Genomic DNA, 57,671 nt, shown 5'->3' with positions numbered 1-57,671 from the left:
TGCACCTCGATGTGCGCATGGTGGATCGTCCGAGTCAACAACTGGGCGGCGAAGACGCTGTACGCGCTCTTCCTGTTCAACATGATCGTGCCTTTCCAGATGGTCATGTTCACGCTTTCCAAGTTGGCCGATATGTTGGGTCTCAACACCCCTTGGGGCTTGTGGGTCATATACCTAGGATTTGGCGCGGGTTTGGCAGTGTTTATGTTTACAGGCGTTGTCAAGGGAATCCCGCAAGAGCTCGAAGAGTCCGCCATGATTGATGGCGCATCGGTTCCTGGAATCTTCTTCCGTATCGTGGTGCCGATTATGCGCCCCTCGATTATCTCGGTTGCGATTCTTGAGGCCATGTGGATTTGGAACGACTTCCTGCTTCCGTATCTGACCTTGGATATGCGTAAGTACAAGACCATGTCGATCGCCATTCAGTACCTCAAGGGTGGCTATGGTTCGGTTGATATGGGCGCTATGATGGGCTGCCTGGTGCTGGCCATCATCCCAATCATCATTTTCTACCTCTTCTGCCAGAAGTACATTATTAAAGGCGTAATGGCAGGGGCGGTGAAAGGCTGAAAGCCTTTCATAACAGTCCTGTGGACTGTTATTTAGCCCCTGCCTGAGTGAGGCTGAAAGCCGAACGAAGGTAGTATTGAGTGAAACCCGCCCGTAAGGGCGGGTTTCTCCATAATTGCAGGGCCGGAGGCGGGGCGGTGAAGGGCGGAGTTGGTTAATAGGTGGCAGTCCTGTGGTTGTTGTCTGTTTCCAGCCGATGCCGGAGGCGAGGCAGTGAGAGTTGGAGTTCTTTTACAATTACTAGCCTTGTAGGTTCCTCCGTAATTGAGGCCGAAGTCAATGCGGTGAAGCTCTGTTTAGGTTTTTAAAACCGTAAAAAAGAGGAGCACCCACCAAAACGTGGGTGCTCCTCTTATGTTGTTTTTACCTCTAGATCATCCTCAGCAATTGTTCTGCCACGGCCCGAATAACCGAATCCGGAAGCGGCGAATCCGCTGCAGAATCCCGCAGCGCATACAGCGCACTCAGGCTGTCTTTGCCGTACTGACGAATGGCGTCGTAGGCTTTTTCCTTGGCCTGGTAGCTGATTTGTGCATCATAAAGCACCTTCATCGCATCTTCGACCGTGTCTTCCGAGCAATGGTGAAGTGGCGAATTGAAGTCGATGCTTACGGCCGAATCCCGTGCAATGCCGCGCAGGGTAACGGAAAGACTCTGGCTCTCGTTATCGTATTTGCACTCTGCAGTCTGGCAATTTTTACCATTTGCCGATACTGTCGGTGCCACGTCATCTTTGGCGACTCCGCGGAAAACAACGGTCCAATCTCGCGTTGCCGGCAAGCAAGATGTATTACCTTCCGGCTGGCTGATGGTGAACCGGGCGTTGTCTCCATTACCTTTGCCTACGCTGAGCATCAAGGTGGTGGTCGCGCGTACGCTGCCGTCGGCATGCACGCCGTCGTCTTCGACTAGATCGAATCGGCCGTCGGCACCAGGGAAGACCACAATCTCCAGGTGCTTGGGATTCTTTACATTGTTGACCGGGCCGTTGGCTGCGTCCAAAGGCTGCATTGGCACAATGGCTCCGGCCTTGGCGAAGACAGGAATATTGGCAAGATCTCGCCAAAGTTCGAAAGTTCTACCCGTCGATGCAGGCGCGTCATAACGTTTGCCGGTAAAGAAGTCGAACCACTGACCTTGTGGCAACCACGCTCTGGCGGCGCTTTTCTGCACTTCACGTACTTGCGGGGTGACGATGGGTGCCACCACCAGTTGCGTACCGAATCTGAACTCGTCAGGAACGTGGTAGGCGTCCTCGATTTCAGATGCCTGCCAATACATCGGCTCGACAAGGGGTCGGCCCTCATCGTGCGCCCGCCAATTCATGCTATAGAGATAAGGAATAAGCTGCTGCCGCAAACGAAGCGCTTTCGTCATCGCAAGCCGGGTCTCGGTGTGGAAATTCCAGGGTTCCTTGCCGTTGAAGGGAGAAGCCGTGGAGTGCAGCCGGGTAATCGGGCTGAAGGTGCCGAGTTGGTACCAGCGTGCCTCCAGTTCTTCATCGCGGTAGCCACCCATATGTCCGCCGATATCGTGGCTCCACCAGCCGTAGCCGATATTGCTCGCGGTGGCAGTGAAATATGGCTGGAATTCGAGCGATTTCCAGGAGACAATGGTGTCGCCTGAGAATCCGACAGGATAACGATGCGAACCTGGGCCCGCATACCTTGAGAAGGTGATCGGCCAACGTCCGTCACGCCCGGAATCGAGATAGTGCAGGTGGTTGAGAATCCACAAGGGGTCGAGCCCCTTTTGCCGGGTCACGCCTCCCTGTTGCCAATCGATCCACCAGAAACTGACGCCTTCGTCTTCAAGATGATGATGAAGATTGAAATAGGTCTGCATGAATTTCGGGCTCGAAGGGTCGAAAACAATCGGTTCCTCGCTTTTAGGATCGACGCCCATCTCCTTGGCCACTTCGGGGTAGCAGTCCTCGAAAGCCCTGATGCCGTCGCGCGGATGGATATTCAAACTCACTTTCATCCCTAGCTGATGCAGTTCGTCCATGAATTTTTCCGGATTCGGGAAAAGTTTGTGGTTCCACGTATAGCCGGTCCAGCCGGAGCCGTACTTGGGATCGATGTCTTCGACGCGATGCCAGTCCATGTCAATGACACCGGTATTGAATGGAATTCCTTCCTTCTCGAAGCGATGCATGAGGTTCAGATATTCATCGCTACTGTATTGGTGGTAGCGGCTCCACCAGTTGCCCAATGCGAAACGGGGAAGCAATGGTGTCTCGCCGGTAAGGCGGTAAAAGTCCTGGACCGCTTCTATATAGCGATGGGCGTATGCAAAGACGTAAAGGTCGATGCCCTTGTGTTTTCTGGGTTCGACCCACATGCCGAACGGGTTGGTCTGCCCTTGCACCGAGTCGGTCTCCACTAATTCGTTCGATGAGGAATCGTCAAGTACGGCCCATCCGTTTCTGGAGATAACTCCCAGACCGAGTGGTATCTCGCCATCAGCCTCATCGAGGGTTCGGGTGGTTCCCTTGAGATTCCCGACCGGTTTAGAGCCGAAATTCCATGTGTTTCTCTGGCTGTGTTGCAATCCTTTGACAACGACGTTCAGGCCCTCTTTACTGAACGGTTGTCTGTCATAAGTCAGTCTTAAGTGTGGGGTTTCAATGATCAGCTCATCGTCTTTGATTTTTTTGGTGAATTCCGGCTTCGCATTCCAGTTTCTGCATATTACGGTCTGCGTCGCATTGTCTTCAAAGAATCCGTCATCCTGCCATTCGAGACGGATGAGTGATTCGGTGATGATGCCGATGCGCCAGTGGTCACCGGTAATGGTGGTCGCCGGGTCGAGCGCCGGTTGGGTTATTAATCTAGGGAAGGATGGCATTTGTAATCTCCTTTGTGCTTTTATTTTCCTTGAACTCTTAGTGCTTTAAATATAGTTAAAACAACAATCTCTTTTACTGTTGAAAAACAGCAAAAGAAACGGTCGATAAGCTTCTGAGATGAAGGCTTAAAGGCCGTTCCTTTAGCCTCCGAAATTCGTATTAATCATTGAACCTCGAGGCATTGGTAAGTTCTCTCCAAGTGTTAGAAGGTCTGGAGCTCAGCATAATTAATGGAGTTAGGGTATTCTGCACTTGCAGGACGATCATGGTTTTATGGTTGTTGAGATAGCTATCTTCGCGATTTACGAGAAGGAGTCTTGGTTTTGACGCCGGCATCGTTTTCGGTTAAGGCATAAGATTCTGAACAACAGTGCTTAAATATCTTCTTGTTGCGGATGATGTTGAACCGTTCAGGCGAGAACGCCGTTATCTGTCATTCTGTATGAAGGCTATCCAGGTTCTTTGCGCAATAGCCTTCATACAGAAGAAAGAGTCAATCGACTTACTTCGCTGCTAGCAACCAGACGGAGGCATCCTGAGGGAGCTTGCCGTTGGCATCAAGGTCAGTTGAAGCTATCAGCTGCGTGGCGTTGGCGGGCAATGCCACGGGCTGTGCCCCAAAGTTGGTGATGTTGACGAAGCGGCGGCCTTCGGAATCTTCGGCCGGACGTGAATAGGCGATGACGTCATGTCCCATATCGAGCATGTCGATGGAATCGTGGTCGCCGGTCGCGGTGAGCAATTGTGCGCGATTCTTCAGCAGCTTGCTGTAGAAGTTCAGCATGGAATCGGCGTCTGCAGCCTCTTTGTCGGCGGCAAAATCCTTGAACCAAAGCGGCTGCGGCAGATGCGGATCGGCGCTCGCAGAACCGTCCGGGCGGGTGCTGGGGGAGAAGCCGAACGAGGCGCCTTCGCCGAAGTCCTTGTCCCAGCTGGCGGGTTTCGGCTCGTCGCCGGCAGTCCAAGGCAGCGGTACGCGGCAACCGTCGCGACCTTTTTCGGTGAAGTTGCGCAGCGTGCGGAACGGTGTCGGATCCTCCAAGCGATCCCACGGAATGTCGGGTACTTCGAAGAGGCCAAGTTCCTCACCCTGATAGATGTAGACCGAACCGGGCAGGCCGAATTCGAGCATCGCTGCGGCGCGGGCGCGGCGTGTGCCAAGCTCGCGGTTCTCGAGGTAGGTGGTGCCGTTGCGCAAGATCCAATCGGTTGCGATCTGATGCTGGGTGCGTGCCTTGACCTGCGGCAGCCCGTAGCGCGAGGCGTTACGCGGGATATCGTGGTTGCTCATCACCCATGTCGAAGTGGATCCGCCGCTATTTGCAGCGCTTTCAAGACCCTCGATGACGGCGGTGCGCATTTCATCGACATCCCAGTTGGCCTTGGCAAATTCAAAGTTGAAGACCTGTCCAAGCTCGTCCGGCGAAGCATAGAGATGCTGATGATCGGGGCGCACCCAAGCCTCGGCGACGGCGAAACGCGGGGGATTGTATTCGTTGAAGACCTGACGCCATTCCTTGTAGATGTCGTGGACTTCGGGGCGATCCCACATCGGGTTCAATCCGTCATGGTTCGTCTGGTCCTGAACGGTGTATTCGCGGCCAAGCTCTTCCAAGGATTTGCTGTCGAAGTCCTTGGCCAAGCCGTGGGCCACGTCGATACGGAAGCCATCGGTGCCGTGGTCGCTCCAGAAGCGGAAGGTCTTCTTGAACTCCTCATGAATGTCGGGATTCTTCCAATTGACGTCGGGCTGTTCCTTCGCGAAGATATGGAAATACCACTGCCCGTCGTCCACGCGTTCCCAAGCCGGTCCACCAAAGAGGGACTGCCAGTCGTTGGGAGGCAGTTCGCCGTTCTTGCCGCGACCTTCGCGGAAGATATAGCGGTCGCGTGCAGCCGATCCGCGCCCGGCCTTGAGTGCTTCCTGGAAGAAGTGGTGCTTGTCGGAAGTGTGGTTCGGCACGATGTCGACGATGACCTTGACGCCTGCCTTGTGGGCCGCCGCGACCATCTTGTCGAAATCATCCATGGTGCCCAGCCGCGGGTCGACATTGCGGTAGTCGATGACGTCGTAACCGCCGTCGGCCAATTCGGAAGGGTAGAACGGGGAAAGCCAGATCGCATCAATGCCAAGCGAGGTCAGATAATCCATCTTCTCGGTAACACCTGCGATATCGCCGATGCCGTCGCCGTTGACATCCTTGAAGCTGCGCGGATAAATCTGATAAACGACGGCTTGCTTCCACCAGTCATCTCGAGTGTTGTTGAGGGTCATTGATGTCCTTCCTTGGAGAGTGAGAGTACTGCGCTATTTGTAAGTACTATGACAACGTTATCAAATCTATCATAATAACAGGTGCAAAACAAAATTTTTGAGTCTGTGTCTTAAAGAAATGTCGGCGATAGAAAATGTTTTCATTGCACATCATGGCGTATGCTGTTGTATGGAGCAAACTATCCACTATGTTCGACACTTAAAGATAAAGGCGGAATATGAAGTGGCTGTCACCTGATTCAGGGTTTATGCGGGGGCTTTCAGACCTTACCGATGCCATATGGATCAATATTCTGATGCTCGTCACCTCGATCCCCATTATTACCATCGGTGCAGCCCTGACGGCCGCTCATGATGCGGCAAGGCGCTCGCTGATCGGTGAGGGGCATGTCACTTCGAATTATTTCAAGGCGTTTAAATCGAATTTCAAGGCCTCGACCCTGCTCTGGCTGCTTTTTGGCATTACCGGTGCTGCGATTGCCTGCAGTTGGGTGTTCTTGCAGATCACGCCGCTGCTGATCCCGAAATTCGCGTTCACGATTGTTTGGCTGATAGGTTTTGAATGGATTTGGGGGCTTCAAGCCAGGTTCAAGAACTCCATCGGCGGCACGTTGAAAAACGCTTTTGTGTTCGGTGTCTCCTACTTCGGCACCACTCTCGCTTTGGTTGTTGTAGACGTTATTTTCGTCAGTCTTATCGTCGCTTCGTGGTTCTATATGCCGCAAGGCGAGTTCCTTCTTTTCGTTTTCGGTTACGGTTCGATCATTATGGTCCATATCCCGATATTGGAACACGTTTTCAAGTGCTATCTTTAGTCTTCTGTTTCTCCCGGATGGAATCGTCGTCAGACAACTCGCGGCGCATGAGTACAGTGGTTTTCTATGGGACGAGTGACGCTTCAAGACGTGGCAAAGGCAGCCGGAGTTTCAACGGCGACGGTTTCCTGGGCTGTAAACGATAATCAAAAGGTGCGCATTCCCGAAGTCACGCGTAAGAAAGTTCGTAAGGTCGCGCGTGAGTTGGGCTATCACCCCAATGCGCTCGCAAAAGGGTTGGCACGCGGAGAGTCGTCACTGATCGGGTTCATCAGTGACGGCGTGGCGACCACCCCGTTCGCCGGCCAGGTCATTCGCGGAGCCCAGGATGAGGCATGGCGCAACGGCAGGATTCTGCTGATCGTCGATACCGGTGGCAAGGCCTCGATCGAGCATTCGGCGTTTGAGTTCATGCTCGAGCATCAGGTCGAGGGAATCATCTATTCCACGTGGACCCACCGCGTGATTGTTCCCCCTTCCGAACTTCGTCCTTCGAAAAGTGTTTTGGTCAATTGCTTTGACAAGAACCATGATTTCCAGGCTGTGGTTCCCGATGAGCGTCAGGGTGGGCGCACCGCCACGCAGATGCTGCTTGATCACGGGCATAAACGAATCGCTTTTCTGAACGATCCCCTGCCTACCCCGGCTTCATGCGGCCGTCTCGAGGGGTACCGCGATGCCCTTGAAGCTGCGGGAATTGCTTTTGATCCTTCCCTTGTCATCAACGCTCAGGGAGATCAGGAAGGCGGCTACGGCAGCGTCGACAAGCTGTTGGCCACGCATGCCACCGCTGCTTTCTGCCATAACGACCGCTTGGCGATGGGTCTCTACGACGCCTTGCGTGAGCGTGGCCTCAAAGTTCCCGAGGACATATCGTTGGTCGGTTTCGATAACCAGGAAGTGGTTTCGGCCCATCTTCATCCGGCGCTGAGCACCGTGGGGCTGCCGCAGTACGAGCTCGGCGTGTTGGGCGTCCGCGCCATGATTGATTTGGTAGATGATACGGACGATAATGCCCAACGCGGCAACCCTCTGCTCGTCGAATGCCCACCGGTGTTGCGCTACTCGATTGCGAGCGCTTGACAGCATAAAGCAGTGTGCTATTATCTAAGTAATGTTTGTTGCTTAAGCGATTAAACATAGACATAGGAATGGTTGTTGTCGTATGGGATTTTGGCCGTGCAAAGTCTTATGCGCCCGAGCCGATGCCGATGACGGCGTCAAAGAAAGGTTGAAATGAAGCTGTATTATCAATTCCCGGGCACGTGGTTTGGCGACTGTATGCCGTTCGGCAAAGGGGATGATTTCTTCCTCTTCCATCAGCGGGATAACCGTAATCCTGGCCCATTCGGCGAACCTTTTGGCTGGTCGCTGGCCACGACCAAGGATTTTGTTCACTATAAGGACTGTGGCACGGCGATTCCGCGTGGAGCGGATGATGCCCAGGACCAGTTCATTTATGCGGGCAGCGTCTTTGACGGCGAAGGGCAGTACCACGCTTTCTATACCGGATACAACCGTGATTACGAAGCGCAGGGCAAGCCCTCGCAGGTCTTGATGCACGCCGTAAGTGATGATCTCTATCACTGGACGAAAACCGAAGACAAGCTCACCTTCACGCCGCAGCCGGGTTATGACCCCGACGATTGGCGCGATCCGTGGGTTGTCCGCGACGATGAGCATGACCAGTACCTGCTGATTCTTGGTGCCCGTAAGATCGGCCCCAAAACCCAGCAGACCGGCCGCACCGTCAAGTTCACTTCCAAGGATCTGAAAAACTGGAAGTTCGAAGGCGACTTCTGGGCTCCTGGCCTGTTCACCATGCACGAGATGCCCGACCTGTTCAAGATGGGCGACTGGTGGTACCACATCGTCACCGAGTACAGCGACAAGCATGGCATGGTCTACCGCATGGCCAAAAGCCTTGAGGGCCCGTGGATCGCGCCTGTCGATGACGCTTTCGATGGCAGCACCTACTACGCCGGACGCACGTTCGAGCTCAATGGCAAGCGTGTGCTTTTCGGCTGGGTCGGCACCAAGGAAGACAACGACGACACCAAGAACTACGAGTGGGGCGGAACGTTCGTGCCTCACGAGGTTTACCAGCGCGCCGATGGCACGTTGGGCTGCCGTCCGGTCGACACGCTTTGGGACGCGTTCAACAAGCACGAGCCCATTGCCGATGTCACCGTCGATTCCCCGCACGAGCGCAAGGAAACGACTCTCGTGCACAATGCCGGTGATCTGTATTCCTTCGAAGCGGATGTGACGTTCGGTGAAGGCACACGTTCCTTCGGCCTGCGTCTGCGCAAGAACGAGGAAGACGGAAAGTCCTATCAGTTTATCTTCAAGGTAGGCGAGAACCGCTACGTCTTTGAAGGTAGCCCGAATATGCCGTGGTTCACCAATATGAACATCGGCGTGGAACGTCCGATCCAGTTCGAGGCCGGCAAGACCTACCACATTCAGGTTGTTGTCGACGACACCATCGCCACGATTTATGTCGACGGCGTCGCGCTGAACGCCCGGATGTACCAGAAGCCTGGCGACGATCTGAGCATGTTCGTCACCGATGGATCTCTGAAAATCACCAACGCGTCTGTAGCGCGTGGGATCAAGGAGGGATGATCGCTTTGGGTGGTTACGGTGGCTGTTCCAGTCGTCTGTGATCGCTCGAATGCCAAGCACCGATTAGGCAGCAAGTTTATCTTTCTGCTTAAGCGCTTAATTGTAATTCACTGGTTTGGGTGGTTGACACCCATCTGAACCGGTGAATGCTAATTACAAAGAAGTAAAAAGAAGTAAGAGTCATTGGAGGCAATGATGAAACGAGTCACAAAGGTAATCGCCATAGCTAGTGCTGCGGCGATGTCGTTGGGAATGCTGGGGGCGTGCGGAAGCTCGAGTTCCAGCTCAAGCAAGGGTCATGTGTACTATTTGAGTGCCAAGCCTGAGCAGCAGGATCAGTTCAAGGAAATCGCCAAGAACTTCACCAAGGAAACCGGTATTCCTGTGGATGTATCTGTGGCTTCCTCCGGATCCGCCGACCAGACGCTGAAGAGCGAGCTGGCCAAGTCCGAGGCGCCGACGATGTTCGATGTCGACAACAACGACTTCGACAACTGGAGAGATTATTACGAGGACATGTCTGACACGAACATGTACAAGGATCTCGAAAAGTCCGATTATGCCATGAAGGCCGGCGACAAGGTCGGCGCGGTTCCTTACGTCATGGAGCGCTACGGCATCATCTACAACAAGGCAATCCTCAAGAAGTACTTCGATGCCGATTGGTCAACCATCAAGTCCATCGACAAGGTCAACAATTTCAAGGCGCTGAAGACGGTTGCCGACGAAATTCAGAAGCATAAGGGCGATCTGGGACTGAAGGGCGCCTTCTCGTCCGCAGGCTTCGATTCCAGCTCCAGCGGCCGCTTCGGCGATCAGCTCGCGCACATCCCGGTGTACTACGAATACAAGGATCAGAACACCACCGTTGAGCCTCCGACCGTGACCGGCAAGTACCTGCCCGGTATGCAGAACCTCTTCGACCTCTACATCAAGGATTCCACGGTAGCTCCTTCGCAGCTTTCCGGAGCGACGATGGACGATTCCAACTCCGAGTTCGCGCTCGGAGAGGCTGCCTTCATCCAGAACGGCACTTGGTCGTACCCGCAGCTCAAGGGCCAGAAGGTCGCTGACAAGGACATGGGCGTGCTGCCGATCTACATCGGTGTTCCTGGCGAGGAGAAGCAGGGCCTGACGGTCAGCTTCATGTACTTTGCCATGAACAAGAACTCCTCCGAGGCCGATAAGAAGGCCACCAAGCAGTTCCTGGACTACATGCTCAAGAACAACTCGGCCCGCAAAATCATCACTGACGAGATGGGCTTCGAGACCCCGTTCAAGTCCTATGCCGCTGCAGGATTCAAGAGCAAGAACCCGATTCACCGCGCCAACGACGCTTACGCCAGGGCCGGCGACTACGAGACCGTGATCTACCCGCTGCCTACTCAGCAGTGGAAGAACGGCATGTCCGACGCTTTGCTTGAGTATGCACAAGGTACCAGCAAGTGGGACAAGGTCAAGACCGCGTTCGTCAACGGTTGGGCGACCGAGTACAAGACAGTCAACCACAAGAAGTAATCGCCTTTAAGCGGTGGCGGATTTGATCTTCTAGAATTGGATTGTTTCGCCGCCGCTCGCGAATTATTTCTTTCGGGTGGGTAGGATATTGTGCCATACGGCATGAATCCTACCCACATTTCTGTTTTCGGGCAGATGCATAGAGAAACGAGTCTGTAGCGAAGGTAAAGCAATGCAAAAATTAAGTAGGTGAGGACGGAAGTTCTCTTGCGACTTTGTATATCCAGCTATGTTTTTTGTTGTTTGGTCGCTATCCGTGGCGGAGCGGTGGAGCTGCGGAATATGATCTGCGAGTCCAATGTTTCATGTTCGACTGAGACTTTTTCACCGTTGAGAAGCTGAAGTATACGTTTTGCAATGGTGGATCCCATTTCTTTTGGATCCTGATGCACTGTCGTCAACCCCATTTGTGAAGCATAGTCGATATCGTCGAATCCCGTGATGGAAATGTCTTCCGGAATACGATAGCCGAATTGTTGTAAACGCGCTATCAGAGGTAACGCGAGTGAATCTTGTTGGCAGCATATCGCCGTCGGAAGATGGTCAAGGGCGAATAACTTTGCCAAAGCATTGTCGACCAGGTGCTCATCATTGCGGATATCGATGACAACAGGATTAACTCCAGCCGCTTTGCAGGCTTTTTTGAAGCCCTGCACTCTTAGATTTGCACTGAAACGTAAAGTACCTACAGTTTCGGTGGAGGCGAAGGTGAGGAATACTAGATCTGTATGTCCGATTGATATAAGGTAGCGTGTGATTAAACGGGTTGCCTCTTCATCGTTTATTGATATTGATAAGGAAAACGCATCCTCGGGTATGGCATTGATGCCTGCAATGGGGACGCTCATACTTAGTAAACGAGATGCTTCATCATTGCTGATATTGATGGAAGCGACAACTACAGCATCAACATTGCGGCGAATTGGCAGATTTTCAAAGAATTGATCGCGTTCTTCGCTAGTGAGGATCTGGTAAAAGGCGATGTCGTAACCAGCCGGTTGGAATACCATGTTGAGGCCGTCATAGACTTGGGCGTTGAACCAGGTTGATGAACGATCATTATTGAGCAAAGCTATGCGATAGGTTTGTCCGGTCTGGAAAATCGAAGCTGAACGTGAAATGGAAAAATTCAATTCTTTTGCAGCGGAAGTAACTTTCTCTCTCGTCTTCGAAGCCACAAGATCGGGGTGCCTGAATGTTCTGGAAACGGTTGCAATAGAAACGCCAGCAAGCTTAGCGACATCCTCAATGTTGGCTTGCATCTTGCCTCCGAACTCAATAAAAATTCAATATTATATATAGGATATCTCGGGGAGGTTACTTTAAGAAGCTTGTTTTTCCCTTAAATTATTTTTGTTTTCCCAGATAAGAACCGCGGTTTGTTCACGGATAAGAACTGCGGTTTGCTCGAAATGCACAATCCAAGGCGTCGCTTTTACTAGTGATTTTATTAGTGGAAACTAATATATAAAATATCTAGTCATTTATTTGACAAATATAATGAATACGTTTACACTCTCTTATACGTCGTCTTTTAAACGTCAGTGGTGATGGAGCCACGGAAAAGACGATTTTGAGGAGAAAAATATGAGAAACAGTTCATCGATTATTGCCGCTGGACTTGCTTTGGCGATGTGTGCAAGTCTTGCAGCTTGTGGTTCGAGTTCGAGCGGCGGAAGCTCCGATGCCAGTGACGGCATTTATTACCTCAATAACAAGCCTGAGATCGCGACTAGTATGAAAGATCTGGCAAAGGAATATACCAAAGAAACAGGTGTCCCATTTACTGTAGAAACTGCCGCTTCCGGTACTTACCAGCAATCGCTCAGGTCTGAATTGGCTAAAAGCCAACCTCCTACGCTCTTCCAGGTTCAGGGGCCGGTGGTTTTAAATACCTGGAAGGCTTATGCGGCCGAGATGAGCGACACTGAACTCTACAAGCAGTTGAAGGATCAGTCCGCGGTTTTGCGCTCGCAGGATGGTAAGCATGTGCTTGCGGTGCCGGTCGTGACGGAGACTTACGGTCTTATCTATCGCAAGGATTTGCTGCAGAAGTACTTTGATATGCCGGGTGCAAGCATCAAAAACGTCAAAGGTATCAAGGATTTCAAGACTTTGAAGACGGTAGCCGATGAGATTCAGGCCAACAAGGACAAGCTCGGACTCAAGGGTGCATTCACCTCGATGGGCTTTGATGCTTCTACGAACTGGCGTTGGAATGTCCATCTTCAAAGTATCCCGCTGGCTTATGAGTTCGAGAAGGACAACATCACCAAGCAGCCTGAAACAATCAAAGGAACCTATCTGCCGCAGCTCAAGCAGATCACCGATCTATACGTCAAGGATTCCACGGTGCCAACTAGCGAGTTGAGCAGTAAGACCATGAACGACGCAACAGATGATTTGACCACTGGACAGGCGGTGTTCTTCCAGAATGGTTCGTGGTCTTGGCCTGACTTGGTGAAGGGCGGCATGAAGGCCGATCAGATCGGTGTTCTACCGATTTACATGGGCATTGATGGTGAGAGCGACCATGGTATGGCCACTGGTTCTGAGACGTTCTGGTGTGTCAATAAGAAGGCGAGCCCGAAGGCTCAGAAGGCTACTAAGGACTTCTTGAAGTGGCTGATCACTTCCGATCTCGGCCGTAAGACCTGGGCGAAGACAATGGGCTTCACTACGCAGTTCAAGACCTTCACCGGCAAGTACGATAGCGGCAACCCGATCATGAAGGCAGCTGACGCATACGCGAAGGCTGGCAAGAAGAACGTGGCTTGGGCCTTCCTTTACGATCCTAGTGATCAGTGGAGGGATAACCTCGCAAATGCGCTGCTTGAGTATACTCAGGGCACCGGTTCGTGGGATAAAGTTAAGGCAGCTTATGTCCAGAATTGGACGAAAGAATACAAGATCGCTGCTTCAAAACAGTGATGTAACTGTCTAATAGTCTACGGGTGCCGACGGATGCATGTCCGTCGGCACCTTTGTTCGGGCATCCATAAGTAAAGCTGATTAAAAATTAAGGCGTTTTAATGGAATCTTCAAGAGTTTCGCGGTTGCTTAATTTAAATTCGATGAGACTTGATTATATATAGAAAACGCTTTCAATTTGATATAAATTGGTTTTCAGTAGAATTGTTCGCGCGGTAAAGTAAGGAAAATCTGATGAGAATTGATATTTCCCAAGGTTGGAGTGTGCTTCAGGACGTCCATGACACAGGTGAGAGGCTGCAACTATATGACGATCCGGATGTCACGAAAATTGGCCCGCAGATTTCAGAATGGGAGCCGATCTCCCGTCTTGAGCATCTGCAGTTACTGTTCGCCTCGCATCCCTATTGGGGGCGTGATTTGCGTTACTTCAATGAGGCTCCGTGGTGGTACAGAAATGTCGTTGACATAGCCGATGACATGTTGGGCAAGCCGTGCATCCTGAAGTTCGAGCATGTTGATTATTACGCGAAGGTTTGGATGAACGGCGTGCTGCTGGGGGAGCACGAGGGGTATTCGGCGCCTTTTGAATTCGACGTCTCCGATGTTGTAAAAGCCGGGGCCAACTGCCTGATGGTCAAGGTTTCATCTCCTTGGGATCGCAACGTTCGTGACGATAAATTCGATAACAGGACGAGCCAGGTCGAGCGTAACCTAGTAAAAGGGACATACGAACATTCGGATGGTCTGATTGCCCGAGATGTCAATCCCGTCGGCATATATGGTTCCGTTTCGCTCGAAGTCAAGGAGCCGTCATATTTGGCGTGCGGAACCCGTGTGTCTGCTGCCATCGCAGAGGACGGGTCTGGGTTGCTTACGGTACGCGGGTGTGTTGGAGGGCGCTCTTCATCCTTGAATGTCCAGATATCCGATTGTGAGGGCCGGAAAGTCGCCAGCAAGCAAACCACGGCCGCTGGAGAGTTTGAAAGCACGCTCAAGGTGGACGACCCGCAGTTATGGTGGACGTGGGACTTGGGTGAGCCGATTCTTTACTCGGTTCGGGTTTTCCTCGACGGCCGTAAGGTGCTGGAGAAATCGGTCGGATTCCGTAAGTTTGACCTGGAACGCAGCGATGATCTCACGCGTTTCAAACTAAATGGCGCCCCTTTGTATTTGCGGGGGACATCCTACTTCCCGGATGTCTATATGTCGGCCATGACGAAGGCCCGTTATGAACGGGATCTGATGGCCGTCAAACTTGACGGATTCAACGCGATCAGAGTGCATGTGCATGTCGAGAACGAGGAATTCTACGATCTTTGCGATCGTATGGGCATCGCCATCCTCCAGGATTCCGAATACAACTGGACTCAACCGAAATCCGAGGAATGGGCCGAGCGTTTCACTTCTATTTATGTGCGAACGGTCAAGCAACTTGACTATCACCCATGTGTAGCCTGCTGGATTTGCCTCAACGAGCCCGGAGGCGCTGACGCGATAAGCGGGACGCACGGATATGCGATGTCGGTACGTCCCGGCCCCAGTATCTACAAGGCTGTTCTCGAAACCGATTCCACCCGTCCGGTAATCAAGGGTTCGTTCTGCGCCGATGATCCGACCAGCGGCGACAGCCATAACTATGTGGGTTCGTTGTATGGTCCTGAGCCGTATACGGACATAGACGGATCAAAGGAAAAGCTCAACACCGAATTCGGGTTCGATGCTCCTGGAGACTTCAGCAACCTGCGGAAGCTGGGCTCTCTGAGTCGGCGTATTTCCAAGATGGAAGCCATTGCGCCGGAACTGCGGCATTACCAGCTTCGTCTGCTGAAGTATTACATTGAGCATTATCGTTGCCAGAAAGGCAAGCCCAACTGGGGCTATGTGCATTTCATGTTCATTGACCTGTGCCCGCAAAGCTTCTACGGGGTTCTCGATTGGTGGGGGTTGCCCAAGCCGGCATTCCGTGAACTTGAGATGATCAATCAGCCGGTTGGCGTCTTCCTCGATCAGACGAAGGAGAAAGTCACCGGAGTGGTGGCGGTCAACGACGGGAAAGTTGCCTTTGGGGATGCCGAAATTTCCTGGAGTCTTTGGAACGAGGAGATCGGAGAACGCATCGAGGGCCGGAAATCGGTAATGCTTGGTACCGATGGGGCTTTGGGCGTCGAAGACCTGATGGTCGAAAAAGGAGAGGGCCGTTGGGACGGTCTGTTGACCGTCAAGGATTCAGCCGGGAAGGTCATAGCGCAAAACCGCTATGAGGACATCTTCGGACATCCGCAACATCCGGAGGGTCATCCTGCCCATATCAGTCATGAATACGGTGTGAGAGTCTACTCCATTTAATTTCAAAAAAATAGTCTGATTATAAAAATCGATTTTGAAAAATTTTGGGGGATGAAGGCGCATTTTTATTCTTTCTGGTTGTCGGTACAGCGACAAAAGGTCGCACCTTGCTCTCGGCTACTTCAACCCGTTCGAGTTTATTGGCCAAGGAAAGGCGTTCTGAAAACTATCTGGGAAAAATATCGACAGGCCATCGCTGTATGGCTCTGGTTCTTGAGATAAAATTAAAGCGGTCTTCGTCAACAATTCGGCCAAGGAGTATAAGGCCGCTGTTTCGAAACAGTAGGGTAATTGTTTGTTCTCTAAACGATTCCAAGTAAATAATTATTTTGTTATTGGATGTTTAAAAATACAGACGAAGTTTGATTTAATGTGATTCGATGAATTTTATCGTTAGTTGACAATTTTTTTGAATGCGTTTACTCTTTTGAACAGCAATGGTGATGTTGCCATTGTGGAGAAAGGATTTCAAGGAGGAAAGCATGAAAAAGGGTTATACGGCTTTGGCTGCCGGGCTTGCGCTGGCTATGTGCGCGAGTATGGGGGCTTGCGGTTCGAGCTCAAAAAGCAGCGATACGAATGCTGCTGATGGTGTCTACTATCTCAACAACAAACCTGAGATTGCCAATAGTATACAAGATTTGGCAAAAGCGTACACCAAGGAAACGGGTGCCCCCATTACCGTGCAGACTGCCGCTTCCGGCACTTACCAGCAATCGCTGAAGTCGGAATTGGCCAAGAGCGCTCCTCCTACGCTTTTCCAGGTTCAGGGGCCGGTGGTTTTAAATACCTGGAAGGCTTATGCGGCCGAGATGAGCGACACCGAGATTTACAAGCAGTTGAAGGATCAGTCCGCGGTTTTGCGCTCGCAGGATGGTAAGCAGGTGCTCGCGGTGCCGGTGGTGACGGAGACCTATGGTCTTATCTATCGCAAGGATCTGCTGCAGAAGTACTTCGATATGCCAGGCGCCAGCATCAAGAGCGTGAAGGGCATCAAGGATTTCAAGACCCTGAAGACGGTGGCCGACGAGATTCAGGCCAACAAGGACAAGATTGGTGTCAAAGGCGCGTTCACCTCGATGGGCTTCGATAGCTCCACGACCTGGCGTTGGAATATTCACCTTTCCAACATCCCGCTCGCTTATGAGTTCGAGAAGGACAACATAACCAAGCAGCCCGAAACAATCAAGGGTACCTATCTGCCACAACTCAAGCAGATCACCGATCTCTACCTGAAGGATTCCACGACCGCTACCAGTGAGCTGAGCGGCAAGACCATGAATGACGCGGTTGATGATCTGACTGCCGGGGATGCGGTGTTCTTCCAGAATGGTTCGTGGTCTTGGCCTGATCTGGTGCAGGGCGGTATGAAGGCCGATCAGATCGGTGCCATCCCGATTTATACCGGTATTGACGGTGAGAGCGATCATGGCATGGCCACCGGTTCCGAGACCTTCTGGTGCATCAATAAGAAGGCGAGCCCGAAGGCTCAGAAGGCTACGAAGGACTTCCTGAAGTGGCTGATTACTTCGGACACCGGCCGTAAGACGTGGTCGAAGACGATGGGCTTCACCACCCAGTTCAAGACCTTTACCGGCAAGTACGACAGTGGTAACCCGATCATGAAGGCTTCCGACGCCTACGCCAAGGCCGGCAAAAAGAACGTGGCTTGGGACTTCGTCTATATTCCCAGCGAGGAATGGAAGACCGATATGTCCAATGCGTTGCTTGAGTATTCTCAAGGTACCAGTTCGTGGGACAAGGTCAAGACGGCCTACGTTGACAACTGGGCCAAGGAATATCAGACCGCTGCCGCAAAGCAATGAGGTAGTGATCTAGCCAGTCGAGAATCTTCAAAAGCGCCGACCGATTCATATATCTGCCGGCGCTCATTCATTTCCATGGCTGCCGATTTACTTTAGGCTTTGGTTTCCTGTTCGCCAAAGTTCCGCTTGATCCAGCTCAAGAATAGTGGCATCCATTGTTGCACGCCTTCGTCGATTCCCTGGTCGTCGCCGGCTGCTGCCGCTTCTGCACTCGCCAGCGAAAGGCCGTGATGACCGGTGGGGAAGAAGTGGGCTTCAACGCTTACCCCGGCACGCACGCAAGCGGCGAAAGTCATCATTGCGCCTTGCACGGGCACCGTCTCATCCGAAACGGTATGCCAGATGAAAGTCGGCGGGGTCTTGGCGTCGATGTGTTTGTCGATGGAGACTTCTTCGAGCAGCTTGGCATCGTCCTTGTTTTTAGTACCGAGCAGTTTGACGAAGCTGTCTCTGTGGGCAAACTTGCCGGAAGTGGTCACGGCATAGCCGAGCATCAGCCCGTTCGGTCGTACCGTATCCGGATCATAGCCGTGGGAACGCATCGTTTCGTCACCTGCCGTCGTCGCCAGATTGCCGGCGAGATGGCCACCCGCCGAGAACCCGGCGGCAATGATGGAGTCTGGATTGATGTGCCAGACTTCTGCGTTTGTTCGCAATAATTTCATGGCTTCCGCAGCTTCAAGTAAGGCGGTGGGGTAAACAGACGGTGCGCAGGAATATCGCAGAATTGCGGCATTGTAGCCTGCTCCCAAAATTTTAAGCGCAATGGGCTCCGCCTCCCGGTCGCTGGTAAATGCGTACCCGCCACCAGGAATTACGAGCACGGTGGGCCGCCGGCGCTGCGGATCTATCTCTTGACTGTTGTCAATGGAGTAAACGCTGAAATCGGCTTTGCTGCCGTCGATACCGTCAATGGTCGTGTTGATGTACTGCATTGTTTCTCAACCTTCTTAGTAATATCGTCTTTCCAGTGTCGCGCGCATTGGAGCGCGTGCCGTCTAATTCATAATTATGGTGTCGTCGTCCGATATTGCTTAAGTGGCTTGAATTCAGCTCATATTTTGGTGGCTGTCAGACGTATCCAAGGATTATGGGTAGACTTGTTGCGTTATTGACTATAAATATAAAATATAAAGGCTTTATCGGCAGTTCAAGCGCGGGAAGGCCATGCGATTAGACAGGCAACAGCCACGAAAGAAGGACCTTATGGCAAGCTCGCAAACGCAAGCAGCATCCGACAACGGATCGGTTTCCAACGAAGCCGGCGCTGATACGCCAGGCGGCATTAGCGGTACTGGCGACATTGGCGGTACCAGCGATATTAACGCTACCGGCTACCTCGACTACCGCCCCGACGGAGACGGAGCCGGTGTCGAAATCGACGGCGTCCCCAATTCCCGCGGCATCGGCGGCTACCCGACGCAGGACGGCCACAAGTTGCGTGACGGGCTTTTCTTCCGTACGGCAGGTCTCAATTTTCTGGGCAAGCATGGCGTCGACGATCTGCGTCGCCTCAATATCAAGGAAGTCGTGGACCTGCGTGACCCGCTGGAGGTCGAGCAATGGCCCTATACGGTTCCCGACGACATTCATGTCGATCGTGTCCCGCTTCTGAAGACCACCGTGACCGAGCAGGGCGGCATGAAAGAGGTGGCCAAAGGCATCGATATGGCCGAAATGTATCACGATATTGTTTTCGGTTCGGCCGAGCAGATCGTGCTCATCCTGCAAAAGCTGCTGAAAGACAACGGCCACCCGATGCTGATCCATTGCACTGCCGGCAAGGACCGCACCGGCATTACCGCAGGCATTCTGATGAGCTTGCTCGGTGTGAGCGATGACATGGTGGTTTCCTGCTATGCGCAATCCGGCGCGAATCTCGGCGCGGCATTCAAGAAAGCCGTGCTGAAAGGTCTTACCAACGACGAAAATGGCGTCGGCCAAATCACTGCCGCGCAGACCGCGATGCTCGCCTCGCCGCCGGAACTGATGCGCGGCGTGCTTTCCGGCATCAAGGATGAATATGGCACAGTCGAGCAATATTGCCTGCAAAACGGCATGAGCGCAGATGAGGTGGCCGGTCTGCGTGCGTTGTTTGTGGAATAAGCAGAATATGCAAAATAACAAGAACAGATAACGGTTTATCGCCATGTTGCCGGAATTTGCAGGCCGTGGATTGGCGGCAATGTGGGGCATTGCACGTTTTCTGAGAGCAAGTAGACGCATATGGATATAGACTTAAGAGGGTATGATTTCGGATTTTATCGAAGTCCCGAAATACTAAGAGCTTAGGCGGAATGAAGGGCACCGGAAAGATGGTAGATTGATTGCCCACCTCCGCCGAAGAAATGTCAAATTGAAAGGCGAACAATGACGGAAGCTATTGCAAATATTGGAGTCGTCGGTCTGGCGGCCATGGGTTCGAACCTCGCAAGGAACCTTGCGCATCATGGCAATACCGTGGCGCTTTACAATCGTCACTATGAGCGCACCGAAAAGCTCATGAAGGAGCATGGCAACGAGGGCAAATTCGTGCCCACCAAGACCATCGACGAGTTCGTGGCGTCGCTCACCAAGCCGCGCACGGCCATCATTCTGGTCAAGGCCGGAGCCCCGACCGACGCCATGATCGAGGCGCTCGCGGATGCCATGGATCCGGGCGACATCATCGTCGACGGCGGCAACGCCTACTTCAAAGACACCATCCGTCGTGAGAAGGAAATCCGCGCTCGCGGCCTGCACTTCGTCGGTTGCGGCGTTTCCGGCGGCGAAGAGGGCGCGCTCAATGGTCCGTCCCTCATGCCCGGCGGCACCGACGAGTCCTGGAAGACTCTCGGCCCGATCTTGAAGTCCATCGCTGCAAAGGCGGAAGGCGAGCCCTGCGTCACCCACATCGGTGAGAACGGCGCCGGCCACTTCGTCAAGATGGTTCATAACGGCATTGAGTACGCCGACATGCAGCTCATCGCCGAAAGCTACGACCTCATGCGTCGCGGCATGGGCATGACCCCTGATGAGATCGGCGACGTGTTCGAGGCTTGGGACAAGACCGAGCTCAATTCCTACCTGATCGAGATCACCGCCGACCTGCTGCACGAAAAGGACAAGAAGACCGGCAAGCCGCTGGTTGACGTCATCGTCGATCAGGCTGGTATGAAGGGCACCGGCACTTGGACGGTTCAGACCGCCCTTGAGCTCGGCACTCCGGTCACCGCCATCGCCGAAGGCGTGTTCGCTCGTGGACTTTCCGACCAGACCGCGCTACGCGAAGGTGCAGCCAAGCAGAATATGGCCGGCCCCGATGGCAAGATTACGTTTGCGAACGATGACGAGCGCAAGGCGTTCATCGAAGACATCCGTCAGGCGCTTTACGCCTCCAAGATCGTCGCCTACGCACAGGGCTTCAACGAGATCAACGACGGCGCCAAGGAATATGATTGGAAGATCGATCTGGCTGCGGTTGCGCGTATTTGGCGCGGTGGCTGCATCATTCGTGCCCAGTTCCTGAACGTCGTTTCCGACGCGTTCGAGTCCGGCGAGGCTGACGTTTCGCTGCTCTTCGCCCCGTACTTCAAGAGCGCCATCGAAAAAGCGCAGGCTTCTTGGCGTCGCGTTGTGGCCAAGGCTGTGACCTGCGGTATCCCCGCTCCGGTCTTCTCGACTTCGCTTTCCTACTACGATGCTCTGCGTTCCAAGCGCCTGCCCGCCACCATCATCCAGGCTCAGCGTGATTACTTCGGTGCCCACACCTATGGCCGCGTTGACGAGCCCGGCGTCTTCCACACCCTCTGGGCCGAGAAGGGTCGTCCGGAAGAAAAGATGTCCGACTGATTGGTTGTCGGCGCCTGATTTGCCTGGCTAACTGATTATTCGCTAGGTTAGCTCAGCCGGCTAGTAACGTCAGTAACGTTTGTGCCTCCGTTCCTTTTGGGGAGCGGAGGCACAAATCGTATTTATGATAAATTTGTTTTATAGTGCATTACAATTAATGAGCGCAGTGTAATTTTCATCATCGACGCGTTATTTTTTCATCATTTGGTGTTTTTCAGTGTTGGTTTTATTGGATGTCACTTTTATATGTTGATCTTTATAGATGCTTGGCATGAGCTAATTTGACCCTGATTTGTTCAGGTCAAGCATCTGTACATCGATTCATCCGTGGATTTCTAAAGTTCGGTCACAGCATCAGCCGTCGTAAACCAAGCAAACTCCTCGGTTCCTGTGGCGAAGCTTGCGGGGTAGGCGGGGTTGTTGGGTTGGGCGAAGACGTGGGCGGTGGCATCGGCCTTGCCGGCTCCGCATGTGAGCATCCAGGTGCGGCGGCTGCGTGCCAGCATCGGAGCGGTCATGGAGATACGCAGCGGTGGCATCTTGGGGGAGTGCGAGTCCCCTACGACCAGACGTGTCAGGTCGGTTATCTTGATTCCGTTGTGGTTCGGGAAAAGCGAGGCAAAGTGCCCGTCTGGGCCCATGCCGAGAATCAGCAGGTCCATTGTCGGCTCGTCGCCGAGCTCGCGCCTGAGTTCGGCTTCATAATCGGCGGCTGCTTTGGCCAACAGCTCGTCGTTTTCGGCGTCGCTGGCAGTGGCGACTTGTTCTGGGGTACGCGTATCTGCGGCCATCTCGTGGATATTGTTTTCCGGCAGACGTCCGTCAGCTACCAGTTTGTCGAGGAAACGTTTGCGAGCCTGATACGAGCTGCGATCTTCGTCGGTTGCGGCCACAAATCGGTCGTCGCCCCACCAAAAATGGACGTGATTCCAGTCAATGGCATCGGCCAAAGGATTGGAGGCCATGTAGGTCAGCGCTCGCAGGATGTCGGAGCCACCGGTAAGCGCCACGTCGTAACGGCTGCGAACGGCAGCAGGCTGTGGTGTAGCCTGGTTTTCTGATTTCGCGGAACAGAGAGAATCGGCTTGTTTGGACTGGTTCGTTGTGTGTAGTGTCGCTGAATCCGTATTTCCAGTATCAGGATCGGCTGCACGCCATTCGCTCAGCCCGTCCAAAATGGCGAGGAGCGTGCGTTGTGCCGCGGCCTGGGCCACGGTTTCCGCGTCCTTATACACTTCCAGTTTTCGATTAACCATAATTTCTCCACTCTATTACGCACAAGTCGGTAGATGGATTTTCCGGAATGGCTATTTTCCGCCAATCTTAAAAAGCTATCTACCGACTTGTGCTTCGGCTCAGTCTTGAATCATATCCCAGCCCTTGCGGATCACGTCGGCATAGACTTCGTCCGGGTCGATGCGGCGCAGTTCTTCGCTCAGGCAGTCCTCAAGCGAACGCAACGGCATGGACACGCGTTGTGGCGCTTGGCCGGGCTGGCTGATCACGGCTTCGCGCGAATCCGGCCGTTCCATTGAAATCACGCCGTCCGAACGTTTCAGGTACACTCCGGTAATGGCTTCGGCACCGGTGACATAACCCAGCTCCACCGGTACTTTCAGCGCCAGAGCAAGCCACGCCGCAAGCAACTTAAGCGGCAAGTAATCGGGTTGACCGCTGACCCTGACGGACTCAATCGGCAGATGCGGCGGCTGGTCGATGGTGGTGGCCAGCATCGCACGCCAAGTGGTCAGGCGTGTCCACGAGAAGTCGACGTCCTTCGGTTCCCAATTGGCGCGAAGCTCGGCAAAGGTCTTGTCCAGTTTTTTGGAACGCAGTGCATCTGTAATACGGCTTCCGGCCATGGCACCAAGCGGGTCCTTCGACGGATTGACCGGCGGATTGGTTGGCCACCAAGTGACGACCGGGGCATCGGGCACCAGCAGAGGCATGACCAACGTGTCCGTGTGCTGGCAAAGCCCGCCGCGCGGCCGCAGGATGATGACTTCGCCTGCCCCGGCGTCCGCGCCGAAGCGAACCTGCGCGTCAAGGTCGGTTTCGACGTCGCCGGAATCGGTGACGTAGCAGTCCGGCTCCTTGTCAACGTCGCAGAAGGGCAGTTCCTTGCTGTTCGGCACGATGGCGATGACACGGCACGGGTGCTCGCGGCCTGCGGAATTGGCGATTCTCAAAGCATTCTCGAGCTCTTGCTCGTCTGTCGAGATGATGAGCGTCAGGACGCGGTCGTTACCCGCCTCGCCGCGCTCCTGGTGCAGCTCGTCGATTTTGCGCGCGATGGCGCTGGTCTCGGTATCGGGCATTTTGATAATCATGGCATCCTCCAATGGCGTCCATCGCGCTCAAGCATTTCGTCAGCTTCCTTCGGTCCCCAAGTGCCGGCGCGGTAGGGCTGCGGCTGGCCGAGCGTGGCCCAGTATTCCTCGATCGGGTCGAGAATCTGCCAGCTCAAATCGACCTCTTTGGTGGTCGGGAAAAGTGGCGGATCGCCGAGTAGCACGTCCAAAATCAAGCGTTCGTAAGCCTCGGGCGAGTTTTCGGTGAAGCTTTGGCCGTAGCTGAAGTCCATCGACACATCGCGGACTTCCATGGCGGTGGCGCCTGGCACCTTCGCGCCGAAGCGCATGGTGACGCCTTCGTTGGGCTGCACGCGGATGACGATGGCATTGTTGCCGAGTTCGCGCACTGCGGTCTGCTCGAAGGGCAGATGCGGGGCGCGCTTGAAGACCACGGCTATTTCCGTGACGCGCTTGCCTAGGCGCTTGCCGGTGCGCAGGTAGAACGGCACTCCAGCCCAGCGGCGTGTATCGACGTCAAGCGTGATGGCCGCATAAGTCTCGGTGACGCTGGATTTGTCGATGCCCTTTTCGTCGAGGTAGCCGCAGACTTCCTCGGAGCCCTGCCACCCGGCGGCGTACTGGCCACGGGCGGTATAGGCGCCAAGGTCACCAGGCAGGCGGACGGCGGAAAGCACTTTCGTTTTTTCGGCAGTAAGGTCGGAGGCTGCGAAGCTCACCGGCTCTTCCATCGCGGTCAGGGCCATCAGCTGCAGCAAATGATTCTGTATTACGTCGCGTGCGGCGCCGATGCCGTCGTAATAACCCGCGCGACCGCCGATGCCCATGTCCTCGGCCATCGTGATCTGCACGTGGTCGACGTAGTTGGAGTTCCAGATCGGCTCGAACATGGAGTTGGCGAACCGCAGCGCCAGCATGTTCTGCACGGTTTCCTTGCCCAAGTAGTGGTCAATGCGGAAGACCGAGCTCGGGTCGAAGACCTCGGAGACGACGCGGTCGAGTTCCTTTGCGCTTTGAAGGTCGTGGCCGAACGGCTTCTCGATGATCACACGGCGCCAGGCATCGTTGTTGGACTTTGCCAGCCCGGAATCGGCGAGTTGCTTGGAGACGATGGGGAAGGCGCTCGGCGGCACGGACATGTAGAACGCGTGGTTACCACGGGTTCCACGGTCGCGGTCGAGTTCCTTGACCGTTTGGCTCAAGCGCTCGAAAGCCGCCTTGTCGTCGAACGTGCCCTGCACGAAGCGGATGCCTTTGGCGAGATTCGTCCAGGTCGATTCGCGGAACGGTGTGCGGCAGCGGGCCTTTACGTTTTCCTTGACAAAGTTGGCGAATTCCTCGTTGCTCCACGGGCGACGGCCGAAACCGATGAGGCCGAAGCTTGGCGGCAGAAGGCCACGATTGGCCAAGTCATATATGGCCGGCTGCAGTTTCTTTTTCGCCAGATCGCCGGTGACGCCGAAAATCACCAGGCTGCAGGGTCCGGCAATGCGCGGCAGCCGTAGGTCTCGCGGGTCGCGCAGAGGGTTCACCCAAGTTTTTTGTTCATTCATACCGCTTAAGTGTAGTGGTAACTCCCGTATCAATCAGCGTAAAACTGATGCCGTGCCCGTCTTTGTCGTGCGAATCACAATTAATTTGGTAGCCAGGCTTGTAGTTTTTTCTTGGAAGCGTATTTATCTAGTTTTTCTAACGTTTGCTTTGAAGCCTTGTTGATTTTTTGGAATGAAATGAGGTATGGTGCGATTTTATTGTAATCGTCTTGAGTAATTTTTATTTTATTTTTGACAGCGGTGTCAACCAGAGAAGTTGCTAGGTCACTCTCTTTGATATAGTCAAGATCCTTGCTGTCAATAAGAGTACAATATTCTTCTATCCCCTCGAAAGACCGGGAAAGCATTTGATGCTTAAAAAGTGCATTCAAAAAGGTTGTTCTGTTTTTTGCTAGATTTTCTTTTGAATTCTGCTCTCTTTTAATTAGTTCATCAAGTAAAAGTTTGAAACTGATTCTATAATCATAAGTTTTATGGTCGAGTAGATGATCAACAGTGACGTTTGCGTCTTCAGTCTGAGCAAGATCTTCATAAAGATTAGCAAGTACTTGAGTTTTCTGCCCAGAGTAACTTATAAAAAGGGTACAGAATGCATAATCGTCGTCAGTCTCCAGACATGAAGCATATGCGGGTAAATCATGTCGGATTGCATCATAAGTTTGGGATTTAATTGCTTTGAATGTGTAGTAGAAAAAATCCAAGGAGATGAGTTCCTCATCATGGAAGGAATAGCCTCTCTCTTTTTTGATGAGAGAATTGTCCTGTCTAGCGAGAGTGAGAATGATATTTCTGTTTAGCTCTATTAGATTATTCCTTATTAAGAAAAGATAAAAATCTTTATCCCAAGATGCATCAAAAGTTTGGATCTTATTTTCTCCGGCATAGATATGTTTGATATGGTCTTCTATTTCAGCTTTATCCTGATTGTTTTCTATTTCTTTCCAAAACGAGTTGACTAAATTTACAATATTCTCTTGAGATGAGGTGGTATAAGAGGCTTCTGAGCCTGATTTCAGCGCAGCAATGAGCAAATCTTTTGTTGTAATGGTGACTCGGCTTTTAAGGTCTTCACTTTGATCTTCGAAATCTTGAACGATTTCAAAGCAATGAGAATAGTCTGCAAATTTTTCGATTAGATCGAGTTTGGGTTCATTCTCAATCGATGGATTCAATAAAAAGTCCAGTAAAAATTTTCTGCCGGATTTATCATCAGTCATACTGCTCGTTCTCCTTGTTATCATACTGCTCGTTAATCTTTCCTAAAATATGATTGAGCATTTTTTCGTATTTTTCTTCTTCCGAATCATCATCTTTAGCCAGTTGGTTTAAAATAAATTCGAGAATATCAAAATTGAAAATTGCTACAGTTTGGCAGTTGTTCCAATTTCTTTGGAACCACAGATCATTCAGATCGTCTGGATCAAGCTGAAAATCAGGATCAAAACCATTTGGTTTATTGAGAACATCCCGTATAAATTTGATGCCTTTCAGATTTCCTGTATCAGTTGTTCTGAAAGTGTAAAAATCGAAGTTTTCGTCGATATGTCCTGCCTCGAGCAAGTCCTTAGCAAGATTAGTTTCGTCCTCATCCAGTCCAAAACAGTGATTGATAAAAGCTTCAAGGCTAGTCGGATCCTTATCTTGCCCAATTGGCGACAATGGTAAATTCTTATGATCGAGAATGGTTCTAAAATCATCATTTAATTTTTGTCGTTCTAGTATTGCCTCAGAATATTTGACAATGGCATGATAATAATTAAAAATCTCCCCAAGTTTACTGTGTCCAGATATAATTTGTTCGGCATCATGAGGATAAAAGATTTGGTATGCAATTATCGCTAGGAATTTAGCTTCTCTGCCTTCTGGAAAGGTTGTACCAAATAATGTTGCCGTAAGGTGATAGTTGTTGGCTATTTCCTTCAGCAATCGCATGTCGTACAAATATTTATTTAAAATTATTAATACATTTTGGACATCTTGTTTGTTCCAAATATCTTTAAAAAGTCCCTTTTCATATTCGAATGCATTCGTAATCGACAAGAAAGGAATTACATGAATAATTGAATCAAAGAATTTTGATTCATTGATTCCGGGTTGTTCTTCTCCGGAATTCTGGCTCGGGTCATCGAAAATACTATCTTTAGTCGCGTAAATAAAACGAACTGTCTGATGAATTGTAGGCGCCTTATTAAGTATCGTATTGAGCTCATGTAACTCATAAAAAATCTCAGGATTATCGAACCGATCTAAATCTTCGAAAATGATGACGCTGTCTTTAGGATTTGTTTCAAAAAAGTAGATGATCTCATCAAAGGAGTCTTTGAAAAGATAACTTTGCTGGTTGTTGAAATCGATGGTGGTTTTCCCAATGCTTATTGTTGAAAGATGGAAATTCGACCCCGAAAAATAAAGAAAGGCGAAGCAAAGTATAAACGAAAGTGCAAAACTTATAAGCGCTTGACCAATTGAAATATTATTCAGATAACTTGGTAAGTGGTCTGAGAAGAAATTGATTAAAGATGAGTCTTGCAGTTCAAGTGTTTGGATAAACCCTTTGAAGGGTTCTTTCACGAAGGTCATAATAATTGTCATCGCCAAAAGTGCAATGAAGAATGACTTTAAGGCTATATCGGAATAGCTTGATTTATGTGTGAGAGCATATCGCGATTGACGAGCTCTGGTCGGTTTGTTTGCAAAAATGAGCTGTTTGACTATAGCTCGTTGAATTTCATGATTTTGGTTTTTGGTATGTGGCTTCTCTGTCGCCGCCTCGGCGTTTTGTGGATATATATTTATGTTGATTCCCTTGTTAGCGGCTGAATCTGTTTCATCTTTTTTTTCGTGGTCGTCGCCATTTTTATCGCTTGTCTGATTGCCAGAATCTGGTTTTGGTTTGCCACCGCTCTCTTCGTTTTTCTGCGAAGCCAATGTCGCTAATAAGGAAATCGTAAATGTATGTTTGCCCCAAATAGAATCATGTCGCAGACCATCCAGAATGCTACTTTTGCCAGAGCCGTAGATGCCAGAAAGAGCGATGTTATGATTCCGGTTATCCTCTAAGGCGTCTACAAGATACTTGACATATATTTTATGTTCTTCAGGTCTGTACTCGGGAGTCAAACTGTAAAGTTCGTTGTCATTATGGTTATTGTCTGAAGAGTTTTCTTGATAGTCTTCTCGTCTATATCGCGTGTAGTCATGGAAACGCTTTACCACGTTGTTCCAATGGTTATGAAACCAGGAGTGTGTTGAGAACCAGAAATGTGCTAAAAATGATGTATTTTCTGATTGATTCATTTTTGAATAAGTAGAGTACTTATGGGCCAACAAGAAGCCTAAGGCAACTAGTATGACAATTATTACCAAAAATACTGTATCTTTGATTGACAAACTTGGCTGAATCATCGGGCCTCTTCTCTGATTTCCAATGAATATTAGTCTATCTCAATGTGTGATTTTATTGCGAATTCGGGTTTATTCTATAGTTTTCTATCTGCCTAGCAGCTGTTTGTGACTACCTGTTTCTACGAGAACGAGTGTTAATGTACCGTGCTCGATTTGATACACCAGAAGCCAATCAGGTTCGATATGGAGTTCGCGGAAGGTGCGAAGGTTGCCTTTGAGAGCATGGTCGTTGTATTCATGTATTAAGATTGCTGTGTCTTGTTTTATTAGTAGTTGGATGACGTAATCGAGCTTGTCAAGATTGAAATGTTTGCGTTTGAGTTTTTTGACATCCTTGAGGAATGTTCCAGTTCGTGTGACGTGCTTAAGCATTTCGTAATTCATCCATCAGATCGTCAACATTATCGAAAGTTCGCGTGCCGCTGTTCATGGCCTTTTGTATACGGGTTTCGAAAGCATTGCGCTTCGGCTGGAATGGCAAGCCTTGGTCGCTGATGACTTGACGGAGAAAGATATTGATGGCCCCGCTCATATCCAGACCGATGCTTTTAAACACATCCTGGGCTTCCTTCTTGACTTCCGGGTCAGTACGTACCGCAATAGTTGCGCTGCTCATAATAATCTCCTGTATGTCTTGTTTTCATACAATGTATCTATTATAGCATGACGAATTACTTTTTATTTAATCTGTTTTACTAATAACTAAGCCTGCCTTCGAGGAGGTATGGAAGTGGGAGCCGGATGTCCTCGTGTTTCACGAGACCCGGCTTCTGCGCTGCTTACGCGGTTGTAGGATTCAGCCGGCTCGGTCCGCATGAATTACCTCATTGCAATGTCTTGGCCAATGAGCTTGCATTCCCTGGGAATGGCGGGTCAGCGGGATGGGTTCAACATTATTGAGCTCATCCATTAGATTGTTGACATCGTTGAAAGTTCACATGCCGCTATTTATCGATTTGTGAATTTTAGGGTTATGGATCATGCAATACGGACATGAAGAACAAAGCCGGCAAAGTGCTGTAAAAGGCTGGTAGCTGGTAGCGATTGACCGACGAATAGCGGGAATGCGATACACTTTACTCGGGGTGAGTATAAGCTCTCATGAAAGTGCGTGTAGACCGTACGCAGGATCTTAGGGAGACTGCGTTGCAGGCCGTGATCAGTCTTTTTGAGATTTTCTGGAAAGCTCGATTCCTATACCGGATACTGCGGAAGCAAGCGTGGCGAATATCGCGGCAGTGACGGGCGTTCCCGTTTCGGCCAATTTCGGTTTGGCGCCGCCGGGCGCCGATGTCTGCGGTTGTTTCGAAGCAGGAGCTGAGCCGCCGACTGGTGTTGATGCCGTAGCTGGATTGTGGTGCGAAGATGGGTTCGCGCCGGGAGCCTGGTTTGGTGAAGGGCCGGAAGCGGGTGGCATAGGACCTTGCGAGGGCGGTGGGGTAGTGCCTGGATTTGGGTTCGGTGGTGTTGGGTTGTTCGGGCCATGCGTTGGCGGCGTCGGGCCGGGGCCGGGGCTCGGCGGTTCCGGGCTGGGACTCGGGGATGCCGGCTCTACGCGAAGCAGACTCGAAACATCGCCATTGTATTGCACTTCAGGGTAGCAGGGGCACGGAATCGTCGTGTCGAAAGTAAAGGAGACGCCACGTACCGAAGTGTCGAGATTGCTCCAGGTCACGGTTCCTGCAGTGGGGTCATAGACTCCGGAGGACGGGGTGATGTTCTTTGGGGCTACGTAGTTGCCGCATTTCGTTTTGGCTGTGGGCAGGCTGACGCTGGTGGGTGCGGAACGCAGCAGAGGCGAAGCGGCAGATTCGTAGGCCGTGCCTGAACCGTTCGAACCGTTCGGGCCGCTCGATTCGGATTCGGGCGCTGCCGACTCCGTTGAAGATTCTGATTGCGAAGACGGTACCGCTGATTCATGTGGATTCATTGACTCAGATATTGACTTGGGTGACGTTTTGGAAGCTGCTGTCACCGCGGATTGCGCCGAAGTTTTGGTGCTGGCCGAAATCGTTTTTTCGGGGAATGCGATGCGCTGGTTCGTGAGGATTGCGCTATGGATGTCGTTGACGTCTTTCAGCGAGGAAACGTCGAGAATCTGATTGCCGGTGAGCGTTATCGTTGCGCCCGATAGTACCGAGTTGCTGATTAGGCTGTGCAGCGGCCTGATGTCGCTGACGTGGTTGTTGGCGAGGTTGAGGTCGCCGCTTCCTTTGTTGCTGAACGCGCTGCAATCGCTGATGTTGTTGTTCGCAAGGTTAATATTGCCGTGGGTGAGGTCCTTCAGCGGTTGAGGGTCGGTGATGTCGTTATTGCTGAGATTCAGGGAGTTGGTGTTACTGAGTGGCGTAATGTTGCCGGTTTTCGCGAATGGCTGGAGGTTGGCGATGTGGTTTTGCGATAGATTGAGATTCTCGAGGTTATAGAGGCTGGCCAACGGCGCTACGTCACTCACGTTGTTTTGGCTCAGGTCGAGATTGGAAAGGTTGCTGAGGGTCATCGGGTCGGTGTTGTCAAGCTCCAGCGGGCTCAGGTCGCTGATTTGGTTACTGCCGAGATCCAGTGTTTTGAGCGTTGCTCCGCCGCCGCCGAATCGAGGGCTATTCGAATTGACAAGTCGGTTAAGCGGTGAGATGTCGGAGATCCGGTTGCCGCTGAGGTCGAGCTCCTGCAGATTGACGAGGCTAGCAATTGGTGTGATGTCGGTGATTTGGTTACTGCCCAAATCGAGTATTATCAGATTGGTGAGATATTGCAGTCCTGAAAGGTTGGTTATCGATTTGCCGGAACCATATTGAAGCCTCTTGGTGTTGTCGATTTTGTACTGGGTGAACGGATCGCCGGTATTCTTGGCTGAGCCTGTGGTGACTTCCGCTATCATGGCCGCAAGATTAGGGTCGGGGAAGCATTGGGCGATGGTGGAGCTGCCGATGGCGCATGTGCTGTCTTGAGTGCCGACACCAACTGCGGATGCCTGGCCGTCGTTGATGGGCATGGCGGCGAACATCGAAACCGCAACGGTTATGGAAACAATGAGATATGCTACTCGCCCGATATTGGACTTGATACCAGAAAGTCTCCCACGGATCTCATTCATCTTCGATGCTTCCACCCACACTTTTTGCGACAAATTAATAATAAATCGTCGTGAAACTTGCATATGAATTATAGTTCTAACGTACTTTTCAATGATTATATTACCGAATGAGTAAAAAATCAAAAATTTGACGTTGAGTGAATGCGCAATTGAGTATCCGGCCTCTTTTGGCAAAGAAAATTGTTGTTATTCCGGCAATTATATTCCTTTTTAGCAAGATATTAGATTAGTCCAAATAAAATATAAAACGTTTGACGTTACCTGATTTTCTGCAATAAAAACAACAATTTTATGAGCGTATAAGCTCGAAGAAGACTCACTTTTTCGATATTGATGTATTTGCTTTTATATTTCTGGCCATATTTTTCTGTCCAGCCGGATTCGGCGATTCGATAATCTTGTCATGAAGAAATTTGAGTGACGGTTTGGGCGGAGCGAGTCTTGCTTCCAAAGTATGGCGATGTGGCTAAGGCGATCAGTGCAAAGCGTTACAGATCTGAATTGCGAATGACGGAAAATGATTTCCTGGAAAGCGGGCATGAAAACGCCTCCGACACGGTCGAACGAATCCCCTGCTAATCAAAGGGTTGCGATTTTTCCGATGTCGGAGGTGTTTTGAAAGTTGGGTTGGGTGAGAAAGCCAAACTGTGCGAGGCTTTCCCACCCAACGAGACGAGCGGAACTTTAGAGTTCCGGCTCGATCATGATCTTGACCTGCTCCTTGTCGCTTGCCAGCGCCTTGACACCGTCGATGGCATCGTCGAGGCTGACGCGCTTGGTGATGACCGGCTTGAACTGGTCCTGATGGGCATTGATGATGCCGATCACGGTCGGGAAGCTGTTCTCATAGGCGAGGGTGGTGGTGATGTCGATGCCCTGCATGATCACGTCATCGGTGAAGTTGACGGTCAGCGGCTTGGAGAGCGCGACGAGCTGCAGCTTGCCGGTACGCTTCGTGACGCTCAGCGCGGTGTCGAAGGTGGCCTGCACGCCAGCGCACTCGAAGGCGATGTCGACGCCGTTCGGGCACTTCTTCTGGATTTCGGCCTTGACGTCCTGCTTGGCGGGATTGAGCACGTCGGTGAAGCCGAGTTCGCGGGCCTTGGCCAGACGGACTTCGGCGACATCGGAGATGTAAACCTGGTTCGCGCCGGCGATGCGGGCGAGCACTGCGGCCAGCAGGCCGATCGGGCCGGCACCCATAACCGCGACGGTGTTGCCTTCGCGCAGACCGGAGCGCTTGATGGCCTCGTAGACCACGGAGACCGGTTCGCACAGTGCGCCGAGCTCGTAATCCATGCCTTCGGGCAGCTTGTGGGCGAAGACGTCGTCGATGTTGGCATATTCGGCCATGCCGCCATCGTCGGAGAAGCCGAGGAAGTTGCCGGCGCCGTCATCGGCCTGGACCTTGTAGCAGAAGTTGTAGTTGCCTTCACGGCAGGCCGGGCACTTGCCGCACATAAACAGCGGTTCGACGGCAACCGGATCTCCGACCTTGAGATCGGTAACGGCGCTGCCGACCTTGACGACCTCGCCCGAGAACTCATGGCCGAAGGTCACGGGGACGGTCTTGCCAGTCAGTGGGTGCGGATGCGTTGGCAGACCCCAGCCGGAAGTGTAGGCGTGAAGATCGGAACCGCAAATGCCGCAGGCCTTCACCTTGATTTGTACTTGATCCGGCTTTGGTTCATCGATGGCGATGTCTTCGACGCGAACGTCTCCCTGACCATAAATGCGAACAGCTTTCATCTTTGATTCCTTTCGTAGGTTTGAGAGCCTCTGTGCTCTTTGCACAGTATATAAAACGTTTGCTTTGGATTTAAACATGCATATATGTGAAAATTGTTGAATTTGATGAAAATTTTGTTTTTTTAAATAATATTTCATGTCAAGAATCGTTGATTTTTGGCCGTTTTGGAATTGATAGGTTTCATTTCCTGTGATACATTTCAGTAAACGTGATTGTTGTCACATTACGTTGTTTTTCGTTTAATATATCAGTTTTCAGCATCAAGAAAAGGTACTCAACCTCAATGGAAGGTACCTTTTCGAATTCATCAAGGCTGACGCGTGAGCATCCGCTGGTGTTTGACGGATAAATGAAAACGCCACGGCAACTAACTGCATTCCCATGTGGTTGGCTGGGAAGCGTTGCAGTTGCCGAGGCGTCGCTGTTGGGTTTGTTGCTTTATGCCGTATGCTTCCTGGCTTGGGCAACAAGAATAATTGTGGTTCCTGCGAGCAGGAGGGCTGTGACAATCAGGGCGATTGGAAGCACCGCGCTGCCGGTAGTCGCAAGCGGCTGGCTGGGAGCAGCTTGCGACTTTGGTGCAGGCTTAGGAGCAGGTGTGGCAGGTGCGGGCTGCTTCTGTGGGGCTGGTTTAGGTGCAGGTGCGGGCGTAGGAGTTGGTTTGGGTGCAGGGGCTGGTGCCGGAGCTCCGGGCACATACTTGCGTGTGATGGTGCCAGCGAAGGCGCCCACGCTTTCTCCACCGCGCATGACGTCTTGGGTGAAGCTCATGGAGGCCGTGTTTCCGCCATTCAGGGCTTCCTTGGTCCAGGAAGCGATACCAGTGGCTGCGTTGTACGTGCCTGACGCGGTGACCAAGGTCGGGGCGATGAACGAGCCGTCTTCGAATTTCGCGGTGCTGAGGTCCAGAGGCCAGGTGTTGGAATCGGGAAGCGTGACGGTTTGCTCGTCGGCCCAAAAATCAGTGAGGTTGGGTAAATCTTTCAAGGGCGTGATATCGGCGACTCTGTCTTTGTAAAAGCGCACCGTTTGAAGCTTGGTGTGTCCTTTGAGTGGCGTGATGTCACTGATTGGGGTGTCGTGGAAGAAGATGGTATCAAGGTTGGTGAGTTTTTTGATTGGTGAGAGGTCGGTGAACGGATTGTAGCAGAGGTCCAGCGTCGTCAGGTTGGTGAGGTTGGCGAAAGGCTCGATGCTGTGGGTGCCGGTGTCCTCGATATCCAGGTAGGTGAGGTTGGTGAGGCCGTTGACGGGTGCCATGCTACTGATCGGGTTCCTGTCGATTTCCAGCGAGGTGAGGTTGGTGAGGTTTTTGATCGGCGTGAGATTGCTGACGTGGTTCTGGCTAATATTCAGCAGGCTGAGATTGGTGAGAAACTCGACTCCGCTGAGGTTGGTAATTCCAGCGTCCTCGTCGATGATGGATGTGATGCTCGAAGCAATTGTCGAGGTAAAAGTGGCTGTGACGCTCGTGCCGGCTTCGTCGGCCACAAGGTCTGCAAGCACAGAATCCGGGAAGCAGTCGGCGATGGTGCTGGTGTTGACGGTGCAGCCGCTTTGCGGGCCGGGGGTCAACTCCTGGGTGGAAGGTTGAAGACTTTGCGGGGCTCTCGACTGCCTGGTCAGGCTTTCAGACTGCTTGCTTTGGATCGTTGAAGGCTGCTTGCTTTGCTGGGTTGCAGAAGGCTGTTCGCCCGTTGCCGGCTTCGCGGCCTTTTTCTCACCGTCTTGTGCACTGGCGATCTCTGGGTCGGTGCTCTTGATTGGTGCGGGCGTGGCTTTGGTGCTCGTCTGGCCAGCTTTCTGCGTGCCGGTTTGGGTTTCAGGCTGCTGGTTTGCCGTCTGCGTGCTGGCTTGGGTTTCGACCTGCTGGGCTGGCTTGGTTTCGCTGGCCATGGCGCCGACGGTGGGTGCGAGCATCGCGATGCCGGCTATGGCCGCAATCGCTGCGAGCGCGAACTTGTGTGCGCGAGGTTTTCCTTCACTGTGCTTTCCGCTCATGATCCCCTTCGTTCTCTTTTAGCTGTCTTTATATAAGTATTACAACTTTGGACTTAGCGGTAAACGCACAGGCCCATCATTTTTTGATTATAGTTAGCATAATGGATAAAAATGATCAGTATAACGTTTTATAGAGAACGATGGACGGTAAACCATCTCGATTTGGGGCTGAGCGGTATTTATTTAAAGTCGACTGTTGGCAACAAGTCGCCGATTACGGTGCGACACCGGGCAGACGATGACGGTTTCGTGGCCTGCGGACTTTGGCGTATCTCGTCGGTCGAGACAAACTTCAATCCGAAAGAGTCGGATTCGAACGATTTACACATGTCAGCTGGAACCGGCTGAAACATGAGAAACGCCCCGGCAACAGTTTGCGTTTTCACTTGACCGAAGTTTGCGAAAGCGTTGCTGTTGCCGGGGCGTTCTGTTGGGTTTGCGGTGGCTTATGCCTGGTGTTTCTTGGCGCGGACTGCAACAACTGTTACTGTTCCTGCAACCATGAGAACTGCCATTGCCAAGATGGTGGGGAGCACGACGCTGCCGGTAGTCGCAAGCGGTTGGCCAGAGGCCGAATTGGCTTTCTGAGCGGTTTTTGATGCTTGCTGCTGTTGTTGCGGTGCCGGTTGTTTCTGTGATGGAGCTGGTGTTGTGGTGCCTGGTGCCGGCGTCGGTGCAGGGGCAGGGGTTGTGGCCGGGTCTACGTATTTGCGCGTGATGGTGCCGGTGAAATCGCTGTCGATTGGCCCGCTGGCGCCATAAACGGAGCTGAAGGACAGGGTTGCCGTCAAGTCAGGGCCGAGGTCGCTTCTCATCCAGCTGGCGATTCCGGTAGTTGGGTCGTAAGACATGCCCGATTGGGTAAGAGTGGTGGGCGCGACGTGGGAGCCGTCGACGTTTTTGGCGGTTTCGATGGTCAGGGGCCACGAACTCATCGCAGGCAATTCGACATGCTGATTTTCTGCGTAGATGGTACTGACATTGGTCAATGTCTTCAAGGGAGAGAGGTCGCTGATAGCGTTGCCGCCGATTTGGACTTGCGTCAAAGCTGTATCACTTGCCAACGGTGTGACGTCGCTGATGTGGTTGCCTGACATATAGAAACGGTCCAGACTCGAAAGATGGGCCGCAGGGGTGATGTCGCTGATGGCGTTGCCTCCGAGCGCCATGATGTCTAGCCATTGATGATCCGCCAGCGGGGCGATGCTGGTGATTTTGTTGTTGTAGCCGGAGATCCAGTCGAGGTCCTTGTCGTTCTGCAGAGGTGTGAGGTCGCTGACCGTATCATTATCGAAATAAAGCATGCGGAGTTGGGTCTTATTTGTGAGCGGTGTGAGGTCGCTGACCTTGTCGTTGGAGACTGAGACGTCATCGAGCTGGCTCAGACCAGTCAGCTCCTCAATGCCGTCAAACAGGTTGTTGTCCATATGGATTTCCGAGAGCTTCGTAAAGTTCCTCAGGATGGAGATGTCGGCGACCTTGTTGTCATTGAATTCGAATTCGAGCATTTTGGTCAGGCTTCGCAACGGGGTGATGTCGCTGATGTCGTTCTTGTCGAGATCGAGATAGCCGAGATTGACCAAACCGCTCAGCTGGTTGAGGTCCGAATTGACGACTTTGTCGTCGACCAGACTAAGGCTGTAAAGATTGGTGAGGCCTGCCAGCGGGCGCAAGTCGTGGCTCTTGGTATAGCTCAGATCGAGGCTACCCAAAGTGGGTGCCAAGGGTCTGAGCGGAGAAAAATCAGTGATTTCATTCCTGTTGGCACCGAGGGTTTTGAGACTGGTGAGACTGGAAAGTGTACTGATGTTGGTGATTGAATTGCTTGAGATGTCGAGCTTTTCGAGAGCCCTCATGCCGGCCAAGGGTGTGACGTTGCTGATGTGGTTTTGGTTGAGATAAAGCTCGGTGAGGTTGGTGAGGTTCGTCAGCGGCGAGATGTCATTGATTTTATTGCTGTAGAGGTAGAGCGTGGTGAGGCCGGTGAGGTTGCTCAACGGGCTGATATCGGTTATCTCGTTGTAATAGAGGCTGAGCTCGGTGAGGTTGGTGAGATTTCTCAATGCTGAGATGTTCGTGATTTGGTTGTCCATGAGATCGACATCGGTGAGGTTGGTGAGGGTCGCCAGGGCACTGATATCGTTGATGTGGTTGCCGCCGAAGTTGATGATTCGAAGATTGGGCAGGTTCTCCAATCCGTCAAGACTTTGGATGTCTCCTATTCCCCCGACATTGGTTGTACTGTCGACCATACTTTGTGTGAATACGGAGGTGGTCGTAGCGCTTTCTTGTCTGGCTATCATGTCGGCGAGGGCGGGGTCGGGGAAGCACTGAGCGATGGTGCTGGTATTGACAATGCAAGTGCTTCGCGGGCCGGGGGTCGGACCTTGGGCGGATGGCTGCAGGGTGCGCGGGGTGAGCTGGGCCTTGCTCGGCTTGGTGATCGAACGGCTGCCTGAGGTCGTCGTCTTTGATTCGGGAGCTGCTTTCTCGGCGCTCGTTGTATCGTCTTGTGCCCGATTGAGGCTGTCTGTCCTCGTTTCCCTGCCCTGCTTTACCGTGATTTTCGCGTCCTGCTTCGTATTGGCTTTGTCGGGGGTAGGCTCGGTGGCTGCGGGGCTTGCGCCCGTGGCTGAGCTGGAGGGTGCGGCGCTTGCTGGGTTTGGCGCCTGTGTGCTGGATTGGGTCTCGGCCTGCTGGGCTGGCGTGGTTTCGCCGGCCATGGCGCCGACGGTGGGTGCGAGCATCGCGATGCCGGCTATGGCCGCGATCGATGCGACTACGAACTTGTGTGTGCGAGGTTTCCCTTGGCTGTGCTTTCCGCTCATGATCTTCTTCGTTCTCTTGTGTCTGTTCCGATGCGCTGTGGCGATGGTGCCCTGGTTGGGATCGACGAACTGATTAACAATATTTGATTATATATGACACATTATATAAATAGTGGCGGATGTAACGTTTTAAATGAATAATCGGCCCGGACCAGGCTCGTATCAACGGTTGGTGGCAGGTATCTGAAGGTGACCGCCCCCGATGATTCGGTGGCTGCGGCCGAAGAACGTAAGAAACGGTATTGGATGCAATGGACTGTTGGGGGATTGCGGCAGCCAACATAAAAGTGTGCGTGACGGTGGCGGCTTCATCCCCTGTTTCCAGTCAAATCGAGTTGGAGGTCTCTTGGGCGCGCGGCTTACAACCTGCGATACAGGTCATCGGTGGAGACGAATCTGATGCCGAAAGAGCCCGATTCGAACGATTTACGCACGTCAGCCGGAACCGGCTTCTTAAGGATTAAATATTAACTGTCTGATGGGTAGCCTACTCGTGAGACAGTTACTTATAGGACAGTTGCATGTACAGAAGTTTCTTATAAGGCATTTATTCGAATCCAGAATATAGAGAAACGCCCTGGCAACAGTTTGCGTTTTCACTTGACCGAAGTTTGCGAAAGCGTTGCTGTTGCCGGGGCGTTCTGTTGGGTTTGTGGTTGTCGTTGGTTCAGTTATTTAACCCGATTGTTCGGTTCTTCGCTTTTATCTGCCTTCCCAGTGTGCGGCTTCGGTGGCGCGTTGGGCGTCGCTGTGGCGTTTGATCAGGTAGCCGATGGTCGCGGCGAGTACGATGGCGGCCAGCAGGATGAGCCACCAGAGGTTGAAGCCGTTGTGGACGCTCTTGGCCGGGGTGGCGTCTGATTGGGCGATGGAGCACTTGGGCAGGCCGACGTAGTCGGAGTCCTTCCATCCGGCGTTCTCGCCCTGAGCGGTGCCGTCGGAGACGAGCCAGCCGGCCTTGTGGCTGGCCTTGGCCTTGGCGTCGAGCCTGCGGGCCACGTCGTCGGGCATGCACTTCGGGCGCGGGCGCGGCTTGCTGGTGGCGTTCGGGGAGGCGTCGCCGTCGGCCGGGTTCTGCGGTGCGGGCGTTGTCGAGGTGTTGCCGTTCTGTGCGCCGGCCGGGTTTGCAGAACCGTTGGTGGTGGCGTTGTGGCCGCCCGCATTGCCGGTGCGGCTGGTGCTGACGCCCTGAGCGCCCGGGTTGGAACGCCCGCCTGCCAAACCGGGTTGCACGCTGAGACCGGGCTGGGCGATGGCGACCGGGCTGTTGCCTCCTGCCGGGTAGGGCAGCGTCGGGGAGACGGGGGCAATCGGGCCGGAAGGTGCTCCGGGCTTGCCGTTGTCGGCAGTGTTCCCGCTGCCGGTTCCTGAGCCGGGTTTTGACGGGGTTCCGGGAGTGCCGGATTCTCCAGGGTTGCCTGGCGTGCCGGGATTGCCTGGGTTACTCGGATTGCCGGGATTGCCGGGAGTGCCGGGAGTGCCGGGAGTGCCGGGATTGCCGGGAGTACCGGGAGTGCCGGGAGTGCCGGGAGTACCGGGAGTACCGGGGTTCCCTGGTTGGTCGGGGTTGCCGGGAGCATCCGGGTTGCCGGGAGCATCCGGGTTGCCGGGTTTGTCGGGATGACTTGGCTGATCTGGCTTACCTGGTTGATCCGGATTGCCGGGTTTATCAGGGTTACCTGGCTGGTCGGGTGTGCCGGGAACCGTGTTCTGTTCCCATTGAGCCTTCAGGTTGAGGTCATTGGTGACGGGGGTTTTAAGGTCGTAGTCCTCCCATTTGCCGTCCTGCTGGATCTGCCATCCCCTGAAGGTGTAGCCTTCGCGGGTCGGCGGTGTGACCTTGCCTTCCAGGTTCTCGCCGTCGTTCACGGTCATCTGTTCGATGGCGTTGCCACCGTTGGTGTCGAAGGAAACCTTATGGGTCACGGGCGTTGGCGCCTCGCCCCTCACCCAGTCGGCGTGCAGGGTGATGTCGCGCGTGACGGGGGTATCCATATCGTAATCGACAAGATCGGTGGTGCCGTCCTTGATGATCTTCCAGCCCTTGAGCTTGTAGCCTTCACGGGTGGTCTTGGGCGACGTCACCTTGTCCCCGTCGTGCAGGGTCACCGGATCGACTTCGCTGCCGCCTTCGGTGTTGAAGTAGACGGTGTAGGATATCGGCTCTTTCGAAGGTGCTGGCGGTTTTGGCTTATGCGAACCACTGCCACTGCCGCTATCGCCGCCGCCGGGGCGAGAGACTTGGACATGTATGGTGCCGCCGATGTGGCCTTGGGCATGGCCTACCGTTCCCGACTCGTCAAAGACAACATCGAGCTGCTTGGCGTTCAGAGGCCCGTCGATGCGCACGGTTCTCACGTCGATGCTTTGTGGCCCAAAGACAGTGGCGGTGCATCCGTTAGTGCTGCAGGAGACATTGACGGTGTCCACATTTGTCATTCCCGGCAGATTGATGGTTGCGGGCAGAGGCGCTATGACATCGTCGTCCAAAGCTTGTTGGGTCAAATCGAAGGAAACGAGATTCGGCAGCTGAGCCAGAGGACTTGCGTCGGAAATCGCGTTGTGGGAAAGTTCGACGCTCGTGAGCTTGCTGAGCGATCCCAACGGTGTGATGCTCCTCAAGCTATTGCCGGAAAGTTCAAGAGTTCTAAGGTTCGAGAAGTTTTCAATGCCGGTGAGGTCTCTGACATAGGCGTTGCTGGCATCCAGGTCGGTGACGGAGTCGACGAATTGCTGGGTGAGCTTGGATGTCACGTCGATATGCAGCTTGCGGGCGATGACTTTGGCGAGCATCCGGTCGGGTACGCACTGGATCAGACTGCTTTGCCCAAGCGTGCAGCCCCAGTCCGGCACCCATTTGGCATAAAGCGTCAGGTCGTGGGTCACTGGTTGCGAGAAATCGTAGTTTGCGCCGGTGAAGTCGGCATTGGTCTTCCAACCGCCGAAAGCGTAGTTCGCCAGTGACGGGTTGTCGGGGACGCTGGCCGTCTGCCCAGGTATTACAGATTGTTTCTTTACCGGGGTTGCCTTGCCGCCGGTGTTGAAGGTAACGGTGAACGGTGTGGGCGTCCACTTGGCGTACAGGGTGATGTCGCCGGTGACAGGGGTGCTGGTGTCGTAGTCGGTCAGGTTTCCTTTGCCGTCGTCGATTCGCCAGCACACGAAGGTGTAACCCTTGCGGGTCGGAGGGGTGACCGTGCCGATGGTATCGTTATATTTCACCTTCTTTGGCGTTATGGTGGTGGCGTCCTTTCCTGTGTCGAAGGTGACGGTATACACGTTGGGAATCCAGTTGGCCACCAGCCTGATGTTGTGGGTGACGGGGGTGGCAAGGTCGTAGTCGACGAACGTGCCGTGGCCGTCTTGGTCAAACTTCCATCCGCCTAATGTGTATCCGAAACAAGTCGGTTTGGGTGCCACGTCGGTCAGTGTTGCGTTTTCGGCGACGTTGGTTGTCCATGTAGTGCCGTTGAGCGGGTCGTCGAAAATCACTTTGTAGGTGATGGGCGTCCAATCGGCGATCAGGGTGATGTCGCCGGTCACCGGCGTTTTAAACGTATCGTATTCGACCAGTTCAGATCCTTGGCGTATCAGCCAGGTGTGGAAGCGGTAACCAGGGCGTGACGGTTTGTTGAGCTCGCCTATCACGTCGCCGTCGCCCACTCTGATGGGCTTGAACTGTGTCGCGCCTTCACCGGTCTCAAAGCTGACCGTGTGGACGATGCGTTTCCAATTGGCGTGAAGGGTGAGGTCCGAAAGCACCTGGGCGCTGAAGTCGTAGTCGCTCAGCTTCCCGTTGCTGTCCTTGACCTGCCAGGAAATGAACTCGTAACCCTGACGCGTCGGGTCGGGAGGGGCGATGAAGCTGTCGCCGTCGGCCACGGTCATCTGCTTTACGGTGCTGCCGCCTTGGCCGGTGTCGAACGAAACCGTTCTCATGATTCGTTCCCATTGGGCGTAGAGGGCAAGGTTCGTGGTCACCGGCGTGGAGAAATCGTAATCGATCAAATCGTGGGTATTGTTATAGTATTTCCACCCGGTAAACTTCCAATGTTCCCGTGTCGGGTCACCCGGCTTGGTGACGGGGGTATTGTCGTTGACCTTGGTGGTCTCGGTTATGCCGGCTTCCGTATCGATATAGAAAGTGACGATATGGATCAGCGGTGCCCACTTGGCGACGAGCGTGATGTCGTCGGTCACCGCGGCGTTCGTGTTGTAATCGGTCAGCTTTCCGTCGTTGTCTATCTGCCAGCCGACAAACGTATAGCCGGGACGCGTGGGATTTTCCACGGCTCCGACGGGGTCGCCCTCGGCTACATTTCTCGAAGCGATGGAGGTGCCCCCTTCGCCGGTGTCGAATTTGACGGTGTGATAAGCGCGGATCCATTTGGCGAAAACGGTGGTGTCTTCCCGGAAAATCGTCGTCTTCAGACTGATAACCTCCAATCTCCCGTAGTTTTCGGCCTGCCATCCCCCGAAAGTGTAACCGGGGTATGTCGGCGGCACGGGGGAGGTGGCATGGCCTCCGCATTGGATTTCCTGGGCAGGAACGGCGACTTGTGCGTCACCGGTATTGAAGAGGATGGTGCATGTGGATGCCACTGGTTCTTCTAGCTTTATCCACGTGGCTCTCAGTGTGATGTCCTTCGTGACAGGGGCGGTCATGTTATAGTCGACCCATTTGCTGTCCTGCTGGATTTGCCACTTGTCGAACCGGTAGCCTGCACGGTTCGGTGACGGGTAAGAGACTCGGTCGCCGTCGAAAACTTGATATGACGTCGAGGTGGAGCCTTCGTAGCCATAGTCGAATGTCACGGTATGCCGGGCCATCAGTGGTCGGGTGATGGTACCGGAATAGGTTGCATGTGAACCGTAGATGCCGAAAAGTTGAATATCTTCGAAATTAAGGGATACCTGCTTAAGACCGTTCAGGCCGCTGAATGTGACTTTGCCGGCGTTCTTGTCATAGGTCGCCCCTTTTATCGGGTTGGTGGAAGTGACTTTGGCAAAACTTCCGTCAGAGAGTTTTGCGCTGTTGAGCGTGGTCGAGGCAGGCGATTGCTGCCAAGGTTGCTCGATGGTTTGCTGCATGAGTTTGAGCTGCCCCAGATTGTCGGCGAAGCTGGCGATCGGTGTGAGGTCGCTGATGTGGTTCTGGTTGAGATTGAGCTCGCCGCGTCGGGTGGAGTAGTCCACGGTTATGCCGGAGACAAGGCCCGAGTTGCCGGCGAGCGGTGTGAGGTCGTTGATGTCGTTGTTCTGTAGGTCGAAGCCAATGAGGGTCGGCATGGATTTGATCGGTGTGAGGTCGCTGATATGGTTATTTCTCAAATCGACGCAGGGAAGCTTGACGAGCTTGCTCAGCGGGGAGATGTCGGTGATGCGGTTGGAGTCGAGTATCAGCGCTGAATTGCCGATGGAAACCATGTTTTCCTTACTGGCGAGGCTGCCGAGGTCGGTGAGAGTTTCCAACGGTTTCAAGTCGCTGATGCGGTTGTTGCTCAGGTCGAGGCTCGAGAGGCCGGTAAGTGTGGAAAGCGGTGTGAGGTCGCTGATGTGGTTGTTGCTCAGGTTGAGGTCCACTTCATTCCAGCTTTTGCCGTGGCGTTTTTCAAGGCCGTGGAGATTTGAGAGGCCGGAGAGGTTGTCGATTTCGTTGTAGACGAGGGTGAGCTTGGTAAGTGACGTCAGTTTGGCCAGTGGGGTGGTGTCGGTGATGTAATTGTCTTGCAACTCAAGTTCTGTCAGGCTGGTGAGTTCGGACAATCCGGAGATGTCGCTGATGCGGTTGTTGCTCAGGTCGAGCTGGCTGAGGTGGGTCAGCCCGTTCGGTTTCGTTGTAATACTGCTTATGTTGTTCTTGCTCAGATCGAGACCTAGAAGATGGGTCATCCCATCCAGGTCTGATCCGATATTCTCTATCAAGTTGTTGCTCAGATTGATCGAGTAAAGTTTCTTCAGTCCCGCAAATCCCTTTACGCTGTTGATACGGTTGTCCCTTAGATCGAGGGTGGCGATGTTTTTCATCCCTGCCAGCGGTGTCAGATTGCTGATTTCATTGTTCCAAGCCTTCAGATTGTCGAGCGCGGTGAAGCCGGAGAGTGGCGTCAGGTCGCTGATTTCATTGCGGCTGATATCCAATGTGCTCAAATGAGGCCCCAGTGCCTTGAGCCCATCAATCGTGACGATACCGGTGTTGCTCACGTCGAGAACGTTCAGCTTGTCCAGTTTTCCGAGAGGCTTGAGATTGCTGTTGAGATTATTGCCCGACAGATCGAGTTCGGTGAGATTGCTCAATTGCGTAAACGGCGTGACATCGGAAATGGCGTTGTTGCCGAGCGATAGCTTGGTGAGCGCGCCCAGATGTTTCAACGGCGCGATGCTGCGGATATTGTTGGTGGTTGTGCCCGTGGAGCTGCCGTCGGCTTTGAGTATGGTCAGCGCCGTGAGGTTTTCGATGCCGTTGAGGTCGGAGAGCTTGTTGTACTTAACTTCGAGAGTGGTGAGCTTGGTGAGTTTTCTCAGCGGCGTCAGGTCATGTATTTGGTTCGTGGGCGAGCTGGTGCCGTAGGCGCCGTTGAGTTTGAGCCAGGAGAGGTTGGTCAGGTTCTCGAGACTGCTGATATCGCTGATCTGGTTGCAGCTCAAGTCGATGTTAACGAGGTTTGTCAGGTTTTTCAGTGGTTCGAGATCGGAAATTTTGCCATACGTGAAGTCGATGTTGGTGAGGTTGGTGAGGTACTGCAGGCCTTCGAGGCTGTTGACATACGGATAGAGTGGTGACGACAATGATTTGATGCTGTCGATCATTTGCTGCGTGAAAGTGGAGGATGGGGTTGTCAGCCATCCTCCCGCCCGGGCGACGGAGGTTGCAAGAGCAGTGTCCGGGAAACATTGTGCGATGGTGCTTTTGCCGATTTCGCAGTTGGATTGAGCGGTTGGAGTGGCCGGAGCAGGTTGGTTCGGATCTGACTGATTGCCGGGGTTTGTTTGTTGCGTGCCGGCTTGGGCGTTTGAATTATTGGCCTGATTGCTTGGATTGCCGGCCTGATCGCGCAGCGTCGAGGTTGCGGCTTTTATGCCGTTTATGCTTTGTTTGTTCAGAGTTGGGCTTTGTGATGGCTGTGCGGCTTGCAGACGTGCGTCCACTGGCGACGGTGCTGCGGACAGACGTGACGGGGCTGCATCCAATCTTGGTGTTTGCTGCTTTATTGTTCCTGAAGGTGCCGGGAAGGTCATCGGCTGTGATGTTGCTGTTGTTGGTTGTGCTGTGGATCGCGCGGATTGTGTTGCGTTTCCGGAAACGTTCGGTGTTTCGGATTGTGGCTGTGATGTGGCTGCTGCCGACGGTTCTGAGGACCGGGAAGTGTACGTCGTCGATTGCGATGTAACTGCTGCCGATGGTGCTGTTGGTTGGGAAGCCGCTGGGGCTGCGCTCGCCTGGCTCGTTCCGGGAGGCTGGCCGGTGCCGAATTGAGCCGCCTGAGCCGAGGCGGTTGGTATGAGCATGGCCATACTCGTGAGCGCTGCTATACCTGCAACGATTGCCTTACGTGCTTTTTTATCGGACGCTTGTTTCCTTGTACTCATAGTTTCCCTCATATCGTTCTCTCTTGCGAAATGATGCAACTGTACGACAGCAATGCCGCAAAATGACATATTGTGATTAATGATAACGTAATGTATTTACAAAATGTGACACATATCTCGTTTTTGGTATTTTGGCTTCCAAAAATGATGTTATTGTGATGCGTTTGAGTCACAGAAAAATGAGAAAAGATACCTGATTATTTTCGGTCAGGAATGATTGAACGTGGGATGTAAAAGCTTTTAAGGAGAATTAGTATTTGCCCGGACGAATTGCCGGTGCTCGGGTGTAATCGGAAGTAGCCGAAACACCGAATAGAGGAGACGTCCTTGGCGAGTGGTCTGCGCTTTCATATCGACGGGATTCTGGCCGAAATTCTTCAGTTTCAGGTTCGGCGCACGTTGGATAACAAAAAGGTCGGTCGATACAAAACCGGAATCGGCGGAAAACGGCCATTCCTGATTTCGTATCGACCGACCTTTTGGTCGGATGAAGCTTTAGAGCTCCGGAGCGATCATCACCTTGACCTGGCTCTTGTCGGTGGCCAAGCCCTTGATGCCTTCAACGGCGTCGTCGAGGCTGACCTTCTTGGTGATGACCGGCTTGAACTGGTCCTGATGGGCGTTGATGATGCCGAGCACGGTGTCGAAGCTGTTCTGGTAGCACAGCGTGGTGTAGATATCGATGCCCTGCATGATCACGTCGTCGGTGAAGTTGACGGTCACCGGCTTGCCGAACAGCGCGACGATCTGGATCTTGCCGGTGCGACGGGTGACCTTGAGCGCGGTGTCGAACGTGGGCTGCACGCCGGCGCACTCGAAGGTGATGTCCACGCCGTTGGGATAGTCGGCGCGGATGACCGCGTTGACATCCTGCTTGGCGGGGTTGAGCACATCGGTGAAGCCGAGTTCGCGGGCCTTGGCCAGGCGCACTTCGGAGACGTCGGAGATGTAGACGCGGTTCGCGCCGGCGATGCGGGCGAGCAACGCGGTGGTCAGGCCGATCGGGCCTGCACCCATCACCGCGACGGTGTCGCCTTCGCGCAGGCCGCACTTCTTGATGCCTTCGTACGAGACGGAGACCGGTTCGCAGAGCGCTCCGAGATCGTAATCCATGCCTTCGGGCAGTTTGTGGGCGAAAACGTCATCGATGTTGGCGTATTCGGCCATGCCTCCGTCTTGAGAGAATCCCAAGAAGTTGCCGGCGCCGTCTTCGGCCACCACGTTGTTGCAGAAGTTATAGTTGCCGGCGCGGCAGTTCTCGCACTTGCCGCAGGCCAGCAGCGGCTCGACGGCAATGCCGTCCCCTACTTTGAGATCGGTGACGGCGCTGCCGACCTTGACGACTTCGCCGGAGAATTCGTGTCCGAGCGTGATCGGGACGGTCTTGCCGGTCAGTGGGTGCGGATGGGTGGGCAGGCCCCAGCCTTCGGAGTAGGCATGGAGGTCGGAGCCACAGATGCCGCAGAACTTCACCTTGATCTGCACCTGATCCGGCTTCGGATCGGCAATGTCGACATTTTCGACGCGTACATCATTTTCACCGTAAATTCGAACAGCTTTCATAGTTATTCCTTTTCTTTACGGAGGCCTTGTTGCCTTCGTCACATTTTTATTATACAAAATAGTATTACTTAGTTCGAATAATAAGACGTTAACGTTAACAAAACAACGTTGGCAATGAATTAAAGCATGATTCGGGAGTCTGGACAGGGAAGGATAGGAAAGGATAGGGAGAAGAGGGATGGCTGGTAGACAGGAAAAGACCGGGAAGCAATGCGGAACATTATCAAATTCCGTACTGCTTCCCGGTCTTCTGCGTTGCCGGATTAGAAATCCTGATCTTTGTCGATAAGGGCTTTCGCCCTACCGGACTTGCGTCGAATTACGGGATCAGGAGTCCCAACCCATTGTCGTCAGAACTGCTCCTTGCGGCGGCGCATGGTGATCGCCGAAGCGCCTGCAATCGCAAGCAGAGCGGTGACGGCGACGCCGAGGACGGCGCTACCGGTCTTGCCCAGCTGCCCCGGGCCGCTCTTGGCGCCGTTGTTCCCGTTGTTGTTTTTGTTGGCACCCGCTGCGTTGCCAGCGGCTCCGCCAATGGCGCTCCACTTGGCGTGCAGGGTGATGTCGCCGGTGATAGGGGTGGAGGGATCGAAGTCGACGAGATGGCCGTGGCCATCATCGATCTGCCATCCATCGAAGTGCTCGCCAGGCTTGGTGGGCTTCTTGCTGTTGTCAATGGTACCGCCTGGCGTTACGGTCTGGTCAGGCAGCGGGCTGCCGCCGTTGGTGTCGAAGTGCACGGTGTCCTGGTCCTGATGCGTTTTCCACTTGGCGTGCAGCGTGGTGTTGCCGGTGATCGGGGTGTTGAAATCGAAATCGGAGTGGTGGCCGCTGCCGTCAATCGTCTCCCAACCGTTGAAGTCATATCCCGGCTTGGTCGGCTGGGTCGGCTTCGTGGCGTGGTCGTTGTAGGCCAGACCAGACTGATCGGGTACGGAGCTGCCGCCGTTGGAATCGAAGTGCACCGTATAATGGTCGGCCTTCCACTTGGCGTAGATGGTCGTATCGTGCGTGATGGCCGAGTTCATGTTGAAATCGGTAGTGCCGTTGGCATCTGTTGCCCAGCCTTGGAACGTGAATCCGGGGCGGGTCGGCAGCGGGTTGGGTTCAGTGGCCTTGTGGTGGTCCTGGACTTCCTGTTTCGATGTGTTGAATTGGCCGCCTCCAATACTGAAGGAGCCTCCGTTGCCGTCAAACGTCACGTTCCAGTTGTCGGTTTCCTTGGGCTGGTTGATGGTCCCGGTGTAGATGAAGGTCTTGCCGTTGAGGGTGAAGGACTGGTAGAGGATCAAAGAGAGACCCGTGGTATGCGTGGTCAGGCCGGTCCAGGTGACCTTGCCGGTGGAATTGTCGAACGTATGGGAAGTACCCGGATCGTAATTGATAGGCATGATCCAGTGGCCATCGACACCCTTGGCAACGTTTAGGCTTCCTGTGGTTGCGCCCTTGGGCAGCGGGGTCGGTATGTAGAGCTGCTCGTTCTGGGCCGAGAAGGTGGTGAGGTTGCTGAGCCCCGCCAACGGTGTGAGATCCATGATGTGGTTCTGGTCGACGTTGAGGTCGCTGAGCAGGGTAAGTCCGCTGAGCGGTGCCAGGGTGTCGGCGGTGTTGTGGCGCAGGCTCAGGAATGTCAGGTTGTGTAGCCCGGAAAGGGGAGTGAGGTCGGAGATGGTGTTTTCATCCAAGGTCAGTGAATTTAGCTCGGTCAGGCCGCTTAGCTGACTGATGGTGTCGATCCGGTTGCCGGTTACATCGAGGCTCTGCAAATGGGGCAGATGCTGGATTCCTTCAAGGCTGGTGATTTTCGTCGATGCGTCGTCCAGTGAGTTGTGGGTCAGGCTGGTGATCGCGTTCTGGTCGGCGGTGGTAAATGTGTCTGTCGCGCTTTTGCCGACTTTTTGTGCCACCGTGCTTGCGAGGTTCGCATCCGGGAAGCAGCTGCTGATGCTGCTGGTGCCCGGGGTGCAGGTGCGTGGTTCGATGGCCTGTGCGCTTGACGGCACCAGCATGGCCATGGATGCAATAGCTGCTGCTACTAGGGTCAGCAGCTTGCCTCCTTGCGGAGCTGTTCGAGAGTGCCGTAATAATAATGTATCCTTGTTCACTGCTATCCTTCTTATCTTCTTGGGCGTTTATACAGCACGCTTTTAAGCGTAAATGTGCATTGTTAGGCATACACGATAATCAGCATAACACATAATATTATTAATTATTATCTTCTGATAATAATTTGAAGGACTGCTTTTATTTATAAAAAACATCGTTCGGTAGTTTGCTGAAAATTTACGACGGATTGGCCAAAGATAAATAGTTTTGTTGTAGCGTCGGATAAAACGCGGCCTGTGGCTGCATACGCAAATTGCCCGACCAAATGCTTGAAGCACGTGGTCGGGCAATTTTGGAAATCTTCAAAGACTGAAGTCTAGAAGTCCCAGTCCTCATCGTCGGTCGCTTCGGCGTTGCCGATGACGTAGGAGGAGCCGGAGCCGGAGAAGAAGTCGTGGTTCTCGTCGGCCGAGGGGGAGAGCGCGGCGATGATCTCGGGGCTCACCTTGGTTTCGGCGGCGCTGAACTTGGCCTCGTAGCCGAGGTTCATCAGCGTCTTGTTGGCGTTGTAGCGCACGAACGCCTGCACGTCGTCGATGAAATCGAAACCTTCGTAGACCTGGTCGGAATACTTGACTTCCAAGTCGTAAAGCTTGTCCAAGAGGTCCATCGTGTACTTCTTGAGCATTTCCTGGTCCGCGGCGGTGCGATGCTCAAGGTGGCGCTGGTACTTGTAGCCGGAATAGTAGCCGTGAATGGCCTTGTCGCGAAGAATCAAGCGAATCATGTCGGCGGTGTTCATCAGCTTGGCACGGCTGGAGAAGTAGAGCGGCAGATAGAAGCCCGCATAGAGCAGCAGGCTGGAGAGCATCACTGCCGCGACCTTGCGCTTGAGCGGGTCTTCGGACTGGTACTGCTCCATGACGATGCGCACGCGTTCCTGCACGAGGTCGTTGCCCACGGCCCAGCGATAGGCTTCGTCGATCTGCTCGGAGGAGCAGAGCGTGGAGAATATAGAGGAGTAGGAGCGGGCGTGCACCGACTGCATGAAGGCGATGTTGGTGTAGATGGCCTGCTCGTGCTCGGTCAGCGCATCGGGGATCTGCACGAGTTCGCCCACGGTGGCCTGCTCGGTGTCGAGCGTGGTGAGGCCGGTGAAGACGCGCACGGTGGTCAGCCGCTCGTGCTCGGTCAGGCTGCGCCAGGAAGGGATGTCGTTGGAAAGCGGCACCTTCTCGGGCAGCCAGAAGTTGGCGATGAGGCGGTTCCAGACCTCGAGGTCCTTGTCGTCCTGAATGTTGTTCCAGTTGACGGGGCGGATGCGCATGGAGTTCGGGTCCGCGCCCTTCGCGAAGGCCGTCGACCACTGCGGGGGTGTCAGCGAATCGGCCATCATCTTGTCATCGGCGAGTTTGACCTCGTTTGTCATGGGTGTTCCTTCTTTTATGGCGTTCTGGTACTTCAAGTTTCACAGGTACTCGCTTTGCGCTTGGGCCAGCTGCTCGCGAATACGTTCCGGAGGGTTTATTCTCCCGTATTCCGTTGACATAGAGCGGTTGGTCGTCGACACCGGCAACACTACATCTAGTGGTCAGGCAATGCAATACCGCTATATATAGTAATCCGTCGGTTGCAGCTTCGCTTTGCGGCACGCGGGGCGAAGGTGTGAAGTAGCTAACACGGATTTGTCATCCGACCGTCGCCCAGGGAGCCGAACGACGAGCATGCGGCACCTGCCCGGACTGGCCCGAATGGTGCCAGGGGCATATTTCACTATGCGAACTGATGATGCGCTCGCCGGATTGAATGAAGTACGTTAAGGGCCAGAGCGGGGGATCGAAAAATACGCGGTATAGCTAGCGCTATCAATGCGATTTGACATGTTTCGTTTAATGAATCCAGGAATGAAGGGCGAATAATGGCGAGTATCAAGGAACGTATTTTCCGCAAAGAGGATCCCAGCGTCTATGAACAGAAAGACGCCCATCTGGTTCGGACCTTGCGTGTGCGAGACTTTTTGGCCCTTGGCCTGGGAACCATCGTTTCCACGGCTATTTTCACCCTGCCCGGAACGGTGGCGGCCCAACATGCGGGCCCGGCGGTGGTGCTCTCCTTCATAGCCGCCGGTGTGGTCGCCGGTCTGGTGGCGTTCGCCTATGCCGAAATGGCCTCGGCGATGCCGTTCGCCGGCTCGGCGTATTCCTGGATCAACGTCGTGTTCGGCGAATTCTTCGGTTGGATTGCAGGCTGGGCGCTGCTGGCGGAGTATTTCATCGCCGTGGCCTTCGTCGGTTCGGGGTTATCGGCCAATTTCCGTGGTCTGATTGAGCCTTTGGGATTGACATTGCCGAAGGCGCTCGCCAATCCGTTTGGAACCGACGGAGGAATCATCGATCTGGTCTCCGTGATCGCCATTCTCGCCGTGGCGTTCCTGCTCTCTCGGGGAGCCAACCAAACCAGCCGGGTCGAGAACATTCTGGTCGTTTTGAAAGTCCTGGCCGTCCTGCTGTTCATCGTGGTGGGGTGCACGGCGATCAAACCGCAAAATTACGTCCCGTTTATTCCCAAGTACCATCCCAATCCCGATGGGTCGGCTTTCGGCGGCTGGCAGGGTATCTATGCCGGCGTCTCGATGATTTTCCTGTCATATATCGGCTTTGATTCCATTGCCTCAAATTCCGCCGAGGCCAAGGACCCCGCCAAGACGATGCCCAGGGGAATTTTGGGCTCCTTGGTTATCGCCGTCATCTTGTTCGCGGCCGTGTCGTTGGTCTTGGTCGGCATGTTCCACTATCCGCTCTATGCCAACAACGCCGAACCGGTGGGCTGGGCCTTGCGTAAGAGCGGCCATGGGGTGATCGCCGCAATCGTCCAGGCGGTGGCCTGCATAGGTATGTTCACCGCATTGATCGGTATGATGATGGCTGGTTCCCGCCTGCTCTATTCCTTCGGACGTGACGGTCTGCTTCCTCGCTGGCTGGGCAAGATCAACAACAGGCATCTGCCGAACAACGCCTTGCTGGCATTGACGGTTTTCGCCGTGATCATCGGCTCCATCTTCCCGTTCGCGTTCCTGAGCCAGCTGATTTCGGCCGGAACCCTCATCGCCTTCATGTTCGTCTCGCTGGGCATTTACGGCCTGCGCAAGCGCGAAGGCAAGGATATCGCCGAGCCCGGCTTCAAGATGCCGTTCTATCCGGTGATGCCGGCCTTGGCTTTCCTGGGGTCGCTGATCGTATTCCTGGGGTTGAGCAACGACGCGAAGATTTATGCGTTCTGCTGGTTCGTCTTCGGCCTGATTCTGTATTTCTGCTACGGAATAAGACATTCCGCTTTGAACAGCAAGCAGTAAGGAGGAGAAGTTGGATAACAATCAACAGTTACTGGCTCAGGAAAATGAGGTCCTGTCTCCTGCGGTGCGTATCCAATATTTCGATATCGTCATCCAAAAGGCCAAAGGTGCCCTGTTGACCGATGCCGATGGCAATGACTATATCGATCTGCTGGCCAGCGCGTCGGCCACCAATACCGGCCATTGCCACCCCCACGTCGTGGAGGCGATCCAGAAGCAGGCCGCCGATCTGATCCAGTACACGCCGGCCTATTTCGCCAGCGGTCCTGAGATCGAATTGGCGCAGCGCCTCGCCAAACTGGCGCCGATGAGCGGGCCGGTCAAGGTGGCCTGGGGCAATTCCGGTTCGGACGCCAACGATGCGATCATCAAGTATTCCCGCGCCTATACCGGCCGTCAGTATATCGTCAGCTTCACGGGTGCCTACCATGGCTCCACCTATGGCTCGATGTCCATTTCGTCGGTCAGCCTCAATATGAGCCGCAAGATGGCTCCGATGCTGCCGGGAGTGGTGAAGGTGCCGTATCCCGACATCCATGAGCGCCTGCCGCACGAGAGCGAAGACGAGTTCGTCGAGCGCATGATCGCCGCCTTCAAGCTGCCTTTCGAGACCTATCTGCCGGCCGAGGAAGTGGCCGCGATCGTCATCGAGCCGATTCAGGGCGACGGCGGCATCGTCAAGGCGCCGCAAAAGTATATGGACTTCCTCTGGCAATTCGCCCATGAGCACGGCATCGTGATCGCGATTGACGAGGTCAACCAGGGCATGGGGCGCACCGGCAAATGGTGGTCCATTGAGAACTTCGGCCTCGAGCCTGACCTGATGACCGTCGGCAAGTCCATTGCCTCCGGCCTGCCGCTGAGCGCGATCATCGGACGCGCGGAAATCATGGATTCCTTGGGTTCCCCGGCCGTCACCTATACCACGGCGGGCAATCCGGTCACCACGGCTGCGGCCAACGCCACGTTGGACGTCATGGAGCAGGAGCATTTGGTCGAGCGTTCGGCGAAGCTGGGACCGGAAGTCAAGGCCTACTTCGAGAAAAAGCGTGAGCAGTACGATTTCATCGGCGACATTCGCTTCTACGGTCTCGACGGCGGCATCGACATCATCGACCCCAAGACCGGAAAGGGCGATCAGGAGGCCACCACCAAGCTGATTTATCGCATGTATCAATTGGGTGTCATCATCATCAGCCTTCGCGGCTACATCCTGCGCTTCCAGCCGCCGCTGGTCATCACCGAAGATCAGCTGCAGCGGGCATTCAAGGCCTTCGACCAGGCTTTGGCCGAGCTGGCTGCGGGTAAGTTGAGTCTGCCCGAAGATGCCGGCAAGATCGGCTGGTAGATGAGTTAATTGAAGTCAAGTCAGACGGACCGTTGGCCTTGGGTGGCCAACAGTCCGTCTCTTGTTGTGGGCTGTTTCGTAAAGCGGCGATGATGCCGCTCTGGAGCGGGCAAACGTTCGGTCACAGATGTCTATCGTTTGACACTCGATTTGCAAAATATCCTCCCGTAGTACATAATAATAATAAGTAATAAAAAATATCGGTTTGTATTTTTGGGAATGAGAAGAAATGGCTACTGACAAGAAGTTGGTCAAGCTGCTTGGCTCGATCGTTACTTTCGCGATGTTATGCGGTACTATCGGTGTTTCCGCCAATGCGAGCGACTTGAATGAAAACGAAACCTCGCAGGGTTCCTCCGCCCAACAGAATGGCGCGAAAACGAATGATCAAGGTGAGGCCGTCAAGAATGGTGGACTGGCAACCGATAAGGGTGACGGTGTGGCCAAAGCCAAGCCACAAATGGAATCCCAAAACGGCAATGGTTTGAAAAGCACGTCGACCAAGGGAGCTGCGAGCGTGCCGGCGCCGCAGGCCCAGGCCACGGCACAGAACAAGACCGATCGGCCCCAGATTGCAGTCCAAGGTGGAACTTCTCAGGTAGGGAACAACGCAGCCAACGCAAGTTCGTTGTTTGGCCAGAAGCCCACGATCCCGACCGTCGCTTTTACCAAGGGTGCGGGCAAGGCGTTCACGTTCGTGATGACGGACGGTTCTCGACTCGATTTCCAGGATAACGGCAGCTATACGTATCGCGCTTCCGACGGCAATCAGACCTCGGTCGCCTCTAAAGGAATGGATAATTATGGGGGGTATTCATACCCGGATGGTTCGCCTGTCTACTCTGTGACCTTTGATTCGACCTCGCTGCCGACGGTTTCGTTTTCCTCCAATATAGGACTTGTCAAATCGGTCAGTGTGTATGCGCCGAATATGTACAACATTGTGCGCAACGACCAATGGTCCGAAACCGTCAGCACGAGCAAGTGGGGAGATGCCGCTGTTACCAGAAACATGATTTCCCTAACCAACGATTCTGCGGGAAATGTCTCTTATTTCTACAATATCGGTGCCGGAACGCTGGGGGCTCCCAGCGAAGCCCCTTGGTTTTACAGTAACAGCCGAGACCATGCGACGCCGGACGGCAGCAAAATCAACTTCGCTGACCCGGAGCATACGGTTCTTCCCGTCAATAGCAAGGCGTTGTTCGCCAATTTCACAACGCCGGGTCTGTTCGATTCCGACCAGATGGGCAAGCTCGACACCAGCAACGTGATGAACATGAGCAAGATGTTCTATGGAAGTCTGATTGCCGGCACCGCTTTCATCAAAAATTGGGACACCTCGAAGGTGACTGATATGAGCGAAATGTTCGCCGAGACGCCTGTTGCCGAAATCAGCGCGCTTTCGCATTGGAACCTTTCCCAAGTGACGAACATGAAGCGTATGTTCTATGATGCTCGCGGTCTGAAGAGCATTGGCGGCGCGAAGAACCTCAAGCTTGAGCGTCTGAAGAACATGTCTGAAATGTTCGCGTTGGACGGCGACCTCAAAGATGTGAGCGTCATGGGCACCTGGGACACCTCGCATGTCATTTCGATGCAGGGTCTTTTCCACGGCGCGGAAGGATATGCGGGTGAGTCGCCGTCCACGGAATCCTTGAGCGAGCTGACGGGCGTCGACAATATACACATGGACGCCGTCACGGATGCCAGCGAAATGTTCGCCTACAATCAGGACCTGAAATCAATCGGCGGCATCGGCAAGCTGCAGGTTTCGAATGTAAAAAGCATCTCTTCCATGTTCTGTGACGATTGGGCGTTGTCTGAACTCGATCTGCACGCTTGGAACACGAAGAACATCGGGGACATGTCCTACGTCTTCGCCATGGATATTCCTGTTTACCATGGCAACGGCATGACCGGTTCAGAAAAGAATATGAGCAGCCAGCTTGCTTCCATTGATCTTTCCGGATGGGATATGTCTTCGGCGTATACTCTGAACACCATGTTCAGCGGTTGCTCCAGACTTACCGAAATCAAAGGCATTTCTGCGTGGAAGACCGATTCGGTACAGTCCATTGGTTCCATGTTCAAGAATTGCTATAAGCTCCCAACGCTTGATCTTTCAAGTTGGAACATTTCGAGCATGTCGGATATGAGTTCCGCATTCCAGAACTTCGGCAAGGATGCGGGCAGCGTCGAGCTTGACTCGTTGAAGGATTGGGATTTCGCCGGTCGGTCGGTTGACGTGGACCATATGTTTGACGGCTGCGCCGCCGAGACCCTGCCTGTCGCCGGTTGGAGCATGGGTGGCGTTTTTGGCACACAAAATATGTTCAGCAACATGCCCAACCTCAAGACGTTGGATGTCTCGAAATGGGATACCGGTAGCAATGGGTATATGAATAGAATGTTCCTGAACGACCCGAAGCTCGAGTCTCTGGATCTCAGCAATTGGAATACCGGCAATCTTTTCGAAGCGACCGATATGTTCAGCGGTGATTCCGTGCTGACGAGCGTCGGCAGCATGGCTCACAAGTCCGGCAGCTCGGTATGGGATACTTCCAATGTCTCAAATGTCATAAACATGTTCAAGGATTGCCCGAAGCTCATGTCATTGAACCTGAGCGGCTGGGACTTGTCCAATGTGCATTCGGATTATCAGCATGAAGTGCACGATGGCGGCGGCAGCACCAACCATTACGACTATGGCATCGACAACATGTTCTCCGGCGACTCCGCGCTAGAAAGCCTTGATCTCTCGGGCTGGAATATCAAACAGGTGACCACGACAAACAATCTGTTTGCAGGGACCTCAAGCCTCAAACACCTGAATCTTTCCGGATGGGATGCCAGCGCGGTCAAGAACTTTAGCGGCACATTCACCGGCGCGGGCGTGCCTGGCGGCATGAAGCTGGATCTTTCCAACTGGAAGGTCAACAGCGATGTCAGCATCGAGCTGCCGTTGCGTGACAGCAATGTGGCCGCGCTCGACCTCACCGGTTGGGACACCACGGCGAATACCGGCTTCCAGCCGCGCTTCTCGGCCAAGCTGCGCCAGTTGACCGTCGGACCGAAGACCGAGCTGCGTCCGGAGTACTTCGTCAGCGGCGTTGAGCCCGGGAGCGCTACCCGCAGTTTCAGCCAATACACCGGGCAGTGGGTCGAGGCCAGCGCCAAGCCCAATGCCAAGCAGACGTGCGTCGCCTCCGATGGTTCAAGCTATACC

Annotated in this window: 32 protein-coding genes (2 of these 32 cut by a window edge); 13 read left to right on the top strand and 19 right to left on the bottom strand. The window is 53.5% G+C overall.

Annotation, left to right across the window (positions count from 1 at the left end; translation table 11 throughout):
* Positions 1–573, top strand: the 3' portion of a protein-coding gene (locus OZX67_RS09035) for a carbohydrate ABC transporter permease (RefSeq protein ID WP_277142768.1). 264 nt of this gene lie to the left of the window's left edge; only the last 573 of its 837 coding nucleotides appear in the window; its start codon lies off the left edge, out of view; it ends in the stop codon at positions 571–573.
* 369 nt (positions 574–942) lie between these two features.
* Here the strand turns inward: OZX67_RS09035 and OZX67_RS09030 are convergent, their stop codons facing one another.
* Entirely contained in the window at positions 943–3,423 is a 2,481-nt protein-coding gene (locus tag OZX67_RS09030; protein WP_277142766.1) for a glycoside hydrolase family 31 protein, read from the bottom strand.
* A gap of 503 nt (positions 3,424–3,926) precedes the next feature.
* Complete coding sequence (locus OZX67_RS09025) at positions 3,927–5,699, bottom strand: glycoside hydrolase family 13 protein (protein ID WP_277142764.1); 1,773 nt, start codon at positions 5,697–5,699, stop codon at positions 3,927–3,929.
* Between the two features lie 218 nt (positions 5,700–5,917).
* Here OZX67_RS09025 and OZX67_RS09020 point away from each other — a divergent pair, with 218 nt between their 5' ends.
* From OZX67_RS09020 to OZX67_RS09005, 4 genes are all read left to right on the top strand, one after another.
* The gene (locus tag OZX67_RS09020; RefSeq protein WP_277142762.1) at positions 5,918–6,514 is read left to right on the top strand and encodes a DUF624 domain-containing protein; all 597 of its coding nucleotides are present in this window, start codon (positions 5,918–5,920) and stop codon (positions 6,512–6,514) included.
* A gap of 66 nt (positions 6,515–6,580) precedes the next feature.
* Complete coding sequence (locus tag OZX67_RS09015; protein WP_277142760.1) at positions 6,581–7,597, top strand: LacI family DNA-binding transcriptional regulator; 1,017 nt, start codon at positions 6,581–6,583, stop codon at positions 7,595–7,597.
* A gap of 153 nt (positions 7,598–7,750) precedes the next feature.
* Positions 7,751–9,142 carry a glycoside hydrolase family 32 protein gene (locus tag OZX67_RS09010; protein ID WP_277142758.1) on the top strand — a complete coding sequence of 464 codons (1,392 nt, stop codon included), beginning with the start codon at positions 7,751–7,753 and terminating at the stop codon, positions 9,140–9,142.
* Between the two features lie 192 nt (positions 9,143–9,334).
* Positions 9,335–10,660 carry an ABC transporter substrate-binding protein gene (locus OZX67_RS09005; protein ID WP_277142756.1) on the top strand — a complete coding sequence of 442 codons (1,326 nt, stop codon included), beginning with the start codon at positions 9,335–9,337 and terminating at the stop codon, positions 10,658–10,660.
* Positions 10,661–10,887: 227 nt separating this feature from the next.
* On the opposite strand, the gene OZX67_RS09000 is transcribed toward OZX67_RS09005, so the two are convergent.
* Complete coding sequence (locus tag OZX67_RS09000; protein WP_277142754.1) at positions 10,888–11,922, bottom strand: LacI family DNA-binding transcriptional regulator; 1,035 nt, start codon at positions 11,920–11,922, stop codon at positions 10,888–10,890.
* A 325-nt stretch (positions 11,923–12,247) separates the two neighbouring features.
* Here OZX67_RS09000 and OZX67_RS08995 point away from each other — a divergent pair, with 325 nt between their 5' ends.
* From OZX67_RS08995 to OZX67_RS08985, 3 genes are all read left to right on the top strand, one after another.
* Positions 12,248–13,591, top strand: coding sequence for an ABC transporter substrate-binding protein (locus OZX67_RS08995; protein ID WP_277142752.1), 1,344 nt, complete (start codon positions 12,248–12,250; stop codon positions 13,589–13,591).
* Between the two features lie 234 nt (positions 13,592–13,825).
* Positions 13,826–15,940: a sugar-binding domain-containing protein gene (locus OZX67_RS08990; RefSeq protein WP_277142751.1), complete on the top strand. Its 2,115-nt coding sequence runs from the start codon at positions 13,826–13,828 to the stop codon at positions 15,938–15,940.
* Between the two features lie 482 nt (positions 15,941–16,422).
* Entirely contained in the window at positions 16,423–17,766 is a 1,344-nt protein-coding gene (locus OZX67_RS08985) for an ABC transporter substrate-binding protein (RefSeq protein WP_277142748.1), read from the top strand.
* A 92-nt stretch (positions 17,767–17,858) separates the two neighbouring features.
* On the opposite strand, the gene OZX67_RS08980 is transcribed toward OZX67_RS08985, so the two are convergent.
* Positions 17,859–18,701, bottom strand: a complete 843-nt coding sequence (locus tag OZX67_RS08980; protein ID WP_277142746.1) for an alpha/beta hydrolase — start codon at positions 18,699–18,701, stop codon at positions 17,859–17,861.
* Between the two features lie 271 nt (positions 18,702–18,972).
* On the opposite strand from OZX67_RS08980, the gene OZX67_RS08975 reads away from it, so the two are divergent.
* Together OZX67_RS08975 and gndA are read left to right on the top strand one after the other, a co-directional pair.
* The gene (locus tag OZX67_RS08975) at positions 18,973–19,872 is read left to right on the top strand and encodes a tyrosine-protein phosphatase (protein ID WP_277142744.1); all 900 of its coding nucleotides are present in this window, start codon (positions 18,973–18,975) and stop codon (positions 19,870–19,872) included.
* 264 nt (positions 19,873–20,136) lie between these two features.
* Positions 20,137–21,597: an NADP-dependent phosphogluconate dehydrogenase gene (gene gndA, locus OZX67_RS08970; protein WP_277142743.1), complete on the top strand. Its 1,461-nt coding sequence runs from the start codon at positions 20,137–20,139 to the stop codon at positions 21,595–21,597.
* A 335-nt stretch (positions 21,598–21,932) separates the two neighbouring features.
* Here the strand turns inward: gndA and pgl are convergent, their stop codons facing one another.
* The 15 genes from pgl to nrdF all read right to left on the bottom strand — a co-directional run bounded on the left by pgl (position 21,933) and on the right by nrdF (position 51,171).
* On the bottom strand, positions 21,933–22,853 hold the full coding sequence (gene pgl / locus OZX67_RS08965; protein WP_277142740.1) for a 6-phosphogluconolactonase: 921 nt from the start codon (positions 22,851–22,853) through the stop codon (positions 21,933–21,935).
* Positions 22,854–22,952: 99 nt separating this feature from the next.
* Positions 22,953–23,927 (bottom strand): glucose-6-phosphate dehydrogenase assembly protein OpcA, encoded by a 975-nt coding sequence (locus tag OZX67_RS08960; protein ID WP_277142738.1) that lies wholly within the window; start codon positions 23,925–23,927, stop codon positions 22,953–22,955.
* A complete protein-coding gene (gene zwf, locus OZX67_RS08955; protein WP_277142736.1) occupies positions 23,924–25,462 on the bottom strand; it encodes a glucose-6-phosphate dehydrogenase in 1,539 nt (512 codons plus the stop codon). The genes OZX67_RS08960 and zwf overlap by 4 nt, the downstream gene beginning before the upstream one ends.
* An 80-nt stretch (positions 25,463–25,542) precedes the next feature.
* Positions 25,543–26,679 carry a hypothetical protein gene (locus tag OZX67_RS08950; RefSeq protein ID WP_277142734.1) on the bottom strand — a complete coding sequence of 379 codons (1,137 nt, stop codon included), beginning with the start codon at positions 26,677–26,679 and terminating at the stop codon, positions 25,543–25,545.
* Positions 26,672–28,867 carry a hypothetical protein gene (locus tag OZX67_RS08945; RefSeq protein ID WP_277142732.1) on the bottom strand — a complete coding sequence of 732 codons (2,196 nt, stop codon included), beginning with the start codon at positions 28,865–28,867 and terminating at the stop codon, positions 26,672–26,674. The genes OZX67_RS08950 and OZX67_RS08945 overlap by 8 nt, the downstream gene beginning before the upstream one ends.
* An 84-nt stretch (positions 28,868–28,951) precedes the next feature.
* Positions 28,952–29,239 carry a type II toxin-antitoxin system YafQ family toxin gene (locus OZX67_RS08940; RefSeq protein ID WP_277142730.1) on the bottom strand — a complete coding sequence of 96 codons (288 nt, stop codon included), beginning with the start codon at positions 29,237–29,239 and terminating at the stop codon, positions 28,952–28,954.
* Positions 29,232–29,483: a type II toxin-antitoxin system RelB/DinJ family antitoxin gene (locus OZX67_RS08935; RefSeq protein ID WP_277142728.1), complete on the bottom strand. Its 252-nt coding sequence runs from the start codon at positions 29,481–29,483 to the stop codon at positions 29,232–29,234. The genes OZX67_RS08940 and OZX67_RS08935 overlap by 8 nt, the downstream gene beginning before the upstream one ends.
* A 543-nt stretch (positions 29,484–30,026) precedes the next feature.
* Positions 30,027–31,964, bottom strand: coding sequence for a leucine-rich repeat domain-containing protein (locus tag OZX67_RS08930; RefSeq protein ID WP_277142725.1), 1,938 nt, complete (start codon positions 31,962–31,964; stop codon positions 30,027–30,029).
* Positions 31,965–32,648: 684 nt separating this feature from the next.
* Positions 32,649–33,713, bottom strand: a complete 1,065-nt coding sequence (locus tag OZX67_RS08925) for a 2,3-butanediol dehydrogenase (protein WP_277142723.1) — start codon at positions 33,711–33,713, stop codon at positions 32,649–32,651.
* Between the two features lie 439 nt (positions 33,714–34,152).
* A complete protein-coding gene (locus OZX67_RS08920; protein ID WP_277142720.1) occupies positions 34,153–35,715 on the bottom strand; it encodes a leucine-rich repeat domain-containing protein in 1,563 nt (520 codons plus the stop codon).
* A gap of 446 nt (positions 35,716–36,161) precedes the next feature.
* On the bottom strand, positions 36,162–38,543 hold the full coding sequence (locus OZX67_RS08915) for a leucine-rich repeat domain-containing protein (RefSeq protein WP_277142718.1): 2,382 nt from the start codon (positions 38,541–38,543) through the stop codon (positions 36,162–36,164).
* 702 nt (positions 38,544–39,245) lie between these two features.
* Complete coding sequence (locus OZX67_RS08910) at positions 39,246–46,133, bottom strand: InlB B-repeat-containing protein (protein ID WP_277142716.1); 6,888 nt, start codon at positions 46,131–46,133, stop codon at positions 39,246–39,248.
* Between the two features lie 495 nt (positions 46,134–46,628).
* Positions 46,629–47,696, bottom strand: coding sequence for a 2,3-butanediol dehydrogenase (locus OZX67_RS08905; protein WP_277142714.1), 1,068 nt, complete (start codon positions 47,694–47,696; stop codon positions 46,629–46,631).
* Between the two features lie 350 nt (positions 47,697–48,046).
* Positions 48,047–49,801 carry an InlB B-repeat-containing protein gene (locus OZX67_RS08900; RefSeq protein WP_277142711.1) on the bottom strand — a complete coding sequence of 585 codons (1,755 nt, stop codon included), beginning with the start codon at positions 49,799–49,801 and terminating at the stop codon, positions 48,047–48,049.
* Between the two features lie 317 nt (positions 49,802–50,118).
* A complete protein-coding gene (gene nrdF / locus OZX67_RS08895) occupies positions 50,119–51,171 on the bottom strand; it encodes a class 1b ribonucleoside-diphosphate reductase subunit beta (protein WP_277142710.1) in 1,053 nt (350 codons plus the stop codon).
* Positions 51,172–51,660: 489 nt separating this feature from the next.
* On the opposite strand from nrdF, the gene OZX67_RS08890 reads away from it, so the two are divergent.
* From OZX67_RS08890 to OZX67_RS08880, 3 genes are all read left to right on the top strand, one after another.
* Positions 51,661–53,094, top strand: a complete 1,434-nt coding sequence (locus OZX67_RS08890) for an amino acid permease (RefSeq protein ID WP_277142708.1) — start codon at positions 51,661–51,663, stop codon at positions 53,092–53,094.
* Positions 53,095–53,104: 10 nt separating this feature from the next.
* The gene (locus OZX67_RS08885) at positions 53,105–54,442 is read left to right on the top strand and encodes an aspartate aminotransferase family protein (protein ID WP_277142706.1); all 1,338 of its coding nucleotides are present in this window, start codon (positions 53,105–53,107) and stop codon (positions 54,440–54,442) included.
* 229 nt (positions 54,443–54,671) lie between these two features.
* On the top strand, positions 54,672–57,671 hold the 5' portion of the coding sequence (locus tag OZX67_RS08880) for a BspA family leucine-rich repeat surface protein (RefSeq protein ID WP_277142704.1). It continues 1,290 nt past the right edge of the window; 3,000 of the gene's 4,290 nt are visible here — the first part of the coding sequence; the start codon lies at positions 54,672–54,674; its stop codon lies off the right edge, out of view.

This window comes from Bifidobacterium sp. ESL0728 (assembly GCF_029392015.1).
Lineage (GTDB): Bacteria > Actinomycetota > Actinomycetes > Actinomycetales > Bifidobacteriaceae > Bifidobacterium.
This window is presented reverse-complemented; position numbering and strand designations above follow the sequence as displayed.

What these genes read in the sequence shown, in the direction of transcription:
- OZX67_RS09030 (WP_277142766.1), bottom strand. Translation starts at nt 3,423, where the DNA reads ATGCCATCCTTCCCTAGATTAATAACCCAACCGGCGCTCGACCCGGCG.
- OZX67_RS09025 (WP_277142764.1), bottom strand. Translation starts at nt 5,699, where the DNA reads ATGACCCTCAACAACACTCGAGATGACTGGTGGAAGCAAGCCGTCGTT.
- OZX67_RS09020 (WP_277142762.1), top strand. Translation starts at nt 5,918, where the DNA reads ATGAAGTGGCTGTCACCTGATTCAGGGTTTATGCGGGGGCTTTCAGAC.
- OZX67_RS09015 (WP_277142760.1), top strand. Translation starts at nt 6,581, where the DNA reads ATGGGACGAGTGACGCTTCAAGACGTGGCAAAGGCAGCCGGAGTTTCA.
- OZX67_RS09010 (WP_277142758.1), top strand. Translation starts at nt 7,751, where the DNA reads ATGAAGCTGTATTATCAATTCCCGGGCACGTGGTTTGGCGACTGTATG.
- OZX67_RS09005 (WP_277142756.1), top strand. Translation starts at nt 9,335, where the DNA reads ATGATGAAACGAGTCACAAAGGTAATCGCCATAGCTAGTGCTGCGGCG.
- OZX67_RS09000 (WP_277142754.1), bottom strand. Translation starts at nt 11,922, where the DNA reads ATGCAAGCCAACATTGAGGATGTCGCTAAGCTTGCTGGCGTTTCTATT.
- OZX67_RS08995 (WP_277142752.1), top strand. Translation starts at nt 12,248, where the DNA reads ATGAGAAACAGTTCATCGATTATTGCCGCTGGACTTGCTTTGGCGATG.
- OZX67_RS08990 (WP_277142751.1), top strand. Translation starts at nt 13,826, where the DNA reads ATGAGAATTGATATTTCCCAAGGTTGGAGTGTGCTTCAGGACGTCCAT.
- OZX67_RS08985 (WP_277142748.1), top strand. Translation starts at nt 16,423, where the DNA reads ATGAAAAAGGGTTATACGGCTTTGGCTGCCGGGCTTGCGCTGGCTATG.
- OZX67_RS08980 (WP_277142746.1), bottom strand. Translation starts at nt 18,701, where the DNA reads ATGCAGTACATCAACACGACCATTGACGGTATCGACGGCAGCAAAGCC.
- OZX67_RS08975 (WP_277142744.1), top strand. Translation starts at nt 18,973, where the DNA reads ATGGCAAGCTCGCAAACGCAAGCAGCATCCGACAACGGATCGGTTTCC.
- gndA (WP_277142743.1), top strand. Translation starts at nt 20,137, where the DNA reads ATGACGGAAGCTATTGCAAATATTGGAGTCGTCGGTCTGGCGGCCATG.
- pgl (WP_277142740.1), bottom strand. Translation starts at nt 22,853, where the DNA reads ATGGTTAATCGAAAACTGGAAGTGTATAAGGACGCGGAAACCGTGGCC.
- OZX67_RS08960 (WP_277142738.1), bottom strand. Translation starts at nt 23,927, where the DNA reads ATGATTATCAAAATGCCCGATACCGAGACCAGCGCCATCGCGCGCAAA.
- zwf (WP_277142736.1), bottom strand. Translation starts at nt 25,462, where the DNA reads ATGAATGAACAAAAAACTTGGGTGAACCCTCTGCGCGACCCGCGAGAC.
- OZX67_RS08950 (WP_277142734.1), bottom strand. Translation starts at nt 26,679, where the DNA reads ATGACTGATGATAAATCCGGCAGAAAATTTTTACTGGACTTTTTATTG.
- OZX67_RS08945 (WP_277142732.1), bottom strand. Translation starts at nt 28,867, where the DNA reads ATGATTCAGCCAAGTTTGTCAATCAAAGATACAGTATTTTTGGTAATA.
- OZX67_RS08940 (WP_277142730.1), bottom strand. Translation starts at nt 29,239, where the DNA reads ATGCTTAAGCACGTCACACGAACTGGAACATTCCTCAAGGATGTCAAA.
- OZX67_RS08935 (WP_277142728.1), bottom strand. Translation starts at nt 29,483, where the DNA reads ATGAGCAGCGCAACTATTGCGGTACGTACTGACCCGGAAGTCAAGAAG.
- OZX67_RS08930 (WP_277142725.1), bottom strand. Translation starts at nt 31,964, where the DNA reads ATGAATGAGATCCGTGGGAGACTTTCTGGTATCAAGTCCAATATCGGG.
- OZX67_RS08925 (WP_277142723.1), bottom strand. Translation starts at nt 33,713, where the DNA reads ATGAAAGCTGTTCGCATTTATGGTCAGGGAGACGTTCGCGTCGAAGAC.
- OZX67_RS08920 (WP_277142720.1), bottom strand. Translation starts at nt 35,715, where the DNA reads ATGAGCGGAAAGCACAGTGAAGGAAAACCTCGCGCACACAAGTTCGCG.
- OZX67_RS08915 (WP_277142718.1), bottom strand. Translation starts at nt 38,543, where the DNA reads ATGAGCGGAAAGCACAGCCAAGGGAAACCTCGCACACACAAGTTCGTA.
- OZX67_RS08910 (WP_277142716.1), bottom strand. Translation starts at nt 46,133, where the DNA reads ATGAGTACAAGGAAACAAGCGTCCGATAAAAAAGCACGTAAGGCAATC.
- OZX67_RS08905 (WP_277142714.1), bottom strand. Translation starts at nt 47,696, where the DNA reads ATGAAAGCTGTTCGAATTTACGGTGAAAATGATGTACGCGTCGAAAAT.
- nrdF (WP_277142710.1), bottom strand. Translation starts at nt 51,171, where the DNA reads ATGACAAACGAGGTCAAACTCGCCGATGACAAGATGATGGCCGATTCG.
- OZX67_RS08890 (WP_277142708.1), top strand. Translation starts at nt 51,661, where the DNA reads ATGGCGAGTATCAAGGAACGTATTTTCCGCAAAGAGGATCCCAGCGTC.